The sequence below is a fragment of the Flavobacterium sp. Leaf359 genome, assembly GCF_001423985.1.
Lineage (GTDB): Bacteria > Bacteroidota > Bacteroidia > Flavobacteriales > Flavobacteriaceae > Flavobacterium > Flavobacterium lindanitolerans.
The window spans coordinates 97,996-155,666 of the sequence record NZ_LMPW01000001.1; the positions used below are offsets into that span (position 1 = coordinate 97,996).

Genomic DNA, 57,671 nt, shown 5'->3' on the forward strand with positions numbered 1-57,671 from the left:
CGCAACTGGCGCACCAACATGGGTGAACAAAAATACTCTGGATAACATTTATACAACTGATGGCAGTTTGGCAACCGATAGAATAGTAAATACAAATGGTAAGACTCTTAGATTCAGGGCAACAACACCTGAAACAAGAGAAACGATATTTGACTTCTCTACTGGGGCTTATTTAACAAATGCTACAACAACAGGCAGGTCTAACATAAGAGTGTCATCAGGAACAAGTATTGTGGATTTATATCAGGACTCGAATTCCCGTTCTCAACTTGTTTCAAGCGGTACTTCTACAGGACTTGTAGTAGGAACTGCAAATAATTCGGCCAGACCCCTTGAACTTATCACCAATGGTACCACCAGAGTGCATGTTTCGAGTGCAGGAAAGGTAGGTATAGGTACTGCGAATATGCTTGGTACTACCAATACAAATGTCCTCCTTGCCGTGAACGGTTCAATAGAAACAGCCAACTCTACTTATGCCGATTATGTATTTGAAGATTATTTTAACGGTACCTCCGAACTGAAAAAAGACTATACTTTCAAATCCATAAAAGAAGTAGAAAAGTTTATCAACGAAAACAAACACCTGCCGGGTATTACCAGCATCAAGGATTTACGTCAAAATGATAAAGGCGAATACATCTTTAACATGTCAGAGCTTTCTATACAGATGTTGGAAAAAGTAGAAGAATTATATCTGCATACTATTGAGCAACAGAAACAACTGGAAGCCAAAGATAAAGAAATAGACCAGTTAAAAGAAAATGCAAAGAATATGGACGAACGTCTAAAACGACTAGAGAAAATACTGCTTGATCAAAAGAAGTAAAAAAGACAGGTTTCAGGGGCCGGGATTTCAAACCGGCCCTTGTGCCTGCTTATCTATAGGGTGAGAATAAAAAATAATCAATAAAAAAAGAATACTATAATGTTTAAAAACAATTAGAGAAAATAGTACTTAAACAGAATAAGTAAAAAAAGTTTTTTGGAATCCGAGATTTTAAACCGGTCTTCAAACATTTCTCATTATTATTGGATAGATTTTTGTCCATAGTAATGATAGCATAACAATCCAGATACAAAGCAGTCATAAATTGACTGCAAATTTTAGTTATAAGCCATAAAGATTTTTTATGAAGCAGATTTTTCTACTCCTGTTGCTATACAGCACAGGCATGATGTCCCAAAACACCGGGATATACACCAAAAACCCGGGTAGCATTTTGGCCGTGGACGGTTCTTTTGCAGGCAATTATAAAATAGCGACCGGCAATGTTATCCTTGACGATTCCGATTTTTATATTGCCTATAATGGAAATGCTAATGGCATAATTCGACTGCCGGTAGCCATTAGCGGGCCGGGCAACTTCAAAGGACGTATTTACAGGATTAAAAATACAACCGGCAATTGGAATCTTACGGTTACTGCACAGAATCTGGAAAAAATAGATGCGGCAACAGATGTAACCGGTATAGTGGTGCCTCCCGGCTATTATGCTGAGCTGATTAGCAAGGGCACTGCCACCGGCACTACCTGGGAACTCTCTATGCTGGTGCCCATAGTGCGGTCTTCAAGAGTAATCAAACTGGTAGATGTTGCATATTCTGTAGCAAGGAATTTGAGTACCACTGATAGGTTTATAATAAGAAACGAATATTCACAGCCTATTACCAATGTTATAATTCCCCAGAGCAGTACTTCGTTTACCTTGTCTGAACCCCAAAAGGTATTTCTAAACTTTGCAGCAGGAATTGATAATTTAGCAACTCTTCAACCGGGGCAGATGTCAACAATTTTTTACCGTTGCGAACTGTATATAGATAATGTGGCTACGGGGCTTTTCCAGATTGTACCACTAGATGGAGAGGGCTCCCAGTTGCAGTTTAGCCTGTCTGGCGTTCGCGATTTGCCTGCAGGACCGCATACTATCCATGCCAAATTTTCTTTATGGTTAGTCGGTGGAACTTATTCTTTTACCAGTCAGTTTGGAGTCATGTCACTTTTGTTAAGTGCCACACATATAAATTAGGGAACTATAAGCCATAAAAAATTTTATTATGAAACAGCTTTTTTTAATCCTGTTGCTGTACAGCACGGGCATGATGTCTCAAAATACCGCAATAAACACCGGTATAAACACCAAAAATCCGGGAAGCCGCTTGACTGTTGACGGTTCTTTTGCAGGCGACTATAAGATAGTTAGCGGCGATTTTACACTAGATGATTCCGACTTTTATATTGTCTATAACCGGGATAACAAAGCTACAATTAAACTCCCCAAGGCCATAAGCGGGCCTGGCAATTTTAAGGGGCGAATTTACGGAATTAAGAATATAAGCAGGAACCAGCAAAGCGGTTACCTTACAGTCACTCCTGAAGCATTGGGTTTGGAGAAAATAGACGCCGCAGGCGATGTAGACTATATAACGATACCGCCTGGTCATTATGCTGAACTGATTAGCAAGGGCACTACCACCGGAACTACCTGGGAACTTTCTATGTTGGTGCCTGTGGCACAGTCTTCAAAAATGACTCATCTGTTAAATGTTGCAATAGGAATGCCAAAGAATAGCAGTCCGCAATCAACATTTACTTTAAGTCCTCCAACCACTTTAGATGTTGTAATTCCGGGTACTCAGAAAACGTTTAGCCTGGATAAGCCCAAAACTGTATTTTTTAACTTTACAGTAGGGCTTGGTCTTATAAATTTTTTCTCACCGGGTGATTATTATCATTTTTACCGTTGCGAACTGTTCATAAATAATTCACCCACACAAATTTTTCAGGTTGTGCAGGAGCATAGTAAAAGTATTCAGTTTAGCATGTCTGGTGTATATGATTTGCCGGCAGGCACACATACTATTGAGGCCAGACTCTCTTCCTGGCATGACTTTGGACAGGCGCGGAATCTGAAATATGGAATTTTGTCGCTTTTGCTAAGTGCCTTCAGCGTGGATTAATCTCTTTTTTGTACCTGATTTAAAAAAAATCTATGATGTTACAATTTACAAAATATTTCATATTGCTTTTTTTGTTTACAGCAATCGGAAGCTTTGCCCAGAACACCGCAATAAATACCGGAATAAATACCAAAAATCCGGGCAGCCGTTTGACAGTTAACGGCTCTGTTGCGGCCGATTATAAAATTATAACCGGAAATGCTGTCCTGGGCTATTCAGATTATTATACGGCCTATAACGGCAATGCTGACGCTATGCTTCATCTTCCTCCGGCCGGATGGGGCTCTTTAAAAGGACGTGTTTATGCTATAAAGAATACTTCATCAAATAGTATGCTAACCGTTATTGCTCCGGCACAGGAGATGATATATGGAACAGCCAATATGTCTTCAGTAACGGTGCCACCGGGTTATTATGTAAAATTAATCAGTAGAGGTACAGTCACGGATACTACCTGGGAATTATTAGCAATTATGGATGGTAAAGTGACATCTGAGGCTGTTAAAAAAGCATTGGACTATTCTTTTGGAATGGATATAGGTGGCTATCCGATATCTCCAACAGAGTTTATAGTGTCAAACAACAATTCTGTGCTCCTTCCGGAAAGCCAGACAATGTTTACAATGCCTGTTGCCAAGCCTGTATTCTTAAATGTTGCTATAGGGCTGGCTGATTTTACTTATCCGAGAGTGTTTTCAAAAAGTCCTTATTACCGTTGTGAATTAATTATTGACGGAGTGGCCACAAATCTTTTCCAGATTGCACAGCAACAACATGTAGGCTCCTCGTTACGGTTTAATATTTCCGGGGTCTTTAATTTATCTGCCGGCTCTCATGGCATCTGGGTCAATATTACCCGTTGGAATGATGACGGTCATACAGGTACTCAACGTCTTTTGGTTTTGTCTGTTGTTTATGATGGGGTATATTTGGATTGATTATAAGAGATTTTATATTAATAGCCTATGTTTTGCTAGATGCTTTACGGTTAGTAAAGATAAAGAAATTAAGATGCCGGAATAATGAATAAAAGTTTAACACAATTAGCGGGAATCTTGTCCAGGCAGAATAAGTAAAAAAAGTTTTTTGGAATCCGGGATTTTAAACCGTTTTTCAAAAAATTCTCATTAATTATTAAGTAGATTTGTGTCCGTAGTAATGACAGCATAACAATCCAAATACAAAGCAGTCATAAATTGACTGCAAATTTTAGTTATAAGCCATAAAAATTTTATTATGAAACAGCTTTTTTTAATCCTGTTGCTGTACAACACAGGCGTAATGTCACAAAACACCGGGATATACACCAAAAACCCGGGCAGCAGTTTGGCTGTTAACGGTTCTTTTGCAGCCGATTATAAAATAGCGACCAGCAATGTTATCCTTGACGATTCCGATTTTTATATTGCCTATAATGGAAATACCGACGGCATAATTCAACTGCCCGTGGCCATTAGTGGGCAGGGCAACTTTAAAGGACGTATTTACAGGATTAAGAATACAACCGGCAATTGGAATCTTACGGTTGCTGCACATAATTTAGAAAAAATAGATGCCGTAACAGATGTAAGCAGTATACTGCTGCCTCCCGGCTATTATGCTGAATTCATTAGCAAGGGTACTACCACAGGCACTACCTGGGAACTCTCTATGCGGGTGCCCGCAGTGTCATCTTTTGAAGTGACCAAACTGGTAGATGTTACAAGTTCTGTAGCAAGGAATTCAGTTAGCTCTCCTCAGGATAGATTTACTATAGTAAGAGGCAATCCAGGTATTTTAGACATTGTAATTCCCGGTAGCAGTAATTCGTTTACCTTGTCTGAACCCAAAACAGTATTTTTAGACTGTGTGTTAGGAATTGATGATTTAGAATCTCCTGTATCTGGACAGATCTATATAATGCCTTATTACCGTTGCGAACTGTATATAGATAATGTGGCTACGGGTATTTTCCAGATTGTACAGCAAAATAGAATAGGGTCACAATTACAGTTCAGCATGTCTGGCGTACGCGATTTGTCTGCAGGACAGCATACTATCCATGCCAAACTTTCTTTATGGAGGTCTGGAGGAGGAGTTCCGTCGGGAACTACCAATACATTCGGAGTTTTGTCACTTTTGCTAAGTGCCGTATATATAAATTAAAGAACTATGAGCCAAAAAGATTTTATTATGAAACAGCTTTTTTTAATCCTGTTGCTGTACAGCACGGGCGTGATGTCTCAAAACACTGCGATAAACACCGGAATAAACACCAAAAATCCGGGCAGCCGCTTGACTGTTAACGGTTCTTTTGCAGGCGATTATAAGATAGTTAGTGACGATGTTACATTAGACGATTCCGATTTTTATATTGCCTATAATTCAACTAGTAGTATACCTGGTGATAGAGGTATAATACGACTCCCTGAGGCCATTAGCGGGCCTGGCAATTTTAAAGGACGCATTTACGGAATTAAGAATATAAGCGCCCTTGAGCTTATGGTTTATTCTGAAAGACCGGGTGAGAAGATTGACGCCACAGGCGATGTAGATTATATAGTGTTGCCTCCCGGGTATTATGCTGAATTGATTAGCAAGGGCACTACCACCGGAACTACCTGGGAGCTTTCTATGTTGGTGCCTACTAAATTGTCTTCAAAAATGACTCGACTGTCAAATATTGCAATAGGAGTGCCAAAGAATAGCAGTTATCAATCGCTATTTACTATAGGGCCTTCAAGTAGTTTAGATGTTGTAATTCCGGATAGCATGGGTTCGTTTTTCGTGGATAAACAACCCAGAGCTTTATTTCTAAACTTTACAGTAGGGCTTGCTCTTGTAGATTCCGGTACACCGGTTTATCCACCGGGTTCTGTTATTTCTTATTATCGTTGCGAACTTTTTATAAACGATATGCCAACAGGCATTTTTCAGGTTGTGCAGGAGAATAGTAAGGGCATGCAGTTTAACTTGTCCGGTAAATACAATTTCGTGCCTCCGCCTGCAGGAGGATATTGGCATACTTTTTATGCCAAAATCTCTACCTGGAATAGTTTTGGGTCTGCGAATAATCATGTGTTAGGAGTTTTATCGGTCTTGCTAAGTGTTGACAGCATAACCCGGACATAAATTAATCTCTTTTTTAGCCCCTGATTAAAAAAAAATTATGATGTTACACTATACGAAATATTTCATACTACTGTTTTTCTTTGCTTCGGCAACCGGAAGTTTTGCCCAAAACATGGCAATAAATACCGGAATAAACACCAAAAACCCCGGCAGCCGCTTGACAGTTAACGGCTCTGTCGCGGCCGATTATAGAATTATAACCGGAAATGCTGTCCTGGGCTATACGGATTATTATACGGCCTATAACGGCAATGCTGACGCTATGCTCCATCTTCCTCCGGCCGGATGGGGCTCTTTAAAAGGACGCGTTTACAGTATAAAGAATACCAGCAATTACATGCTAACCGTTATTGCTCCGGCACAGGAAACTATATATGGAACAGCCAATATGTCTTCAGTAACGGTGCCGCCGGGTAATTATGTAAAATTAATCAGTAGGGGTACAGTCACGGGCAGTACCTGGGAATTATTAGCAATTATGGATGGAAAAACAGAATCTGTGACTGTTAAAAAGGTATTGGACTATGCATACGGAATGGAGAGAGAAAGCTCTAATATATCAGAATTTACACTGTCTGGCAGCAATCCTACACTTATTCCCGAAAGCCAGACAATGTTTACCATGCCTGTTGCCAGCCCCGTAATTTTAAATATTGCTGTAGGATTGGCTGGCGATGTTTCATATCCTAGCAATTTTAGAAGTCCTTATTTCCGTTGTGAAATAATTATTGACGGAGTAGCCACAAATTTCTTCCAGATTGTACAGCAACATTATATAAACTCCTCGTTACAGTTTAAAATTTCCGGAGTCTTTAATTTATCTGCCGGTCCTCATGGTATCTGGCTTAATATTACCCATTGGAATGATTTCGGCGGTTATTTTCCTGTCCCGAGATTTAAGGTTTTGTCTGTGGTTTATGATGGGGTATATCTGGAGTGATTTTTTTCCAAAGCAAAAAAATTAGAACACAGTGAGAAAGTTATGATTTTGCTGCCTGCACAGTTTTATGAAATTTATCGTGAGTAAAGGGCAGCTTTTCACGCTTCATTTAAACCTTGCGACTCTGTGAGCCACTATTTCACGCAAAGATGCAGAGCCGCAAAGCAGGTAAGAAATTTATTTTTGAATAAAGTTTCCAAAAGTCATTCAAGTTTTTGCCCATACGTGAAATAGTGGCTTACAAAGGTGCAGAGTCGCAAAGTATTAAGCCTTACTTATCAAAGAAAAAGTTGTGAAAGTGACCCTTTTTCGAGTTTTCTTTTATATGAATTCTTTAAATCTGTCAAATCATTTTGATCTGTGACTAAATCCATTGTTCTTTGATTTGGTATAAACGACCCGATAGTCATTAAAGAATTTTTTGCCTTTGGTGAAAAAATAAAAAGGAGGCCATCTGTTTCATGTTTGTATAACGATGTATTTTTTCTACATAAACTATGATGTTTTTTATGAAGATGGTAGGATGACCTCCGTTTTAATACAAAGTGCCTCTTTAACTAGATATTATGAATAATTAGAAGCCCAAATCTACAATTCATAGTAACATATCTGAGGATTGAGAATGTTATGAGAGGCACTTGTTTATTTTATAAGTTGTGTATTTATTGTCAATTGATAAAAGAAAGCGGCTTTTATTTATTCCTAATTGTTGCGTCTTTATCAAAAATAATCCATTACGAAAAATTTAGAGCCCGCTTTCTTATTGCATGTTTTTATATCAAACAAATAACTGTTTTTTAGACAGCATAGTTATAGTGTCTCTCTAGTTTTTCGATTTTTATCTAAACTAAACTTTTATAAGAACGTTGTTGGTGAGAGACACTATAGCTACGAACATATAATATGTTACTGCCTTTGGCAAAATCTCATTTCTTGAAATTTGCTTATACAAAGATTGCAGATTATAATAATAAAGCCAATCGCAAAGTAATAACTGGTTGCTATTGCGAATAACTGGAAGAATATGGGAATAAGTGGTTTTCCGGAGTATTTAAAAAACAGGTGGCTATAGCGCGGGGCATACCAACAGAATAGTGAATTTAGTCACAGATCAAAATGATTAGACAAATTTAAAGAATCTATATAAAATCAAAGAAAACCTGAAAAGGGTTACTTTCGTAATTTTTTCTTTTATAAGGCTTAATTACTTTGCGGCTCTGCGCCTTTGCGAGCCATTATTTCATACAAGGGTGAAGAGCCGTAAAACAGGACAAGTTATAAAACCTACTTTACCTAAATAAGAATCTTCTTGGTGTAGAGTTTCCGATAATCAATTGAAAACAACTGCTGTAAAAGGAAAACAGGAAAAGAAAGTCTAGTTTTTGATTTTGAGAAATCGATGAAAATCTTCGAGTTTACGTCTGGCAATAGGTAATAACGTGCCGTCCGACATTTCGCAATAGCTCCCATCTTTTTTGATAATCGTAACAAGGTGCTCAATATTGAGTATGAAAGAATGGTGTATTCTGAAAAAGCGGGTTTTGTCCAATGTTTCCTCAAAACTTAAAAGATTTTTACTTGAGGTGTATTTTTTACCTTCAATGGTATGGAAAACAGTATATTTATTGTCTGCCTCAATATAGGTAATCTGGCTGCTTTTAACCATATCAACCTTATCCAGGGAAGGAATTGCTATATATTCTTTATTTTCAGAAAAAGAAACGGGTTCGCCGGAAAATGATGTCAGCTTTCCAAAATCAAAAAAGTCTTGTTGCTCAATATTTTTTATAGCCTTGTTTACGGCCAGAATTACATCTTCTATAATGATTGGTTTTAGAATATAATCCACAGCATTATACTTAAAAGCTTTGAGGGCATACTCATCATATGAGGTAACGAAAATTACCTGCGCTTTAAGGTCGTCCAATTGGTCAAGGATTTCGAAGGAATTGCCTTCGTTTAATTTTATATCCAAAAAAAGAATATCCGGTTCCTTCTCCCTGATTTCTGAAATGCCTTCTGATATGGTCAGGGCTTCGCCCACGACTTCTATACTCGGGCAGTATTTGGTGACGAAATGTTTTAATAAGGCTATATTGTTGACTTCATCGTCAATTATGAGGGCTTTATGGGCTTGCATATGTTTAAAATTGGAGGAGGACTAAAGTTAAGAAAATTTTGTAAACCTGCCAATAAAGTTAAATAATTAAGTGAAAATTAAGAATCGCTTTAAGGCTGTTGTAATTTTAAGGTTACCCGTGTGCCGCAAGGCATTCCGTTTTTTTCTAAATCGTCAATTTTAAGGATAACAGCTTTAGCGTTATTGTTGGGATAGTTCATGATGTTAATGCGCTCATTGACTATTGTGGTAGCCCATGATTTGTGCGATTCTTTTTTATTTACAGCATTTTTTGCGGCCATAATTCTGCCAATTCCATTGTCTTCGACAACAACCACCAAATAGCCTTCTTCCATAGAAAAACTGATCGTTAGTTTTTTGTCCTGTTTTTTGGAAAGCCCATGCAGTATGGCATTTTCTACAAAAGGTTGGATTAGCATTCCTGGTAGAAAAATAGTACTGGTATCCCTAACGCTGTTTTGAACCTTTACAGAATATTTTAATTCATCGTTGAGCTGCAGGTTGTTGAGTAGTAAGTAATTGTTGAGGTATTCAATTTCGCTTTTGAGCGTGATGAGTTCCTGCCTTGAAATGTCGAGCGTTTGTCTGAAAAGTTTGGAAAAAGCACCAAAATATTTGTTGGCTTCGGCTTCTCCTTTTAAAATCAGAACGCTTTGCATATTATTTAAAATATTAAATACAAAATGAGGGTTCATCTGTGCTCTTAGGGCGCTGGATTTTAGTTCCTTGATTTCTTTTTCCCTTTCAAAAAATCTTTTTTGTCTTCGGTTACGCCTGATAAAGAAATAGATTATCGAACCAAGCGCTAACAATGCCATTAAGATGATAAAAAGTGGCGTTTTATAAAAAATCTGTTCAACATGGAGGTTGATTTTTACTTCGTTGAGGGTTTCAATACCTTTCGCGTCTTTTCCCTTTACCCGTAATACATAATTTCCGGGCGGTAGACTGGGAAGCTCAACAAGCCCGGATGTTCCGGCATCTATCCACTCATTTCTGAGTCCTTCTATTTTATAGAGATAGGTGTTTTTTTCAATGTAAAACAGTTCATTAATGGAGAATACTGCCGAAAAATAATTTTTATTATAAGGAAGGTTGATTGTTTTTTTATTAAGACTTAAATAATCGGTTACATTTTTATTCCTGTCACTGGAAAAATAGGTTGAACTATACAAAAAAATAGTGTGGGGATGTTTTCCCCTGAGTTCTATTTTTCCGGGATTGAATTCGACGATACCGTTTAGGCTTCCGAAATAAAATGCATTCTCATTTTTTTTGTAGGCAGATCTGAGATTAAATTCATTGTCAGCCAGTCCGTCTTCTTTATAATATAAGGCGAAAAAACCTTTCTGTTTGTCAAATCGGGTAAGCCCGTAATAGGTTGAAAACCATAACGCTTCCTTGCTTTCCAATATGCCGCATATGATATTATTTGAGAGTCCGTCAGATTGTGTCAGGTTTTTGAACCAATTTGTTTTTGGGTCCAGGAAAACGATTCCCCTTCCGTCAGTACCAATCCATAGATTGCCTTTTTCGTCTTCATGTAATGTCAACAGGCTTTTATAATCAAAGGCTGGATTAATACTCTTGTAATTTATAAAATCTTTTCCTTTTTCCTTTAAGAAAAGCCCATCCCGGGTTGCAATCCATTTTTTACCATCTTTACCCTCTGTAAGGCTGAGAACGGAAATATTTCCCAAATAATAACCATCTTCTACGTAAGGATTTATTTCTTCCGTTTTTTTATTGAGAATATACAAGCCTTTGTTGGAGCCAATCCATAATTCATCAGGTAATTTTTCTTTCATGTATTCAACCTTGAAACCTTTTGGTAACTCAATGTCTTTTTTCGTATGGGTAAGCAGGTTTACCTTTTTAATCCAATGGTATTCTTGTGAACCCCATAAGATAGAATCGTTTTTGTCTAAAACGAGAATATCATATAAACCATTTTTTTCACCCTTAACTAAAAATTGTTCCGGTTTTTTATCCTTTTCCTGTTTGAAAAGACCTTCGTAGGTAGCTATGAACAGATTGTTTTTTGAATCTGAAACAATGCCTCTCGTACTATACTGCTTGTCATCGAATTGCAGTTTCCTTTTAAAATTATTTGGTATGATTAATAATTTGAAGAGTTCATCATAGCCGGATATCCATATAAAATTAGGATAATGCTTGTTGTTGGCTATTGAAATTTGCTTTTTGAAGTGTAGGGTGTCAATGGTAGTAATCTCATTAGTTTTCTTATTAATCTGATTAATAAAGAGATTCGAATCATCTGCCAAATAAAGCTTTGAATCTACAACCAAAGCTCTGCTACTCCAGTTACAGCTCCCTAAATAGCAGGTTTCGTCATACGGATAATTGAATATTTGTATGTCCAGTCCTTTCAAATAGATGTATTTGTAGGACCTATTGTTGTACTTATAATAGCCACTGCTGTTTTCGGTTACAATTTTACCGTTTTCAAAAAGAGTAAATTCAGGGTTGATTTCCTTATCCAGGGTATGAATATTTACAGAAAAATGTATTCCTCCTGAATCAATATAAAAGAGATTGTATCCGGATTTTGCAATGATTCTGCCATTATTTAAAACCCTGATTATTTCAATTTCTTGTTTATCTTTCAAAAGAGGGTGAGTAACCTGAGTCACCTTTCTGTCGGGTGTAATTTTAATAAGGTAGCGCGAGCCATTACTAATCCAAAGATTATCCATCTCGTCTTTGGCAATAAAGGTTTTGGAACTTAATTTTTCCGTAGGGTATTGAATGCGATCCACCTGAAGTTTATCTGCCGTAATGATATAAGCCTTATCCAGTTCGGCAGCCCAAATGGTATTATTATGGTCTTGAATCCATGCATTTTTGGAAAGATAAAAGTTGTCGTCATGGCTGTTTCCATCCTTATAAAACTGATACCTGAGCTTGTTTTTTCCGTCAAATCTATAAAAATCCCCATCACGATTGGTGGCATACCACACAAACCGGCTATTATCAACAAAAGCCGAGCTCGAGAAAAGATAAGTGTTAAATCCGTCGCGAATCTGGGCTTCTTTTAAAGCATAATCCTGTCCGGATACACAAACAGTAAATAACAAAAAAAATAGAGTTATGCGTAAATGCATGAAAAAATAAATTACACAACTAAAATAGTTATTCTATAGAAATAAATAACAATATGTTTTTTGAAAGCAATTTACCACTTACTCCTCAATTCAACCACTTACTCCCAAATATGACCTTTTGTTACTTCTTGCTTTAAGTTTCACAAAAGAATTCAAACCTTTGAACTATTAAAGATGGGGGAATACGCACCCTATACCAGTTTACTGCGACAGGTAAATTAATAAATTGTGGGAGTAATTTTATTTTTTGCCTGTCCCAAACTGGTATAATTAAGCTACAATTTTTGACTGTATACTTTCCTTGGCAACAGGGTTGGATGGAACAGCATAACTAAAGATACTACCAGCCGAGTTACGGTTTTCCGCCCAAATCCTTCCACCTAGTTTTACTATAAAATCCTTACTGAACGAAAGTGCTATGCCGGCACCTTCATGCATTGAGCCACCCTTACTGCTAATAGAAAACAGTTTTTCTATCTGAGTATCTGACAAGCCCGGCCCTTCATCTTTTACGGAGATAACAATCTCAGAATCGGTTTTAAATGCGTCTACAGCAATAGTCTTACCTTTAGGTGAGAATTTTAAAGCATTGGAAAGCAGGTTTCTATTTACAAATTGAAGCATTTCCTTGTCTGATGTGGCCAAAATACCTTCCGGCACATTATTGATAACCGTAATTCCTTTTTCATTGAGCTGTGCATTGTAGCCGCTAATAGCTTCGTCAAGTAACGAACGGATATCCACCGTTTCAAAATTAATTCTGAACTCTCCAAGTTGGCGTTTGATCCATTGCAGGGTAGCATCAAAATTTTCCAGCGTTCCGGAAATATCATTACTGATTGTCAGATAAAAAGATTCCTTTTCAGATTCGGTAAGTTCCGTATTACGCTCTAAGAGTCTTACCATATAGAGAGTTGAAATAAGAGGCGAACGGAAGTCATGTGCAAGAATAGAAACCAGGTTAGATTTCATGGCATCGGCTTCAGATAAGGAAGCATTCTTTTTATCGATGATTTCATATAATGCGGCTTTCTTTTTAGAATCATTTCGGATTTTTTTATACGCCCGGAATAATAGCGATAGCAAAATACCGCACACTATTGAAAAGACGGTCAATATTATGATAGTCTGTCGTGATGCTTTTTGTGACCGCTCCAAATCCTTGTTATTTTCCTGGATTTGGTAGTAATGCACATAATCTCCAATGAATTTTTCCAGGCTGGCTTGCCGCTTTAATTGTGCGGCAATCATCTTTTCGCTTAATTCCCGCTCTTTTTCAATATTCCCGCTCATTTTTGCGAACCGCAGCATCGAAAATAAGACCGGGGCTTTTAATTCGTCATAACCGTTAGATTCTATTATGGCCATCTGCTCCTCCATATATTTCAGGGCTAATTCCGGGTTGTTAGCGTTAAATTCAGCCATAGCGTTAAGCCCCTGAAGCTGTAATCGCTCAAGTTTGGCTGCTTTTGCCTCCTGAAGCGAACTTTCCAATAACGGTAAGGCTTTATCTCTGACGCCCCGAATCATATAAAAAATACCAAGAATTTGCTTGTTGCTTATAAGAAGTGACTGGTCGTTTAGTTTTTCACCAATTTTATTGGAGCGTTCCAGATAATACTGAACACTGTCTTCAGAAAGCTGTGGATTTGCCATACAATAATTGGCATATACCCTGCTCATGATGCTGTCTGTCGGGATGCTTTTTCCTATTTTCAAAGCTTGCCTGTTATATTCTACGGCCCGAAGCTGGTTTCCGATTTGCATCTGTAGGCTCGCAAAATTCATGTAGAGTTGCACCGTATTTTGTTTGTCGCCCATTTTTTCATAATCGGCAAGAACCTGGCCGAATATTTTTGAGGCCTCATTGCTAAGTCCCTTTAAGGCTAATGAGATTCCAATTACATTTTCTGCATCAACGGCTCCCTTTTTATACCGGATTCTTCCGGCAACAGTCCTGGCATTCATCGCATAAATCAAACTGCTGTCCGGATTTTTCATATGCATCAGCATACCAATACGGTTGATTTTGTTGACATATGAAATACTGTCCTTTACATGTGGCAGACTCTTTTGAAGTTTCTGTATTTCCTGGGTTTGGGAATGGGAATAGGAAATGCAGAGTAAAAACAGAGCCAAAAACAAAATATTTTTTAAGGGGAATAATTTGGGCATCTTCTTATTTTTTTGTAAAAATAAGGATTAAAATCATGCGAAGCGGTTTTTGATAAAGTAAGAATAATAATATGATATTTTTCCTTGCTTATTGAAAGTTACAGAGGAAGTTTTTTATAAATAATGTTCCGGATAAAAGCCGGAAATTTCTCGAATTGATTTCAATAGCTTTTTATTTTTAAAATAAAAAAATATATTTAGTTGATTATCAATTATCATTGACTACATTTGTTGCGATATTATATAACAGGTTTCTGTTGCCTTCTCTGGAATAGTTTAAAACACTCTTTTTCTCTCTCTCAGTTTTTGCTTTCTCAGGTGCCATTTTTTAATCTTAAAATTATTTACTTATGAATATTTTTGTTGGCAATCTGAGTTTTAAAACTTCAGAAGAACAATTGTTCGACTTATTTGCTTCCTATGGAGAAGTAACTTCAGTTAAAATCATTACAGACAAATTTTCCGGAAATTCCAGAGGCTTTGCCTTTGTTGAAATGCCTGAACAGGAGGAAGCGCAGAATGCTGTAGACAACCTGAACGATTCTGAGTTTGACTCACGTACAATGGCAGTAAAAGAAGCAATGCCAAAAGAAAACGATACGCGTTCCAGAAAAAAACACTATTAGAAATCAGTATTTCATTTTGGTCATTATTCGTTTGTAAACGATTCAAGGATGGTTAGGCTTTTAACCAACGGATATGATTAGCCTATGTTCATGCAACAGGATGAACTATATGGGAATGATAATTCCATCCTAAAAGTAAATCCTCATTTCCATTTAAATAAAAAGTACCCAATATGGCAGATTCGTTTTTTAAAAAAGAAAACAATAAAAAAAAACAAAAGAAGCAGCAGGATAAAATTTCCAGAAGAGAAGAACGAAAAACAAATAACAATAAAGGGAAAGAGCTTGATGATATGATTGTTTATGTCGATATCAATGGAAATTTCACTTCATTGCCACCCCACGCTCAGAACAGGGAAGAGGATGCTGCTAAAGCCAGGCAATCTAAAAAGGCGGAAATGATTACGGAAGACACAATTTTTTCGGGCATAGTTTCCTATATGAGCGAGAAAGGCTACGGTTTTATTACAGAAGAAAACAGCAATGAAAATATTTTTTTCCATTACGGACAATTAAATGAAGCTGTTAAAAAACATGATGTAGTACATTATAAAAAAGAAAAAACACCAAAAGGATATCAGGCAACAGATATAAAAAGCAATAAATAACAAATAAAAAAAGAGATGCAAGAAGGCACAGTAAAATTTTTTAATGAATCTAAGGGATTTGGATTCATTTCACAAGACGGAAGCAACGAGGATATTTTTGTCCACAGTACCGGATTATTGGATAAAATTAATGAGAACGACAAGGTTGTTTTTGATATTGAAAAAGGTCAAAAAGGTTTGATGGCCGTAAATGTCAAAAGAAGATAATTACCTGTATTTGTTTGTAAGAAGGTGTATAAAATTTAATTTATACACCTTTTTATTTTTAAAAACGGTACACAAAAGCATTAATGTTCATTCCGGCTCCTACAGAAGCAAAAAGAACAATATCGTTTTCTTTGATTGAATGCTGTGGCAGCTCGTTTTTTAAAATCATGGTTAACAGTGACGGAATTGTAGCCACACTACTATTTCCAAGCTTGTGTATTACCATGGGCATTATATTTTCGGGCACCGGAGTTTTGTAAATTTTATAAAAACGGTTTACGATTGCTTCGTCCATTTTTTCATTGGCCTGATGGATGATTATTTTAGAGAGGTCATTAATAGAATAACCGCTGTCATCCAGGCATTTTTGCATGGCACCGGGAACATTCAAAAGGGCAAATTCATAAATTTTCCTACCATCCATCTTCAGGTACCGTATATTGGGACAGTTTTCATTATTATACGATTTTCCAAAATACAGGTAATCTTTCTCGTTAAGGGTAAAAGAACCGGAGAGATGTGATTTTATTCCCGATTCGTCATTACTGGTTTCAAGAATAGCGGCACCGGCACCATCAGCATAAATCATACTATCCCTATCATGCGCATCGACTACACGCGTAAGGGTTTCCGCTCCAATAACAAGGCATCTTTTGGCTATTCCCGATTTGATAAAGGCATGCGCCTGTATCATGCCTTCAATCCAGCCCGGACAGCCAAACAAGACATCATAGGCTACACAAAAATTATTTTTGATTTTTAAAAGATGCTTGACACGCGATGCAAGGCTTGGAACCATATCAGATTGGATTGTTCCTGTACGGACATCGCCAAAATTATGCGCGAAAATAATGTAATCAAGTGTTTCCGGGTCGATTCCTGAATCTTCTATGGCAGATTGGGCAGCCAAAAAGCCTAAATCAGAAGCGACCTGATTAGGATGCGCATAACGTCTTTCCTCAATACCGGTAATTTCTTTCAGTTTACTGGCAATGGTTGCATTGTCTTGTTTTAAGGCATCTCCCGCCTGGTCTAAAAAGTGATGCTTGTCAAAAAATAGATTGGTAATGGCCTGGGAAGGTATATAGTTTCCCACGCCTATAATTTTACTCGTCATTAATAAAGGTCACTTTTTACAGTAACTTCATTTTATGAAGAGAATTAAAGTGATGCGGTAAATATAATGATTTTAGATTATATGCTATTTTATTATCTGATTCTTTTGTATTTCAATGCGCTGTTTTTAATGGTTGTCAATAGTTTTCATAGTGTGTCTTTTGTAAATGTATATTTACCATTAGAAGAGGTTTACTTCATTTTGCACTACTATCAGGTAACAAATACAAATGTATCGCGGTCCAGACCCGAAGAAAGAAATTGCCAGTTGACATGAATTACCTTGGCAATTGTATCTCTTAGAGTTTCAAAATTATTGGGTTTTGTAATATAGACATTGGCACCGGCAATCAATGTATCTTCAATATCTTTTTCTGTGGAAGAAGTCGAATAGATTACAACAGACAATTGTCTGTAGCGGTCATTCTTCCTGATTTCCCGAAGTGTTTCGAGACCACCCATAATGGGCATGTTCAGGTCCAGAAAAATAATGTCCGGGACAGTTTCGTTTTCATTCAGGTAATTTAATACCTCAAGGCCATTCTGGAACATCAGGAGTTGATTCCCGGAATTCAACTGAGAGAATGCCTCTTCGAAAATCATACGGTCTTCCGCATCATCATCCACAAGAATAATGTGCATTTTTTCGTTTAGGTTTTTCATTCTTGGTGCAAATTAAGGGACAAATAAAATTATAAATCCACTACTTAAACAAATGTTAATGATTTCTAAAAAAAATAGTAAAAAATACAGCCATTTCTTTGTCCGGAGATTCAGCTGCACTTGAGGAAGGCAGGCGAAGGCCAGATTAACCAGATCTGTTTTTTCAGAATAGTATAAAGCCCGCAACGCGGGCTTTATAATTTTTATGCTTACTTAAACAGGAAAATAGCATTTAAAAACCGCCCCATTTCCATCAGATATGGCAACAATATGTCCGTTGTGCAAATCCATAATCTTTTTGCAGACAGCCAACCCGATTCCGGAACCTTTGTATATGCTTTTGTCATGCAATCTGAAAAAAATGGCAAATAAATTTTCTGCCTGATTTTGGTCAAACCCGATACCATTATCTTCAATGCATATTTCATACATTCCTTTGCATGCTCCTTCAGAACATACAGAACTGCTTATCTTAATTTCCGGATTTTTCCCTTTCGGCAGGAATTTTAGCGCGTTATCAATCAAATGATAAAACAGAAGCGACAGTAATAAAGGATATCCTGTAATGGCCGGCAATATCCCGCAACGTGTGATAATTGCCTCTTTTTCACTAATTTTTTGTGCCATATCTGAAAGCAGTGCATTGAGAAGTTCTTCCAAATCAACAGATGTCAGATTGCTGTCCATGGCCGGAATTCTGGAAAATGAAACAATGTCTTCTGTCAGCAATTTTAGTTTCTGTATCGCGCCCTGGGCTTTTCTAATATTAGCCTTTCCGGCATTACTAATATTGGGAGCATCTGTCTTGATAATAAATTCCAGATACATATATAATGATTGCAAGGTTTCCCTATAATCATTTGCGGCGATATTATTAAATGTAGTTAGCTCCGAGTTTAAGGATTCAAGTTCACGGTTCTTCTGGCCGAGTTCCTTATTGAGCGCATTTATTCTGTCATCGGCCAATTTTCGTGCCGTTATATCAGAAGTTGAAGTTGCCACTCCATCATTCAGTTTTACAACTGATTGGTAAAACCAGCCGTCAAACTGCTCATTTACATAATGCTTCTCATATTGTTGAGGTATGCCCGTTTCAGTTACCTCAACAAAGCTGTTAAATATTCCGGTATGCACAACACCCGGATTGTTTTTCAAGAGGCTTTGGCCTATAACATCACCATAATAGGTTTCTGAAGTATAATTATTCAGGACCCATATAAAATCTATTATTTTACCTTTTTCATCACGGACAGCTTCAAAAACCTGAACCATATCCAATGAACTGTCCAGAGTAGCCTGCAAGAGCTCTCTGTTTTTTTCCAATTCCGCATTTCGTTGCCTCAACTCGTTTTCGAGATGAGACATATAGCCTTCATCTGTTTTTTTCTTCATTCTTGGTTATGACTTGTGCGCCTTTTTTACCGAAACACATTTTACAGCAAAGCCAAATTGTTATTGCATGGAAAAAACGAATCGTAATTCGATATTTCCACCTTGAGATTTAGGTTGAATTGTATAAAATTTTTGTTGTTATTTTCTTTATTCGTAACGTAGTTATTGTACGAACAGGTTTTTATAAATAAACATCAATATTCTCGCTGGACCTAAGAAGATATAGCAGTAAGCAATATGCTTGTGAAGTAAAATGTATGAATCAAAGTGACGCGCACTGTGGAGCAAATATATATAAAAAGAGAGTTCTTTTTTTAATTTGCCGGGATATAAATTTTAATAATTTTCCAATATTTTGTGTTCTAAAGAGATACGTTTCTCAGGTAACCTGAAAAATAAAATGTTAAATTCTTTTAATTCTATTTAACAATACTTATCTTAGTTAATCTTTTATTCTACCCTCATAATTGAGGAGATTTTTTACATCAAAATCCTTTCGGACTATTTTATTCCTAAACATCAATTTAGCAAATGCTTTCTATCAGAGAGCTGGCAACGCTATTCCGTTAACTGAATTTTAATCTTCGGATAACTATATAGTAGCAATTTTTATGCCATAGTATTTTTTGGAACAGAAGCAAACACTATCAACTAAACACTAAAAACTAAACACTATCAACTAAACACAATGAAAACCTCAGACAAATTAATGCAAATTATACTTGTAGATGACGATACAGATGACCGATTACTTTTTGAAGAGGCATTCAATGAACTGGATTCCGGCGAAAATCTTACGATATTTAAAGATGGACGTGAAATACTGGATTATCTGTATACAACAACAGAAATTCCGGACATTGTTTTTCTTGACCTCAATATGCCTATCCTTGGAGGTATAGACATATTACGTGAAATAAGAAAAGATGAAAAATATCAAAAACTGTCTGTAGTAATTTATTCCACATCCTCGGCTGAAAAAGATATTGAAGATTCACTGATTGCCGGAGCCAATATTTATGTCAAAAAACCCAATGATTTTGAAACACTCAAAGAAACCCTAAGGAAAGTAATAAAAATGAACTGGCAGTTTCAATCGGCAGAATTAAACAGGGAAACATTTGTATTTGTTGTCTGATGCCTATATCCCTATATCCGGATTTATTTTTTGCCGCCAGTATTTGAAAGCGCCTTATTTACTTTCTTTATTTTCCTGTCAGGTATCTGGTGGAGAATCAGTATAACGATACTCAGTAAAGAAGAAATAGAATTCGTAATAATAAGCGGCCAGTCCGCCTTGAGGATACCATAAGCTGTCCAAAGTGATGTTCCGATTAGCAAAACCAGATAAGTTCCGGCAGAAACACCTTTGCTGGTCTTATCTTTTATTATTTTATAAGCCTGCGGAATATTGGCAATAGTAGTGAAAATGGCTGCAAGAGTACCTATTATAGTTATTGTTTCCATCGGGTGTGCTTAAATCAAATCTTACTGGAATGGTATTGTCTAATTTCCAAAATAAAAATTATTGAGGCTTATATTTTTCCTTCAAAATGTTGTAGGATTGAATGCTCCAATACACTTGTAATCATGCAGTAACATACAAACAAAACTTGGAATAGTATAAGGCACTATTTTGATGAGGTGCTTAATTTTAAGTATCGGCATGAAGCTTTAGAAGCTTTTGGACCGGCGAGAAGCAGACAAACGTAATCCGGAGTTGAAAACGGCAATCCTGATTCATTATTTAAATATAAGAAAATGCCAGAAGGTCCAAGCATAGTCATTCTAAAAGAAGAAGCCAGGCAGTTTGAAGGTCAAAAAATTATTTCCGTTTCCGGAAACAGCAAAATTGATCAGGATAGGCTGTTAGGTAAAAAGGTAATTTCTTTCCGAAGCTGGGGCAAGCACTTTCTGATTTGTTTTAAAGATTTTACAGTCCGTATCCATTTCCTGCTGTTTGGAACTTATAGAATTAACGAAACCAAAGATGCTCCGGTTCGCCTGAACCTGACTTTTCCATCGGGTGAAATAAATTTTTATTCTTCCTCTGTAAAAATACTGGAAGGGAATGTTAACCTGCATTATGACTGGAGTGCAGACGTAATGAATGAAAGCTGGAATCCGAAACAGGCCAAAGAAAAATTAAAAAACATCCTGAACAAACAAATTTGCGATGCTCTGTTGGAACAGGACATTTTTTCCGGTGTTGGCAACATTATAAAAAATGAAGTACTGTACAGGGTTCGTGTTCATCCGGAATCCTTAGTCGGAAAAATCCCTTCGAAAAAAAGGGACGAGATTATAAAAGAAGCCAGAAATTACAGCTTTCAGTTTTTGGAATGGAAAAAAAAGTTTGAACTTAAAAAACATTGGCTTGCCCATACCAAAAAAACATGTCTCCGATGTGACCTCCCAATTTTGAAGAAATATACAGGAGTGAAAAAACGCAGGAGCTTTTTTTGTGAGAATTGCCAGATACTATACCAATGAAAAAGAAAAATATATACATAGGCTGTTCCAGCTATAATACTGCTGACTGGAAAGGTGTTTTCTATCCGGAAAACTTACCTAAAACCAAATGGTTTGAATATTACTGCGAACATTTTTCTACCTACGAGCTCAATTCGACATTTTACAGGTTTCCCACACTTAAAAGTTTGCAGTCATGGCACGATAAAACACCCGAAAACTTCCTGTTTTCAATAAAAGCACCCAAACAGATTACCCATATTCACAGGTTTAAAGAATGCAGACAGCTAATAGAAGACTTTTATATGGTGAGCAGTGAAGGACTTGCCGGGAAATTAGGTTGTGTTTTATTCCAATTGCCGCCAGGTTTTGATTATAGTGCCTCAGGTCTGGAACTGATAGTAAACAGCCTGAACCCTGAATTTAAAAACGTAGTCGAATTTCGTAATCAAAGTTGGTGGATATCCGAAGTATTTGATGTTTTAAAGCAAAGAAACATAACCTTTTGCAGTGTAAATTATCCTAAATTGCCTTCGGATATTATGGTGACTTCTGACATTGGCTATGTAAGATTTCATGGGAATCCTAAATTATTTTATTCAGCCTATGACCGGGAAATATTAGAAAAAGCTCAAAGAGAGATTCTCGGCACAAATAAATTTAAAGAAGTGTTCATCTATTTCAATAATACTGCCAGCACCGCAGGCATCTTAAATGCACTTGAAATGAAGGAATTATTAAAATCAAATCGGGTTTAAGCCCTGTCTGCCAAATCCTGCCGTGAAACCAAACAACAAGTCATTAAAATCAATTACTATGAAAGTGTCTGTTACTGAAACTAAAGACGACAATTTTTGCAGATAATATGAAACAAACAGATTAAGCTTAGGATTCCTTTCCATCAGGTGGAAGGTGTGGCAACTTCAGATGGCAAACGTTATTATGCTATTAATGAAAAATGGCATTTGTATTTTTTTCACACCAGGCAGAAATTGCATGTCATTGAACTGGAATAGATGGCAATAGGCACTCTTATTGCAGCGGTATCGACACCCGGTCCTTAAATCCAAGTTCTTTTTTCGACATCAGCTTTTTAAGTACTGTAACTTCCTTGCAAGTCCATTCTGCAGAATACTCCAATTTTTCAAGATAAGGTCTTAGTACCTCAAATGTTTTATAAGGGATTTTTTTCGCCAGGCTAATATGGGGAGTCCTGGCTTTGGATTTCACAGAAATCATTAGCTCTATAATAGGTTCCGGATTATTGATTTTTAAATAAACGGTAACGCTGTTTTTGTGGTCAAAATAATCCCAACCCTGCACTCTTATCGGGAAAGGCTTGCTTCCGGATGTCAGTTCCTTTATAATTTCAGGTAAGGCTTCGTCGTCTGTACGTCGGTCTGTTAGGGTAATATGGGCAATAGAATGGACATTCTTTTCCGTAATATCCGCAATAGCATTCAGTTCTTTCTTGATCAGGGCTATATCAGCCTTAATGTCGTCCGGAGGAGAAAGCACGACAAGATAGGCATAGTCAGGCCCGAACAAAGAAGTCTGGTTATGGATGCGTTTCTTCATAATTAAAATAAAGACATTTCTGTATCCAAATTTAATCTGTCCCTGTCTTTTTTACCTACTAAAAAGCTGAGAAATTATTATATAATTTAAGGCCTGATGCGTTCAAAAAACGTCATGTAAGTTTATTTTAAAATTATATAATGCCCGCAGTAGTTTTTATTTGGAAATTTAATAGGACAATCTTTTTCCGGACAGAACGGAATAAGAATGGATAACTTAAAAAATACAGTCATGAAAAAGGATAATCAAAAAGAGCAATCAAAAAAAGAAAAGCCGGCAGCTAACAAAACAGCTGCAAAAGCTACAGACGATAAAGATACGGCCCGTAATCAATATAGTGGTTCCGGTGATTTTAGTTCGGACGACAATGAAGTAACAAACACAAAAGATGGGCAGCTCAATAAAGGGAAGACGATAGTTGACAGTCAGGTTCCTGAAAACGGAGACAGCCGCTATAATAACCAGAAGGCAAACAGGGCACATGGTCCGCGAAGCAAAACCTCACCCGGAGGTGACACTAATGACGGACAATAAAATTTTTTTAGATGCATGTACTCTTAATTGAATAAAACACTATGGATAATTTCAGCGATGCACTCATTTCTTCAGGCGATAATGTGTCTTTTTGGATAGACACTACGCCCATAATTTCTTTTAAAAAACCGGAAGGTCCTGCAAAAACCGAAGTGTTGATTATTGGCGGTGGTATTGCAGGACTTACGACTGCCTATCTTCTTTCAAAAGCAGGAAAAAAAGTCATAGTTGTGGAAGACGGATTTATAGGAAGCGGTGAAACCGGAAGAACTACGGCCCATTTAAGTAATGCACTTGATGACCGTTATTATTATCTGGAACGGGTTTTTGGAAAAGAAGCGGCCGCATTAGCGGCAGAAAGCCACACGGCGGCAATTGATGAAATTGAGAAAATTATCAGGACAGAACATATTGATTGTGCATTCAGGAGAGTAAATGGTTATTTATTCCTGCATCCGTCAGACAAGGAAGAGAATCTCGATAAAGAACTGGAAGCTTCACAAAGAGCAGGACTTTCCACAACCCTGTTGCCAAAAATTCCAACTATGGCGGGAGGTAGTGACCAAAGATGTATTGTTTTTCCTAATCAGGCTCAATTCCATATACTTCAGTATTTGAGTGGACTTGCAAAAGCGATAATACATTATGGAGGTATCATATACACAGAAGCACATGCTGAAAGCATCACTAAAGAAGGAGCTACGGTAAATGGATTTGCTTTTAGGGCAGACCACATCGTTGTAGCAACAAATTCTCCTGTGAATGATGTTCTGACGATGCATACCAAACAGCATGCCTACAGAAGTTATGTCATTGCCGGCAAAATCAGGAAAGGTCTGCTTCCTTATGCTTTATGGTGGGATACGGGCGACATGGATTCCAAATGGGTATCACAACCGTATCATTATGCCCGGGTAGCGGAATATGATTCAGAAAATGACCTGCTCATAGTGGGTGGAGAAGACCATAAAACAGGGCAGGGAGATGAGGAGTCCCTTCTGGAGTCTGCACGTTATGACAAACTGGAAGCCTGGACGCGTGAGCGTTTTCCTATGCTTGGAGATTTATCCTATCGCTGGTCCGGCCAGATTATTGAACCTGTAGATTCCTTAGGATTTATGGGTAAAAATCCGGGTGATGAAAATATTTATATCATAACAGGCGATTCCGGAAATGGAATGACACACGCCACATTGGGCGGTATGATTATCACAGATAGTATTAGAGGCATTCCTAATAGATGGCAGGAATTGTACAGTCCTTCACGCATTACTTTAAGCACTGCCATCGATTTTTTAAAAGAAGCTGGCAATATGGCTGTACAATATATGGATTGGATAGGCAGCCCCGACCTCCAAAATATTGCCGACCTTGAACCGGGGCAGGGTGGTGTCCTTTCCCATGGCATACGTAAAATAGCGGTATATCGCGATTATGACAATAAGCTAAGTGCTTTTAATGCAGTATGTCCGCATCTGGGCTGTATCGTACAATGGAATAATGATGAAAAATCATTTGATTGTCCGTGTCATGGTTCCCGATTTACGCATGAAGGCAAAGTGGTGAATGGACCATCAATAGAAAATTTACGAAAAATTCGTATTACATAGGCTATTTGGTCTTCCGGAATTACTTCTAATCTTTTAATAATTCCACAAGCAAAAGTCCTACCTTGTTTATAGTCTGGGATATGATTTCTTTTGGGCTGCCCGTAAATACTTCTCTATGGGCAATATATTTTTTGTCCTGCATTTTGATATGGATAAACATAGTTCCCACAGGTTTTTCCGGAGTTTCACTACCGCCAGGTGACGTTAATCCGGTAATGGCTACCGAAATATCATTTCTGAAAAATTTCACCAGTTTTTCTGCAAGCAGTTCTGTTACTTCAGAAGATTCTGCCGTATATTTTTCGATGGTTTCTTTAGGAATGCCAAAGAGCTCTTCTTTTACACAAACATCATAACAGACAATACCACCCAAAAATATCTCACCGGATTCCGGAACGAATGAAAATTCCGATGCGAGCCATCCCGCGGTTGCACTTTCAGCAAAAGCAATCTTTAATTTTTTCCCGGCTATAAGTTTGCTGCATTCTAAAATACTTTCTATGGCCATGATATAAGGATTAAGTTTTTTTAGGATTTTGTGGTTTTTTTGTTACAGAACGTTTGCTGTTTTTGGGCTTGTTGAGGCGTATTTTGTATTGATGTCCTTCTTTGGCTTCATCAAGTGAATGCGATTCGTGAAGTGCCCTTTCTTTTTTTGCCAATTCATTCAGCTTGCTGTAATACCTGTTAATGATTAGCATTTCTTCTTCGGTAAGGTCTTCAATATCTACCAGGCGATTGCTGGCCAGTTTGCTGGAAGCCAAAAGCTCATTAAGTTTTAACTGCATGGCAAGCGAATCCTTGTTTTGAGATTTCTGGATAAGAAAAACCATCAGAAAAGTGATAATTGTAGTTCCGGTATTGATTACCAGCTGCCAGGTTTCGGAATAGTTAAAAACAGGACCGCATATTCCCCAGGTTACTACTATAGCAAAAGCAATCAGAAAAGCGGCTGTAGAGCCTGTCGCATGGGCAACTTTTGAAGCGAAAGTTTCAAAAAAATCTTTCTTTTTTTTGTTTTTTGATTCCATAGGTCTTTATGTTAGCTTTTAGTATAAAGTTCATAAATACCTTGTTGATGGGTGTTATATTTTTTTTGAGAAGCCTTACAGAATTTTTTACAAATTAAATCTGGTATCTTTTATAAATAAGGGATTAGCTTTATGTCGTTTCTGTACAATTTTATATAAAAAGAAACATGTAATTTTGAATTGGTTTGGCTTTAGCGGCTCATTTAATACTTCTTCATACTATGAAAAATTTAGTCCTGTTAATACTATTATTTCTAACGGTAAAAGCATCGGGTCAGAATCAGACAAGAAAGGTCTTATTTTTAGGGAACAGTTATACTTATGTAAATGACCTGCCCTATATAATTTCTGAATTGGCTGCCAGTGTGGGTGATGTTTTAGTTTATGACAGCCATTTAATAGGAGGATATACTTTGGAAGACCATTTTGCAAGCACTGTTTCATTAAACAAAATCAGGTCACAAAATTGGGATTATATCATATTACAGGAGCAAAGCCAACGGCCGGCATTTATAATTCCAAGCGGATTCATGAACGGGTTTAATAACCTGACAACGTTTATAAAAGCAAATAAGCCTTGTGCACAGGTTATGTCTTTTATGACCTGGGGATATAAAAACGGGGATACTCAAAATTGTTCTGCAAATCCGGCCGTGTGTACTTATGACGGAATGCAGACCCAATTGACGAACCGATATATAAGTATGTCGGATTTGTTCGAATCAGAAATTACACCTGTGGGAGTAGTCTGGAAACATATAAGGGAAAATTACCCTTCCATAGAGTTGTATCAGGCTGATGGCAGCCATCCGTCTGTTGCCGGTTCTTATCTTGCCGCCTGTTGCTTTTATGCTACTATTTTCAGAAAAAATCCCGGACAGATTTCTAATAATTATGATTTGGATGCAAATACGGCATCCATTATAAGAAATGTGGCTAAAACTTTAGTGTTTGACCAGATGGAACAATGGTATATAGGAAGATATGTCCCGGTTTCAGATTTTGATTATGTAATAGGAACCGGCCATAATGAGATAAAAATAAACAGGAATGAAACCACTTATAGAAATTCCTTTATATGGGATTTTGGTGACGGAACAACTGCAACAGACCGCACGCCAACACATAGTTATTCTGCGGATGGGACTTATACAATCAGACTGACTTCCTACAAATGTTTTTTAGGTCAGAATATAGAGTCGGTTTTTGAACGTACCGTAAATTTTTGTACCCACACGAATACCATTTACCCAAACCTTTTACTTTGCCCGGATGAAACTGGAACACTTTGGACACAGCCCGCAGATAGCTATCAATGGTATGATGAAACAAGCCCTATAAACGGGGCAACAAATCAATCCTTGCAGGTTGAACCTGGAAGAGCCTACAGGGTGTTGACTACAGTTAATGGCTGTTCCGAAATGTCTTCGCCAATGTTGGTAGATTCGTATATGAATATTGAAGACTGTAGATTGCGACTTCCGGAAAATAAAGCTGTAGAAGCCACCATTTTCCCCAATCCGGTTAAAGACATTCTTACTATCCGGATGAATAAAACCCTACAGGAAATTTCGGTTTATGACATGACGGGAAAAAGAATAACTGTAAATCAGGTTTCACCTTATGCTTATGATGTTTCCGGAATTTTAAACGGGATGTATTTTTTAAGGATTAGCCTTGAAAATGGGAGCTATGTTTCAACAAAATTTATAAAAGAATAAAACAGTAATAGTTAGTCTGTTTCTTTAGGACGGTACATTTAAATATTTGGCAATTCATCCTGAGAGAGCAGGATTGAGGAAACCGGATTTTGAAAGAGCCGTCCTGTTTTTATTGATTTCATTGGAGTATAAAAAAAGCCTGCAGATTCTCACAGGAATATAAAAATTAACCTTTTGGATTAGAATAAAGTTTAAAGAAAGCTTGACAAAAATGGTCAACACTTGAATTTAAAGGACTTTATTTCGCGGCATATGGAAACAAATCGGCTATACTATGATTATGAATTTATCAGTTTTCTTATCAGTGAATGCCAAAAGTCAGTCTTGGGTATTGTAATAAACAAGACTATTTCAAATATCCAGCAGCAAAGAAACAGGAAGTAAGGACTTTGGAGAACACGTTTCTTCCATCTGATTTTTTCTATGAGTACAATACTTATTGAAATTATAAAAGGAAGTAAAACTGAGGCCGGCAGACCCAGTCCCGGTTTTATATGGTTAAGCAATCTTGACATTCCGGGATTAAGTATAATAAGGGAAGCCGCAATTATAAAAGCTATGTGCCATCGGAGATTCTTTCTGTTGAACATTGCAATCAGGTAATATGCCGAAAACGAAATAGCATCCAATAGTCCGATAAAGGCCGTAATCGCAGCTTTGTCTTCTGAGATGTTCATTTCCCTTTTTGTTTGGCGGATTACCAGTATAAGAATGGTAACTACTAGAACGGGGGCCAAAAAATATGAGATTCTGCCAATCTTTTGGTGTAACGCATACTTCTTTCGCCAGATAAGAATCGGCTGCACAAGCAGCAGGGCAAACCAGCATATGAAGGCCGCAAAGTGGATATGAATAACCGGTGGGAATTTAGTTGTATCCGGTAAAAAACGGATATAGGAATTGAAAAATCCTGCCAAGGATATTACTACCACGCTAAAAAAGAATGCTATCAATAATTGGTTGTTCTTCATAGTTATTCTGCTTGCTGATAAACGGATCCAATATCTTAATTTATAAGAACCAAACTGAAATCTTTAGATTAAAATGCTACATGGAAACTCATTTCCTGACACTGAACGATGTTTCTATTGGTAAAAGTCTGATCTTCTATAGCCTGATTGGAGTTGTTAATACTTGCTACATTAATATGATAACTCCCCGGTACTAATCTGATGGTATCACTCCCTTTTCCTGCTTCAATTATTTTTTCTCGGGTAATACTTTCACTGCCAATTTGAGTTACCAATATACCGTGCTTTATATTGATGTCACCAAAAGATACTTTTACAACCCCGTAATTTTTTGCTTCGCAGTTTGCAATAGAAGCATTATCATCATCTTTTGAACATCCTGCAATAAAGAATGGCGAAAGAAATAGCAAAGAGACAAACAATTTTTTCATGACATTCGTTTTTCTATTAATACTTTAAAACAAAATTAGGATTACACGACGCATCATTGTTTGTAAAAAACGGAAATTTTCAGGGTTTCAGATAATCCAGTTCACACCAATTATTGATGTCGGAATGGGTATTTGAAAAATAATCCGACGGCGAAGTCCCCATGTATCGCATAAAATCTTTGTTGAGGTGAGAAAGATCGTGGTAGCCGCATCGCAGTGCAATATCGAACAGTATTTCCGGATTTTGGGCGTAAAGATTTACAAATGAATTAAAACGAATCATATCGCCATATTTTTTTGGAGAAAAACCGATATACTCCATGAAAAGATAATTCAGGTTCCTGTTACTGGTAAACACTTGTTCGCTTAGGTTTTCCACAGGAAAATGACCCGATTTTTGACACAGAATATTGATGGCTTTTGCAACCGCGCCATATTTTAAGGGAAGATTCACCCTAAATTTTCGGATAAGATACTCCTGTACCAACTGCCATTTTAAATCTACAGAATCGGCATAAGCCAGTTTTTCATTCACGTCTCGGGTATTTTGATCGATATCTGTTATATCAAACCGCTTGTTGGCAAAAATATGCGCATCATCATTGTGGAATAGACAGGAAATACCAGGTTGCATCTGGACCAGTATAACTTCGATTTCAGACAAAACATGGAATGAAGCAGGAAGATTTCCCACACCAAAGGCGTAAACAGAATTGGGACGGAATATATAATTTTCAGTACCATACAACATTTCAAGAGACTGCTTCTTTTCTATCACAAAAAACAATGTTGAAAAAATCCGGGGAACCATCTTAAATTCGCAAAAGTCCTCCGGATTCTGTTGAAAATATGAGGCGTTCGCAATATATCTGCCCAACGCAGGCTGTATGGGAAGTAACTGGTGATACATAAATCTGTTTATTTATGAGAAAATACCCGTGACATTCTTGAACTTTAATTAAAGCTACTCATGTTTAGCATATTGTAAAATTACAAAATTTTTATTAGCGGGATTTTTGCCCATATTTTGGTAAAAGATTGAATAATCCATAACAAGTATCAACATACTGAGTAGGAGACTATATCTTTTGGCTTTTCAGGGTGAGTTGTCTATATAGGAAGAATTTTGTTGGTTTTTTGAAAAATAGCTTGCAAATCTACTCCTAAACACACTTTTAGCCCCCTTTTTTATAAATTTGCTTTTAAAGCGTTAACAGGATGTTTAGACATACGGGAAAGGGGAGAACCTATTTGCACAACCTCAGGCTGGCTTCACTTTTGTCAGGGGTTGCAGGCATTGTAAATATTGTCGGAGTGCTGGGTCTTAACACATTGACGACCAACGTTACCGGTCATTTTGCTTTCTTATCGGAAGAATTTGTTACAAAAAATTACAGTCTTGTCTGGGTATATTTTTTCTATGTTGTGTTCTTTTTAGCCGGGGCATTCGTTTCAAATATCTTAATTGAAATCGCTGCCAGACGGAATGTAATCCATTCCTATGCATTGCCTATAAGTTTGGAAATTATTGTGCTTCTGGTGGTTAGCTTTGCTGATACGCCTATGGACAACGACCAGTTCCCTTCAAAAGTTTTCCTTTCGTGTCTACTGCTATTTGCCATGGGGCTACAAAATTCGCTTGTGACCAAAGTTTCCCAATCTGTAGTACGGACCACCCACCTGACCGGATTATTTACCGATTTGGGCATAGAGCTCTCACAGTTACTATTTTACAGAGGATTGTCTGAGCGTGCTATCTTAAGAAAGAGTATCCTTTTGAAAGCCGCAATCATCGGCTGCTTTTTTATAGGGGGACTTTTGGGCGGTTTTATTTTTCTCCAACTTGGAATCAGGACGCTATACATTCCGGTTGCCTTACTGGCCGCGGCACTTTGGTATGACAGTATACTTTTGAGAATCTACCACATCAGGCGTAAATTAAGAGCTCACAATTGAATTTCTGTTTTACCACCTAACTGTTTTGGAAAAGAAATACATTGCAAAACCTTAAATTGCTAATGTCTCAATTTTACAATTTTTTCGTTATTGTTTCGCTTAGTTTTGAAATATAAAAAAAATGCCATGCAATACGTTACACTTTTGGGAGACTTTATAGAAAATGCTAAAAAAACATTCAAAACAGGTTGGGTAACGACTGTTTCAAAAGGGAATATTTTTCTGTTCATTCAACTTTTTGCTTGTAATTTTTGCTTTTCCCAAAGCTATTCACACTTGAGTATTTCAGATACAATAACGATCCATTCAAAAGTATTTGATGCCAAAAGAAAAGTAATTATAACAAAACCCTCACCTACAAAGACAGAGGAGAAACAAAGCAACTATATTGTATATATGGATGCAGATGACCAAAATATCAATGGGTCATTTCTACAATCTGCCAACAATTTAATCGCTAATAAAGAAATACCACAGAGCTATTTGATTGGAATAATTCACGAAAACAGGAATACGGAACTTTTGGAGAAAGACAAGCTGCTAAATTTTCTTAAAGAAGAATTGATTCCTTTGCTTGAAGATAATTATGGGAAAGCAAATAAAACAACCATAGCAGGTCATTCTTTTGGTGGATATTTTGCAACGTACGCATTTCTGAAGGATAATGATGTTTTTAATTCTTGTATAGCAATTAGTCCGGCTTACTGGCCAAACAAAAATGATGTTATCGAACTATTACTTGAAAAGGCAAGCCTTGTTCATGGCAGCTTCTACTTAGCCGTTGGTGATAAGAGATGGGATGAAATTTCCTTAAGAAAAAACGTATTTAAGGTACAAAAAACACTAAGAAATCAAAAGAATCTTTCTTTTGGCTTTAATGATTTGACAGGCTTTGCCCACAATGCTACTCCGGTAGTAGGCTTTGGATTAGGACTTAGCTTTGTTTATGACGAATGGGAATGGATGAATATTCTGGAAGAACAGGACAATAAATTAAAGCAGTTCCCGGATTTTTGGGGTCATCTTGAAATAAAAGCAGATGCATTGTTCCATTTAAACCGTGTTTCAGAGGCAAAATCCTTTTATCAGGAAGCATTAAAAAATACAGCGGAGGATAAACACTTGTCCAAATCGGAAATGAGAGAGGTAACGAAAAGACTGCGTACTAAAATTAAAAAATGCAGTAAAATTTTACGATAATTGTCTTCAGTTTTTATGGCAAATAAGGGAGCAATTCCATGGCAAAAACGCCTGCGTTATTGCCAGATTTCCAAAGACATTCGTTTCCCAAACGGTCTTCATCTCATTTATCGACGTGATACTGGCAAGTTGTGCTGACAAAATTTCCTGCATAGTCCGTCCAGGTTTTCCTGCATTTGAAATAGCAGTATTATTCACAAGTACGGTGAGGTATCCGAATTCATTTTCAATGACGTTCACTGCCGCTTGTATAGAGTCGTTATCCGTAATGTCCAATTGAAGGGCTTTAGTAAGGCCACCGATGGCTGCAACAGCCGCTTCTCCTTTTTTAAGGTTTCTGGAACCGAAATATACCGTGTATCCATTATCAGCCAAAGCTTTGGCTATCTGGAACCCGACACCAGTGTTAGCACCTGAAACCAGTGCTGTTTTTCTCTCATTTGTATGCATAATTATATCTTTTAAATTTTACATAGCAAAGTTCCTGATTTTGTTAGCTATGAATGTAGCCAAATCAGGAACATTTGTAGTCATATCGAGAAAGCTTCTAAGTTGCCAGTCACATTACCCGCATTTATATTCAAGCTGCATACTGATGAGATTTCTGTTGAATTGTATTAAAAAAGGCTTGTAAAAAATTGAATAGCAATAACTCTCCGAGCTGCCTTTTGAGGGATTATTCCTTACATCTGAATTTATCAAATGTTTTGTTTTTGTTAATATTAATACTAGAATTTCCCTGAAAAGAGCTGTAACACCAACAAATGACTGTGTGCCGTGTGGATGTCAAAAACTTCGATATAGAACCTTACGAAGAACATACCGTTTTGTACTATTTTTGTCATCTGCTAATTTTAGATTTTGGAATATGTTGCAACGGAATTTTTTGATGAGCTGTTTATTGAATAGAATTAGCTTGAGGTCAAACATCCATTTCACTATTGGAATAACCTTATTTTTGATGTTTTTTGCCACATGCTGTAGGGGACAGTCGGCCAATGATTTCAGTTATCAAAATATAGGTGACGAACTTTACTACCTGGAAGATAAAAGTTCAGCGATGTCATTAGCCGATGTCAAAAAACTAGCCGATACCGAATTTACAAAAGGGAAGGACAAAATCCTGAATTTTGGCAACACTTCTTCGGCATGGTGGATAAAAATCAGTTACACTGCAAAGCAGGACTTGCCCCTGTATCTCATCATTGATGCGCCCAATATCGAATATATCGATGCCTACACAACCGATAGTAAAGGCCAAACAGTCCTTTTTAAGACGGGATCCCTTAGGACTACCCAGCCCAATGTAATCGTCCGAAACAACTTTATGCTGAATCTGCCAGTTGCTTCAAAGATTGAAAATAAAACGATCTATCTACGATTGAAGACAAATAATATCTTGCTGGCACCAATAAAGTTGGCTACGGCAGAAAGCGTGATACAGGGGCAGGAGTTCAAACAGGGAATCGAATATATCTATATCGGGTTGTTGATTGGGCTGTTGCTGTTTAACCTGTTCCTGTTTGTCAGCGTCAGAGACATCACCTATCTTTATTACGTATTATATGTCCTTACGTTATCAAGCTACCTGCTGATCTATATCAGGGGATATGGTTTTATTTTTGGCGATGAAATAAGGATCTTTTTTAATCAGTATCCACATGTTCTCTTGAGCTTTTCGGTAATAGCCTCGCTACTGTTCTGCAATAAGTTCCTTCACCTGCGGCAAAGAGCACCTAAGATGCTGGGTATTTTCTATGGGATTGGCGGCCTTGGCCTGATTCTTTTTTTTGTCAGTGCTTTGGGATTCAAACACACGGCAACAACTATTGCTCAATTCCTGACCGTCACAGTAGCCGTAGTGGCATGGATTGCGGGTGTAATTGCCTATCGGAACGGACACCGACCTGCAAAGTATTATATCGTGGCCTGGTTCTTTATCTGGGTGACTGTAGCGATGGTTACGCTAAGCCTGGGCGGACTTATCCCGTCCAGCGAATTCACAATTCAACTGGTGCCTATTGGCTCAACCCTCGAACTGCTATTGCTTTCCTTCGCACTGGGCGATCGGTATAAAGTGATTATTAAAACAGAACAAGAGGTCAGGGACGAAAATCTGTTTTTGGTAAGAACACAGAATCAACGCCTCGAGGAAAAGGTACACGAACGTACGTTACAGCTCAATAGTACTATCAAGGAGCTGGAGAGTTCCAATGCCATCAAGAACAAACTGTTTTCAATCATTGCACACGATCTTAGAAGCCCGTTGAACAGCCTTTTAGGTATCCTGTCGTTGAGCGACATGCAGCTGTTGACTCCAGAGGAATTGCAGGAACTACTCGAAGAAAATAAAAAAACAATCAAATCAGTCAGTTATACGATGGATAACCTTTTGCATTGGGCGCAAAGCCAGATGGACGGTCTGATAACCAAAAAGGACCGTTTTGAATTAAAGGCTGTATTTGATGAATTATTGGTGCTCTATCTTCCTCTGATTAAACAGAAAGGTATCCAATTGGAACGGTTGGTTGAGGACAACAGCATCATTAGCGCTGATCGCAATCAGGTCAGTCTTGTGTTACGGAATCTGATCGATAATGCAATTAAATTCACCCCCTTAGGCGGAAGGATCTGGTTTACGCTGCAATCTATACCCGAAGGCGTACAATTTTCGGCGGAAAATGAGGTTGCGGATAATCTTGGAATAGATATCGACAATAGGATTGGGAATAAGATGGCAAGCGCTACACGTGGTACCGGAAATGAACAGGGCGTTGGACTTGGCCTGATATTATGCCAGGAATACGTCAAAAATAATGGAGGCACGTTTCAGGTCGATCAAAAGGAAAACAGGATCAGATTTTCTGTGGTACTGCCAGATGAGCGGTAATACTTCCAATTTCCATTATTTTTTCCAGGACTATGGAAGTACCCAATGCTATCAAAGAACAGATAACAATGCACGATCATTGGCATCGCGGAATCATTTTGTATAAAATCAATCAGTGCTAAAATGACAAAGGCTGCAATAAATTGAAAGAAACCAAAAATAGTGCAGTAAGCAAAATACCAATAAGAAACTGCCCTTATTGGTATTTTTTTATTGAATTAAAATTACCTGCTGGTTTTACCACGGAATTTCCCCTGTTTCAGGATTCATATCTTCGGAAAAAAACTTGCCTGTCGGGCCATCGCTGCCTATTGTGGCATATTTTATAATTCTTCTGGCTGCGTCTTCAACAGAACCCTGCCCGAGCTGATGGTTGAAATCTGTCTTTGTCGAGCCCGGGCTTACCGCATTGACCTTGAACGGCAGGTCTCTAAGTTCATAGGCAAGGACAAGTGTATACATGTTCAATGCCGCTTTGGAGGACTGATATACGACACCTTTGTGCCTGTAATGGATAAAATCAGGATCGCTGTGAAGGGTAAGCGAACCTTGGCTGGAGCTTACGTTGACAATTCTGGGTTCATCTGATTTCTTGAGCAGATCCATAAATGCCTGGGTTACATTGACAACCCCGAATACGTTGACTTCAAATACTTCCCTGAATTTGGCTACATCGGTTTCTGTTGCCATATGCATCAGGGGTTTGTCACCATCGAATTCGATACCGTTGATTCCCGAATTATTGATCAGCACATCCAGTGTGTCTGTTTTTTCACCCAAAGACGCCCGGGCTCTTTCAACAGATTCGGTATCTGTGACATCTATCTGGATAAATTCTGCATTTGAAAATCCTTCGGAGATAAGCTTTCCTACGGCCTCAATTCCTCTTTTCCTGTCGCGGCTGCCTATGAATACACGATAGCCTTGCTGCAATAATTGCCTTGCAGTCTCAAAGCCAATTCCCTTATTCGCTCCAGTAATGAACGCTGTTTTCATATGGTTTAAAATTTTAATTATTACTCCTGCAAAGGTATCTGGTTTTTAGTATACATTTGTAACCGATATACTAAAGGATACCGACATGACGGAAGAAGTAGCATTGCAGATAAAAGAGCTGATCCTGCACGTGCAGGACACATTATATGTAATCGGCGGAAAATGGAGACTGCCAATAATCATCGCAATCAAGCATGGAAACCACCGTTTCAAGGACATAAAGGATTTTGTACCAAAAATCACCAACAGGGTACTTTCCGCAGAGCTTAAGGCGCTCGAGGCCAATAAGCTGATCACCAGGAAAGTGCATGACACGTCGCCAATATTAGTAGAGTACAGGATTACCGAATATGCGCTTAGCGTGAAAGAAGTAGCCAATGCTATGGGAGACTGGGGACGGAACCACCGAAAAAAGTTGAAAGATAAGGGTGACTAGCTATCAGGAATGTGATGAGCAGAATAAGCAGCCCGCATTACCTTGGTTTTACTTAATTGGGAAGAATATTAAGTAAGTGAATAGGAGATGTTTTTCTGTATATTTTCATTTTTAGTGGGTATTCCGAATAATCAGAAAGTAGTGTGCCTGCCTTAATAGCTGTCAGAAACGGAGGTAGCAAGTATTCAATTGAACGACCGCCTAAACTCCAAAGGAGAGAGTTTTGTTTTACCTTTAAAAAACTTGCTGAACGATTGTGAATGCTCAAACCCAAGGCTAAATGCTATCTCACTGACGGTAAGTCCAGAGGTTGAAAGCTTTTCTTTGGCTTGTTCAAGTATCTTCATCTGTATGTGCTGTTGGGCCGTAAGCCCGGTGAGCTGCTTGAGCATACTGCTGAGATATTTTGGAGAGATTGCAAGATTTCGGGCAAGGAAATCGACAGAAGGGATGCCGTGTAATGCCTGTTCATTCGTGCTAAAATAATCTTCCAGCAGTTCTTCAACGCCTTCCAGCAATTTATGGTTGGTGACTTTACGTGTGATGAACTGCCTTTCGTAAAAACGTTCCGAATAATTCAGCAACGTTTCAAGATTGGAAATGATGATGTCCTGGCTGAATTTGTCAATGTTGGAATGGTATTCGTCCCTGATATTTTTTGTAATTTCATTGATAACAGTCTCTTCCTTATCGGAAAGGAACAGGGCTTCACTGGTCGAATATCCAAAGTATTCATACTTCTTTATCTTTTTGGCCAGTGAGGTATTCCATAAAAAATCAGGATGCACAAAAAGCATCCAGCCTTCAAGATGGGGAGGCACACCGCCGTCTTCGCCCCGCAACACTTGTCCTGGTGATAAAAAGGCCATAATCCCTTCGTCAAAATCATACTTCTGCTGGCCGTAGTGCAGACCATCGCAGCCCCTTTTCATAGAAATTACATAAAGGTCAAAGATAACCGCATCAATACCAGTATCATTCCGAAGGCCTTTAAGGTCAACAATACTGATAAGTGGGTGGCAGGGGCTGGGAAGCCCCATTAAGCGGTGTATTTCCGATACTGATTTTATCCTGTAAGGTGTCGAATTTGCCATAATGCAAGTTAAGTTATTTTTTGAAAGGGTATCCCAACCCAATCATAATTAATGGCATTGCAAGAAACGGAATCTCAAACAGTGCCATCTTGTAATTGCCAGCACGCAACGCCAATGACATAATCAGGACAATTACAAAAGCATTGAGCAGGTTTCCCAGAAAAAATGTCCTTGGAATCAGTAAAAGTATCGCAATCAGCAGAGCAAGGGCCCCAAGGAAAGGAACGGCGGATTCGCCTATGCCAAGATCCGCCATTGCTTTGACAGACTCCGGATTGCCCTTGTAATTGAACGTATCCCAAGAATGTCGGACATTAAGTGCTACCGATATAATCAGCAGAACTAATGAGATTATATTTTTAACCATATTATATTATTTAAGGAGGTAAGCATTCATTATATAGCCCATGGCTATTGCGATTGGCACGCCAATTACGGCACTTGCCAATGCCTTGCGTGCTTTGTTCGGGTGGCGGTTCCTGTGCTTGAAAAACAGAAAAAAACCTATCGGAGGAACAGTGTTGGAAGCCATGAACCAGAACTTTGATAGCGTGTCGTTATTTTTTGTTTCCATCTTACTTATTTTATACGATTCCATTTAAAAGTTTTCCCAAGCATCGGCACTCCCTTATAACCTCTGGTCTCAAGTTCATCAGCGGTCTTAAGCTTGCCTTTGAGGCTCTAGGTATTGCCATCTTGTATGCTGTAGAGTTTTCCGTCTACATATACACCATCTTCATATACCAATCCCGTAATATGGGTGATGCCCTGTACCGGTCGGTTTTTCATTTTTGAGTCCGGGTTCTTACTATCTCTCTTGGGTGTTTTGCCATCTGTCTCGAACATGTCCTTGGACCACAATAGCTTTGCCGAGTAGGTATTACCTGATTTGAATACTTCTATTTTATAATCTTCGCACTGCCAAACGCCTACGATTTTGTCGGCAGGTAATTTCTGAGCAAAGGATGTAATCGATACGAGTAGCAGTATTACTGCAAAAGCATTTTTTTTCATTTTTATGTTTTTAGTTGATTATTAAGTTGTCTGAATCTTTGAAATTCCCTGTGGCCGAAGTTCATTAGTGCTTTAGGGATGATATGCCCCAGAAACCTGATGATCTTTACCAGAACAGGCATGATTTCGGGCGTATCTTTTTCTAGTCCCTTAATAGCCACTTGCACTACTTTGTCTGGGTCCATCATCTGGCGTGGGTTCGGCTGTAGTATCCATTCATTTTGCAGGTTAGTATTGACTCCCGGCGGGATAAATTCAAGCACTTTTACATTCGTTCCCTTCAATTGCAGGCGTAAAGCCATGGTGAAGGCGTGAACTCCCGCCTTTGATGCGCTGTAGACAGGTGCCGAAGAATAGGCCAAAAATGCGATGGCAGAAGAGACATTGACAATAGCTGCAGATTGTTTTTCCATTAGATGGGGCAGGAACTGATGTACCATCCGGATGGTTCCCGAAAGATTGATGTCAATTTCACGCATCAGGTTTTCTAGGCTTTTGGAAGAGTCCAACATGTCAATCAGCCGCATTTCGCCAGCATTATTGATAATGATGTTAAGGTCTGGAAATTGTCGGGTAACTTCTTCAAAAAGCCGCCTTGTATCTTCCGGACTGCCCGCATCGCTCTGAAAAGTGTGGATGTTCCTGAATTGCTTCTTTGTTTCATTCAAAGCCTCAAGTCTGCGCCCCGTAATAATTATCTGGGCTCCCTTTTCAGTAAGCTGCTTTACAAGTTCGAGGCCTATACCGCTGGTTCCTCCTGTAATGAGGACAGTACTGTTCTTTAAATCCATAGTAATAACATTTGATGATACAAAGTTCTGTCATTACCTATAGAGCACTGTAGCCGAAAGGCGCAATGTTGTAGCCATAGTACGTCAGTCGGTTAAATTATATATTGGATTTTTGTAGATATAAAAAGCAGCCAACACTGCTTGACAGTTTTTAAAGAAGTTTTCTCTCAAAAGATACACGACGCATTTCCTTTATCGTGTTGTCCGGCATGCCGATGCTCATCTCGAAGGCATCCGCATTTTCCGATGTCATTATTAAATTTCCTTTCATAGGTGTTGCGACAAACCTTACTGATGGCAGTAAAGATGCAGAAGCTAAGGCGGTATTTGTTTCGCAAAGTGAAAGAAATCACTTTAATAACTAAAAAATGGCCGTAAATAGGAAAACGGGATTACTAAGTTAGCTTTTGTGGCAAGAGGGATATCAGCTTCAAAAACAGTTGTTAGCGGATATCCAACGTTTGTATCACGAAAATTAACGTTAGTTTATTATCTGCTTCCTTTTTGTTTTTGTTTCTTACTTTTGGAATTGCTAACTCTGGCAAGCCTTATATTAATTGGCGAAATCCAAGGTTATCCGGTGGGCGATGCACTATATTCCGCTAAGGGAAACACGAAAATGGAAATTTACTACGCGAAAACACAATTTGGACATCCCTGGATTATTCTGGGTGATGCAATTTCGGAAGAAGCTTTTCTATGTGAGGTTGAAGCAGATGAAGATTTCCAAAGTATGGAACTACAAGGGCAACCAGTAAAAATAACAGTGACATATTTAACGGAGAATGATTTTCCTGATCCGGTTAAAATTACGTAGTAGAGAATATAGATTAATCAAATAAAACAGTATAATGAAAAATCTGAATCTAATTGAAACCGCTGCGCATAACAGGCAAGCGATTAATAAATCCTTTCGAAATATTACGGTGCTCATACTCGTGTGCGCCATTCCTGCTGCAATTTGCAAGCTGTTTTTTTGGGAGTATACCCGCCGCGCCTTGGTAACCTCGTGGAGGTATAAAGATTTACGGTACGTAACCGACGTTGGGTGGCCTGCAACCATATATACGTGGGGTAGTCGTTTTGCCATTGCTTTTATGGTTATCTATCTTTATTTGCGGTTCAAGCAAGATCTTAAAAAGCCTTCATTTGGGGTGGCCGGTAATGGAATATTTATTAACCAGCAAATGCTTTATAATGCGTTTGTACCATGGGAAAACATAAAAAAAGCTGAACTGTTGGGGCCTGTCGAAAGTCCCTTCATGAGGTTGACATTTAAAGATACCACTAACCTGCTTAAGGGGCAGCCGTTTTTGCTTAAAATGATAGCCAAACCCTTTATTAAGAATAATCCTGTACTGAGTATTACAAAAAGTGAAACTATTGGCAATATCAGGAAAATGCATGAAATGATCAATGATAAGATATCGCAGAATATCTAAAGTATTGGCTGTTGAAAACTGTCTAAGCAATCATTCCGAGGAACATGCTGCCGCTATTAAATACTCTGAGGAAGGTATTTGAGTGTTTTAATTGAAAAAGCGACGATTTAGCTTAATAGAGCTAAATCGTCGCTTTTCGTGGAGTCGGGGAGAGTCGAACTATTGCCCTAGCGCCCCTATAAACGTTGATTTCCTGATTTTTGGAAAGGTGCTGCGCCACGAATGTGCCATAAAAAACTCCGGTTAGCAAAAATGCTGTCGATTGTGACAGCATTTCCCTTGCAAGATAAATTTTGGTTACCTGGTGGAGCTGAAGGGTCCGACACCTATGCCGTTTTTGATATCCAAAGCCCTGTTTTTTGATTTTTTTTTCCGAGTGCCACGAATGTGCCACGGCGGCAAAACTGGTATGTTTTATATGCAAAGGCCCCTACACGAAGCCATCTGATTTGAAAGAACTATATTACCCTATTAGTTGATTCAAAGATAGTTATAATTCACATGATTAATGTAATGTATTCCAAATAATTTTAAAATATAAATAACCTTTACAATTGTTAGTTTAAATTTTTACTTGTTAGTTTAAAGTGCTGTAAGGATGAATTTTGCCTTACCTTTTTTTTATGGTAAAAATGTTGCAACTCAAATGTGAAAAAAGAGAGAAATTTTTATTTCTTACTTTTATCATTGCTATTTCTCTAAAAGTCGTTGAAGCATGGCAAATTTTTCTATAGAAGTAAACAAATCGGATAAAGGTGTGCCTATTATTCTGCGTAGGCTGCAAGGCATCGAAGGTTTTATAGTTAAGGCATGGGATGAATTATCAGATGACTTCACAGATGCGCTTCATCCTCACAGGCATGACCATTATACCTGTATGCTGATCGAAGATGGTGCTCTTGAAGTGCTTTTAGATTTTGAGCATTTTATAATGCCAGCCAAAACACTTTTCATTTCGCCTCCTTGGCAGGTCCATCAAGTACTTAGTGTTTCAAAAGGCAGCGGGTGGTATATTTCCTTTGAAAATAATCTGATCGAAGTATCTGTACGAGCTACGCTTGACAAATGTTTGGAGGAGATGATATCTGTAGGGCTTACAGATTTAGAATTTGATTGGTTCAAGTCTGTCATACAATCCATTATGGCACTCGAAGAGATCAATAGTACAACATATAAGGATGTTTCCCATCCTTTGCTATCCGCATTTGTTGCCCAGGCGGGGCTAAGCTACCAAAGCAAACCGATGGGGAGTACGGCGAACTTTGCGTCCCGTTCGGTAATGATTACGAAGAAATTTATGAATCTTGTCAGGCATAATTACCATCACCTTAAAAGGCCTGCAGATTATGCCGAAAAACTTCATATCAGCGTTAGCTACTTAAATGATACCGTAAAAAAAACAACCAACTCATCAGCATCTTTGCTTATTCAAAAGGAGATTTTAAGGGAAGCGCAGCGAATGCTCTATTACACCGATCACAGCGTCAAGGAAATATCTGATCTGCTGGGCTACGAAGATGAAAAGTATTTCATGCGGCTTTTTAGAAAGAAAACTGGGTTTTCTCCTACGGAATATAGAAAACACAATGCTCCGCCCAGCGATTTCCTTTTATAAGTGTTGCGGATTATTTTCTAAGTTAATGCCATTTGTCCACCTTCTGCTGTGGTTTGTGTGTTTTCTCGTGTATGCAAATGATTCAACTTTGCATTAACGAATTCCATATTAAAATTTTAACTCACATCACACATAAAAAAATGAAAATACTAGTAGTAGGCGGGACAGGATTAATAGGGGCCAATGTTGCTGGCAAATTAAAAAACCAAGGGCACGAAGTCGTAATAGGCTCACCTTCACATGGAATTAACATCATCACTGGAGAAGGACTTTCTGAAGCGTTAAGAGGTACCGATATTGTGATTGATCTTTCAAATTCTTCATCCCCTGAAGAAGAAAACGCCCTTAATTTTTTTGAGACGGCTGGCAAGAACCTAGTAGCATCTGAAAAATTGGCAGGAATTAGGCATCATGTGGTTTTATCGATTGTGGGTATAGACCGCGTACAGTATATTGGATACATGCGTGCGAAAAAAAATCAGGAGGATATTGTCAAGAACGCTGGTATTCCTTATACCATCATTCGCTCGACGCAATTTCATGAGCATGTCTCTACAATTATAGCAGTTCAGGGAAAAGAGGATGTTGTTAATGTTTCTACACTTGATTTCCAGCCTATAGCAGCTGAAGATGTCGCCAATTTTGTCTTGAAGTTTGCTTTAGAAACAGCTAAAAACGGAACCATTGAAATTGCTGGTCCTGAGCTTGCCCCTATGGATCAATTTGTTTCAAGGTATATAAAAGTTACTGGGCAGCATAAAACCGTAATTTCGGACAACGAGCATAAATATATGTTTTATGATTTTCCTAAATCAGGTTTGGTACCCGAAGGAGATCACCAAAAGGGTAAGATTCATTTTGATGAATGGACTCAAAATCTAAAATGAATTACAGAATCATTGTTACGTTTGAAATATTTTAGCTTCTAAAGGCCAGAGCTGCTATAGAAAGATGGCTACGAATTATCGGTTAGAAATATTTAATAATTAGTTTCATAAAAAAAAATCCTCATCAATTTGATGAGGATTTTTTTGTGGGCTTCGAGGTAATGAAGTGCAACCCTTATTGCCTTTTTTAAGCCTTCTGAATGATTTTGAATATCAGAATAGTCAAGTTGTGTATTTCGGAAATACTATCCTTCCCTGTACGTTCCAAACTGTTCAGTAGACACTATGGATTTGTAGTCTGACGCTTACCTCTCATAGAACACCAGATTCTTGTTGCCCCTTTATTACCCCTTCATCAGTAACCCTGAAGAAAGGCTCCTTTTGCTTCGCAAAAGCACTTAGGAGTTACCAAAAGCACTCTAAGAATAGTACTTGGAAAATAGATAAGCTGTCCAATTTTGATTTTCTTTTAAAGCGGTTTTCCCTCCACCAAGAATCGATTTCGTTCATCAAACAACATACCTATCCAGAACACATCTAGATGAACTAGAGGGGAGGAATATTGCCTTAGCTTTTTGTAGCAAATTAGGTAGCAACTCCAACCGTAAAGTGCCACAGAAAGTGCCACAAACTTTCTGTGCATTTTTATAAATTCTGTTTGTTGCCGATTAAAAACGACGAAGCCCGCAACTGTAATAATTGCAGGCTTCATGCGGTATTTAAGGAAGTTTTTTACTAAAACCAAACGACTTCGTCATTTGATTTAAAGTACAATGTGGAGTCGGGGAGAGTCGAACTCCCGTCCAAACAAGCAACCAAAAGGCTTTCTACACGTTTAGTTCCTGATTGGATTTTCGTCATTGTGCAAGGCCAGGAACAGCCACACAATGCTTATCTTCTTAGTTGTCAAAACAGCCCCGAAGCTTGACTGTTTCTAGGTTTATTTTTACGGTTCCCCTTTTAAGAACGCCACAAACCAAGGCTTTCAAGGAGAATCTAGCTTTCCTGCCTTGCAGGAACTAGGCAAATCGTACTATAATTCAGATTAAGCAGCTAAAGCGTAATTATTTTCGCCGTGTAAAAGTGTAGGACCATTTAGTAACGAGAATTGTCCCAGTTCTCGACGTGCTTACTTTTCAATTCGACTCGCTGTCAAAACCAGTCGACCCCAATATGTTTAAGAACTCTTGCTATAATGCAAAAACCATACCGCAAAAGTAGTTTAAAAAAATACATTTTCCAATTCAGGCTAATTGATTACGTCGTCTTTGTCAAGTTTAATAGGATAGGTACCAAAAAGAGGAGCCAATTTCCAGATTTTATACGTCTTTTGGGTGTATTTGTTTGAAATGGCAAACAAGGCTACCGTATCTTTTTTCAGCTTTACATAAGAAGAAGTGTTTCCATGCCACCATCCGTTATGATAAAACAGCTGTTCTCCGGTTTCCCATTCCAGCATACGAATACCAAGACCGTAATTTTTAGTACCGCGGTGTTCATAGCTGTAACCCTTGAAAGCTTCGCTAACCAATACCGGATTCAGGAACTTGTCAGAATAGGTGGCCATATCAAACTTGAGCAGGTCGCGAGGTGTAGAATAGATATTCTTGTCGCCATACACATCATCCAGATGATTCAGTTCATAAAGTACTTTGTTGCCTTTATAGGAAAGACTTGCCGTTTCTTTGTCTTTTGAATAATCGTAAACATAAGTGTTTTTCATACCGAGCGGTTCGAAAATCATCTCTTTCATGGCCTCACGGTAATTTTTTCCCGTAATCTTCTCAATAACCAATGCAAGAATGGCATAATTGGTATTGCAGTAGCCAAATTTTCTGTCAGGCTTGAAATACAGGCCGAATTTGTGCTGTGCCAGCAAATCAAGAATATCCTGATTGTGCAGCACTTTGGAACGGTTCCATACTTTAGTATCATCAGCAAAATAGGCATAGTTAGGCAGGCCGCTCCTGTGATTCAGCAACATTTTAATAGTAATCTCTTCATAAGGAAAGGAAGGCAGTATAGCATTCACCTTGTCTTCCAGGTGTAATTTTTCCCGGTCTATAAGCCGCAATATGGCTGTAGCCGTTAATACTTTGGAAACCGAAGCGATGTGTAGCGGAGTAGTGGCGCTAATGTCTTCACCTTTAGAAAAATTAGACTTTCCCTCATATTTTTCAAAAATAATCTGCCCGTTTTTGGCTACCAGAAAACCGCCGTTCATAGAGTTGTTGGGCCAGTTTTTTTCATAAAATTTTTCCAGACTTTCCTGTTTGGGAGTAACATAGCTGGCCGGAAGTTTTTTTGATTTTATACTGTAAGGTGAAAGCGCATCGGTGTTATTTTCAACAGGTTCGTTAGAGGCAATCTGTTTGTTTTTTTCCTGGCATGATGTAAGCAACAATGCCGAAGCAAGCAAAGGGTATATATATTTTGAAAATGTCATTGTAATTATAATGGTTGGGAAGCAAATATAGAAAAACAGGCACATTATGGTTTCTACTTTAACAAAATAAAAAGCAACTTATTGTATTGTTATATTCCTTTAACATTTTAGGGTATAAATGACAAAATATCCTCAATATTTTATGAATAAAAGTTTTGGAGGGCTAGCGGTTAATGTTATATTTGGAACAAATTATAACGTTGTAGTTACAAAGTTGTAATCAAAGAAATGTTTTTGTTAAAATATTGAGAAGCTTTCAATCATTTCTGAAATTAACCTAAACACCACCCTTTATTTTTTAAAAACTATTATGAAATTCGGAATTATTAAGGAAAGAAAAAACCCACCCGACAGGAGAGTAGTATTTACCCCGGAAGAAGCCTCAAGATTATTAAAAGAACACCCGGAAGTGGAGCTGAAAGTGGAAAGCTCTGATATCAGAATATTTAATGATGATGAATACAGGTCGCAAGGCTTGAATGTAACTGATGATATTTCAGATTGTGATGTGTTTTTTGGCGTAAAAGAGGTTCCTGTTGAGGCATTGATTCCTGGAAAAAAGTATTTTTTCTTTTCCCATACCATAAAAAAACAACCCCATAACCGCAAACTTTTACAGGCTATTCTGGAAAAAAATATCGATTTGTATGACCATGAAACGATAGTTGATACCGATAACAGACGGCTTATAGGTTTTGGAAGATATGCGGGAATAGTTGGAGCCTATAATGGAATAAGGGCATTTGGAATTAAGTTTGAATTGTTTAACCTGCCAAAAGCAGAAACACTTTCAGGAAAAAGTGATTTGGTGGCACGATTAAAGCGACAAATATTGCCTCCAATCAAGATAGTTCTGACCGGACACGGAAAAGTGGGCATGGGAGCTAAGGAAATCCTTGACGGGATGAAGGTAAAGGAAGTAACACCGGAAGATTTTCTGTCCAAAAAATACACCCAGCCTGTGTATACCCAAATTGATGTATTGGATTATAACAAACGTATTGACGGAAAGGTTATCGATAAAGAAGATTTTTATAATAACCCGCAAGACTATACCTCAGATTTTGAGCGTTTTTCAAAAGTTGCAGATATTTTTATGGCCGGACATTTCTACGGTAACGGCGCTCCGGTTATTCTGACCAGAGAAATGCTTAATTCAAAAGACAATAAAATTAAGATTGTAGCCGATATTTCTTGTGATGTTGACGGTCCGATTGCGTCAACCATCAAAGCTTCAACCATTGCTGAGCCATTGTATGGCTATTTGCCAAGTGAGCACAAGGAAGTTGAGATTTATCATCCGGCTGCAATTGTAGTTATGGCGGTTGATAACCTGCCATGCGAACTGCCAAAAGATGCCAGCGAAGGTTTTGGTGAAATGTTTATGGAACATGTCATTCCTGCCTTTTTTAATGGCGACAAGGACGGCATATTGCAACGTGCCAAAATAACCGAAAATGGAAAACTAACCAAAAGATTTGAATACCTCCAACCTTTTGTTGAGGGTAAATAAAAATAAGGCCCTGGTTTATCAGGGCTTTTTTTATGCCTTGTTTTGTCTTTTTTAACGATGCTATCTTTATCTTTATGGAAATTATATCACTATGAAAAGACTATTTTTAAAATCATTTGTGCTAGTGGCGGCAATTGCTGTTTCCGGCTGTAATTCCAACAAACAGGCAACCGTTAAGGAAGACGGAACGGAAGTCGTGAAAATCAGGACACCGGAAGAAGGAAAAGAAGAAAAAAACGACACGATTGCCGTACAGGGCAAAGTCAATGAAATCAACAAGGGGAAAGACGGCTATACGGCTATCCTGACCGCCGAAGACGGAAAGATTTATTATGCCACAATCAGTATTCCTAATCTGAAAGACCCGAAACAATACCGTACAGTAGCCATAGGCGAAACGATTAAGATAAAAGGAGATTCCTGGAAAATGGAAGATGATAATTATATTACCGTTCGGGAATTAGAGAAGTAATATTTAATAAGTATAACATTCAATACATTGCGTCTTAGCGACTTTGCGTGAAATAGTCTCGCAAAGTTGCTAAGACGCTAAGTTTTAACTCCTAATTAAACTTCTTCTTTTATCGCATTCCAATCAATTTTTCTTGAAAAGTACATTACCAATCCCAGAATAACAAAAAGCCCGATACTGCCAGCTAAAAGCGCATAATTTTCAAGTTGGATGATAACAAAAATAAAAGTGTACAACGCTGTCAGTGAAAGACCTATAAAAGCAGCAAATTTTTTACTTTTTAAGATAGAAACGGAGTAGAGCGAAATCATCAGTACTACAGAAATTCCGGCAATTAAATAGGCCTTCAGGAAACTGCTATGTTCTGTGATAGATATCAGAAGCGTATAAAACATAACCAGAGCCAATCCAATCATAGTGTAATTGAAAATATGAATACTGATTTTACTGATGGATTGGATGACAAAAAAGATTAGAAATGTAAGGCCTATTACGAGAAAGCCATATTTTGAAGCACGTTCATTCTTTTGGTATTCGTCAACCGGAATAATAAAATCAACCCCAAAAGCATAATTTTTCAATTCCGGGAAGTCGCCAAAATAGTTTTGAGCGAAAGGCCTGTTAAAATCAAGAATTTTCCAGCTGGCTTCAAAACCGGTATCGTCCGATTTTTTTAAATTGCCGCCCGGTAAAAAATAGCCTGTAAATTTTGGAGATTTCCAGTTGGATTTCATACTTACTGAAGTTGTTTTCCCAATAGGAACAATTTTTAATTCCCGGCTTCCATCATAGGCAACATTAAAATTGAAATTCAGTTTTACGTCTGTAAAATATTCAGAAATAGCAAAGTTGGGTGTTTCTAAAGTAGAAACTGACGTTGCAGGGTCACTGGTAGCCGTTTCAAAAGACATGGTTTTATCTCCCAGTTTTATTTTCATACCGTCTTTTATACTTTTAAGATTGTTGGCTCTTATCAGTAAAGTAGCCTTATCCCATTGTATATTTTCTGTAGCAATACCTTTTGAGCTAAAATCGGGTTTGGTAAAAGTTCCATCAAACTTCATGGACGAACTAAAAACCACTGCTTCATAATTATTCCTTTTTTTCGCAGTCGTATTTACATCGATTTGGCCATTAAGCTGCTCCGGAAAAAAATAAGCATATTCGGTTTCGGAAACTGTTTCTGTCGTATTCTTTACGGGATAATGCACCGTGTAAGGAATTTTGATTATTGGTCCGTAAAGCAGGACGCTGTCGCCCCATTTTGCTGTAATTTCAGAAATGACTTCCTGTTTTCGGAAAGAACGCTCGGTAATCAAATCCTGTACAAATGTCAATGGAATTAACAGAACAATTGTAAGTACACCTATCAGGATTAATCGGGCTGTTGTTGATTGAAGAAAAGAAATTTCGGTTTTCATAAAAAATGATTTTTAAAGTTAACGGATTTAGAAAATTGGAATATTTAGCATTTGATGACGGTTATTTCCTGTCCGGTTTTTGTACCCTAAGTTTAATAAGTTCATAAGTCCATTCTGAACCGTTTTTTTGGGCAGAAATATCCATTTTGCCCTGTGCTTTTTTTCCGATTACCCTTACTGTGGCCTCAATTGCCTTGTTGTCGTTTGTATATTTTGTGTTGCCTTCAAGTATAGCCAGATTGTCTATAGGCTCAAGCGCTCCAAAAACCTGTATTACTTTCGTGTTTTCATTGGCTTTGGTTATGGCATTCTGAAACAGGGTAGGGTCTGCATAGGCCTGGGCCATGTCTTTGAAACTGCCCCGGCTTATGTTGTAGGCCAGTATCAAGCAGGCAATAATAAAGGCGGCCAAAGAAAGCGACCATTTGTAATTTATCTTCCACCAGTTTTTTAAGGTTGTTTGTTTTTTCATAATTATTTGATTTTAAAAGTGGTTTGTATTGTTTTTAAAGGAATCGAAAGCATCTTGAAATAATCCAGATTATGGAATTGGAACGCATTTTTACCCCGTAAGTACTGATTTTCGAAATAGCCAATCTTATCAGGATAGAAAAGCGTTCCTGTGGCTATTACCATGTACAGATACAGGCTCCGTTTACCATTTCCGAACAAAAAGTATTGCATGCCTATTTCTTCAGTAACTGTAATTCCTGTATTGGTAAGCACATGAAACACGTCATGGTCTTCGAGTTTGGATTGTATTTCAAAGCCGTGTTTGGATAGGAAATGGCCTAGATGGAATCCCAAAGTTTGTTCCGGCATAAGGAGCAGTTCTGCATGGGTAATTTTCCAAGGTTCATTCTTTTTCAAAAGCTTTTGATAAGGCTTTTTACTGATGTCGTATAGTTTTTCGATAAATAAATCTCTCATGGTGTTTTTAAAAGTACTTTGTATTTCAAAGTAAATCGATAAAAAAAATCTTAACTTTTCTGGATTAGTTTTTCAAGGGCGTCAATGTGTTCCTTAAAGGCTTTTTTTCCTTCTTTTGTGGCAATATAACGTGTGTTTGGTTTTTTCCCAATAAACTGTTTTTCAATAGAAATGTAATTTTCAGCTTCCAGCGCCTTAGTATGGCTGGCCAGATTACCGTCGGTGACACCCAAAAGCTCTTTCAGCATATTAAAATCGGCAGCTTCGTTGACCATCAGTACAGACATAATCCCGAGTCGGATTCTGTGGTCAAACGCCTTATTTATATTTTGGATGATATTTTTCAAACTATAATTGTGAACAGGTTATAAATAGATTCTTTGTTTGCTTATCAATAAAAATCCTGAAGTCATTATAAAGATTGCTTTTTTTTATGATATAATGTTCTTCTGTTTTAGGGGTGAACCATTTTGGTTTTTCGGTTATTTCTATAACTTCAAACTCCTGACTGTCTTCCAACTCATACTGTTTCTCAAAGGCATCCAACAGTTTTTTATTCGATTTTACTTCCATAAAGGATTGAAACTCATAGCTCCAGTGAGACGAAACCCAAATTTTTGAATTTACTATAGTCACCTCTTTTGGCTTTTCCGAATTAAAAGTCTTTTTCCAAACCGTTTCATCATTTTCCCAGGTTCCTCCGCATGAAAACAACACTGCCAAAGATAGTATTTGTAGCGCTTTAAATATAATTTTAATTCTTGTCATGCTTTAAATACAACTTAAACCCGTAAAAAATATGGCAGACACCAAAACCAAGTGCCCAAAACAACAATCCATATCCAATAAAATAGGAAGAAATCAGGCCAATGATAATCAATGTAATACCCAGATAACGAACGTCGCCCAAAGTATATTTACTGGCATTGACACAGGCAAGACCATAAAAAATGAGGGTTAGGGGAGCTACAAATCCGTAGATTTCTTTTTCAATGAGAAACAGTATGAAAAAACCTCCGGTTGCCAAAGGAATGGCAAAATTAATCAACAGCCTTTTGGAAGAGGCATCCCAAATATTTTCATTCTCTTTTTTTGCCTTTTTGATACTTAATGAAATTCCTGTTGTTATGGATAGGAGTATAACAATAATGGCAATAGCGAAAAGTCTCTTTATGGAACTTTCTGGAACGACCAGATTTTTATAACTACCTAAATCAGAGCTGTCACTATAAATGGTCTTATAAGCCATCCAGGCACCAATCAGGGAATACACACCGGCCAGAACACCAGACAGACCGCTCAAGGAAATAAACCTTGAAGAACGGTTCATCATGTTCTTGATTTCTGAAATGTCATTGAGATATTTGTTTGTCTCCATATAAAGTACTTTGAATAACAAAGTAAGATAATAAAAATGAATTGGCAAAAAAAATCCCCCGAAATTTTCGGGGGACTCTAAATTATTTTTCTAAAGTGCTTATAGCCTGAAGATTCCGCCTACGGTAATTATTCTCTGGAAGAATCCAAAGTGTTGTGAAGCGCTATCGGCATTGCTGGAAGTTGTTTTAATGTCCTGCATGTCAATATAACCGCCTTTCAATTCACCCTGAATAAAAAAGTGCTTGAAAAAAGTCAGGTTCAAACCCACCTGGGCAGATACTCCGTATCCGGAAATATGGAAATCGTCATGTCTTTTCTTGCTTAACAAAGTAGCATTTGTTTTTGGATAGAGAAGTCCGCCGCCAATACCTTCTGTCAGGTTAATCTGGATTTTGTCTGTATTCCAGATTCTGAAAAGCTTGGAAATATCATCCACACGGTTGATTTGTGCATGCACATAGTTAAGACCGTCCGTGTGTTCAAATTTCAAAAAGTCCTCAGACATAACAGTTGGTGTATTGTTATACGTACCGTTGTGTATGGCTCCTGCTTCTGATGCCGGAAGATTAATTTCTCCTGTTACATTGGCAGTTTGGCCTTGAGTCATTACATATTTCATGTGGTCAACACCAATGGAAACATTATAATGGTCACTGATGAAGTAGCCAATCCTAAGGTTGGTTTGCGGAATAGTCATTCTGGCCGGATTCAGGTAATCTAAGTGATACCCTTTAGGCTTGTCATGCGCTTTCACATCGTTTACTGTGAAATTGTAACCATCGCCTTTAAAGGTAATGTCTGATTTTGTGTAAGATTCTCTGTTGCCACCCCAATAGATAAAGAATTTTCCTTTGTTGTGGGCAGTGTATTTTTCAGGACTCGTTGCCAGCTCTTGGGCGAAGGTGTACTGTGAAAAAGCACAAAAAAAAGTAAGTACACCCACTATTAATGGATGTTTCAAAATTGGGAATTATTTATTATTAAAAAATTTAGGTTATTCGGTTTAAAAATTATTTACGGTTTTTCTAATGGCTACCAGCTTGGTCATGAGTCCTTCGAAATATTTCAGGTCCAGCATATTGGCTCCGTCACTTTTTGCATTGGCAGGGTCAAAGTGGGTTTCAATAAAAATTCCGTCAACGCCAACTGCAATTCCTGCTTTAGCGATGGTTTCAATCATGTCAGGTCTTCCACCGGTTACACCTGCCGTTTGGTTTGGCTGTTGCAAAGAGTGGGTTACGTCAAGGACTGTTGTAGCGTATTGCTGCATGGTAGGAATACCTCTGTAATCTACAATCATATCCTGATATCCAAACATGGTTCCTCTGTCAGTAACCATTACTTTCTGGTTGTTGCAGTCCAATACTTTCTGTACGGCATGTTTCATGCTTTCCGGACTCATAAACTGACCTTTTTTCAGGTTTACGGTCTTTCCGGTGTTGGCAGCCGCAACGACAAGGTCTGTCTGTCGAACCAAAAAAGCAGGTATCTGAAGCACATCCACATATTCTGCCGCCATAGCTGCATCTTCGTTGGTGTGGATATCGGTAACGGTTGGAACATCAAAGGTTTCAGAAACTTTTCGTAAGATTTTCAGGGCTTTTTCATCACCAATTCCTGAGAAACTGTCGATTCTGGAACGGTTGGCTTTTTTGAAAGAACCTTTAAAAACGTAAGGTATTTGTAATTTGTTGGTAACTTCAACAAGTCGTTCAGCAATTCTAAGTGCCATTTCTTCTCCTTCTATGGCACAAGGACCAGCCAGAAGAAAAAAGTTATTACTGTCGAGATGCTTTATTTTTGGGATATCTTGTAAATTCATATGTTGTTTTTTGAAAGCGCAAATTTACAAATTATATCAATCGAAAGATAATTTCTGTTAAAACTTTAAGAAGCAAAAACACAGGGATTTATCGGCTGTCTTTTTTCTTTTTAATGATTTGTTTATAGCCAACCAAAAAGGGTGGAATTTATATATATGCCTTAATTCTACCCTTTTGTGTAGAGGTAATCAAACGTTTAATTTGTAATTTTCAAAATTAATATTGGATAAGCAATTTGTTGATTTATATGATAAACTATCTGTTTGTAAGAAAATATTAGGATTATTAATTATTTCGAAGTAAATAACCTTACAGCAGAAACTTCAATACTTGGTATAATTATAATTTTTAAATTTTAATGTATATGAAAAAGATTAAAGAATTCAAAAATTCCCTATCCCTATTTTTTGCATTACTAACACTATTTTTATCTTTTACTTCTTGTTCAAATAATGATGACCAACAAGAAGTCAGAATTGATAAAAACTTAAAAAAGAGGGTAAAAGATTATACTTCTGAGGAAATTTTCAGGGCTATTTTTTTTCTTCAGGGAGATTTAGTCAACCATGTTCCATCTCTTTATAATCTAAAAGTAAATTCAGAAATTTTTAAGGAAAATGTTATTTATGTTGCCAGTTTGGAAACTAATATACCTAAAGAAAGAATTGAAAAACTTGACAAATTCGATGTCTTGTCAGATTCTTTAATGTCAGAAATAAAAATATTAAACCCTAAGATTTTTGATGAGCTCAAGGCAAGTATAGAAAGCAAAAAGCCGGATAATGTAGTTGAAAAGCTAAAAGAATGCTCACTCTTAATACAATCTGCATCATACAAAGTTTATGAGTTTAAAGAAGGTTTGTCTGTTCTCGAACTTGCTGAGGCAAAAGGTAATATAAGCCCTAAAAACTACGAGTTTGAAAAAGTTTCGGAAGTACAAAGATTTAATAAAGATTTACAAAACTTTATTGATGGAGAACCTGATTTATATAACTATCATACAGAAAATGTAGCTCTAGGACTTGTGGTTTTATTACTGGTAACGGTAGTAATTTTTTTGGCATATGTAATATTAGCAACTGTAGCTATTTTTGGAGAAATAGTTATTTTCTATTTTAACTTTATTTTTATTCATAATTGGGTTATTCCATTAGAGCCTGATTCAAAAGATGGATTACAAGGAGGGCAAATTGTAAGAGATTTAATTCTAATAAAGGGATAATGAAAACAATTTTTAATTTTTTCTCTTATGTGGTTATATTTTTCTCTTTTCTATCCATTTTAATAATAGTCTTTATTAGTTCTATTCAAATCAATGTATTAAGTAATATACTACACCCTCAATTCAAATATACAGTAATAACAATTTTTCCCGAATCATTTGCTTTTTTTACGAAAGACCCTAAAGATGAGCAAATGATGTTATATTTTGTCAAAGAAGAAAATGATAAGATCAAAAAAGTCAATCTAAAAAATAATTCTGCATATAATTATTTTGGATTTTCTCGGAAGTCTAGAAGATTAACATATGAGTTAGGAAGTTTAATAAAAAGAGTGCCAGATAGTTTATGGAATGAAATAACAGAAAGTGAAATAAAGGAACTAGATTTCAAAGGAAAAGCATTTTTATTAAAAAAAGATAATAATGTAAAGCTTTTTGAAAAAGGAAAATATATTCTTTATTACTTCAAACCTATACAATGGGAATGGAATGATTTAAAAGAAGTAACAAATGGGAAGTATGTTTATATCTCAATTGAATAAAATTAATAAATGGATTGAAAGTAAAATCTTTATTAATCCATATACAAGAGTTTATGGAATTGGAAGAACATTTATTGCTTTTAGTCTTCTAACAGTTTTTCTTTTCAATGATATGGATTACCTTTTTAATAAAAGGGCAATAGAAGTAATTTCAAATTCGGACTTCATTCATAATAGACTCAACTTTTTTGGGATTTTAGGCTATGATAATCTATTATTAGGTAAAATAATATCCCTAATAATCCTATTAGTTGTGATTAGTGGTTATATGCCGCAAATAACAGGTGTTTTGCATTTTTGGATAACATATAGTTTTAACAATTCAAGTATATTGTTAGATGGTGGAGAGCAAATAGCTACTATTTATACCTTTTTAATTATTCCATTGACTTTATTTGATAATCGAAAAAATCATTGGCAAAAACCAAAAAAAGAACCTAACTCAATAATTAAATTTATAGGGCATCTTGTTTTTTTGTTTATTAGTTTGCAAAGCTGTTTTATATATTTAAATACAGGAATTGAAAAAATATACCAATTGAATGATTGGAAGAATGGTACTGCATTATATTATATTTTCAATAATTCTTATTTCGGATTAAGTGATAGTATTTTGTCATTAGTTAGCCCTCTGATTAATTCTGAATTTATTTTTTTTCTGACATGGTGGGTTATTTTATCTCATTTATTATTATCATATATTTTATTACTTGACAGGAGAAAAAAAATATCGTTTCTTCCAATAGGTGTTTTCTTTCATACCAGTATTGGTGTTTTTTTAGGCCTATATAGTTTTAGCCTAGTAATGATAGGAGTTTTGTTATTGTATATTTTACCTTTTCAACACAACTTAAAATTTACATTATGGAAAAAAGAAAGATAGTTTACAAAGAAGTTCAATTTTTTTGGTTATCAATAATACCAGCATTGTTGTTTTTATCTTTTACAATATTTGCTTATCTATATAAGCTTGGAACAAAACCTATCCCGTTATATATGACCATAATAATTGTTTTTATTTTTCTTGTCATTATGTTAGTTACCTATAAGATGACAATAATTATCGATGATGATACTATTTCTATTTCATTTGGAATAGGTTTGATAAAAAAAACAATAAATATTTCCAATATAGATTATAAAGGGATAAAGAAGACTATAATTCCATGGTATTATGGAGTTGGAATAAGATTTGGAAACGGAATTGTTTTATACAATACAAAAAGTGGGAAAGGTATAGAATTGCCAGTAGACTATAAAAAGTATATAATAAGTACAAAAAATTATGAACAAATTAAAAATATAATTATACGACAATAGGCTTTTTGTCAACAAGAATAATCCAATATTTTGATATAGAAAGCTACCTATCTTAGATAGGGGGCTTTTAAGATTAAAAGAAAAAGATTGTTTAAATTAAAAACTCATTTATTGTCATAAAAATAAGAATCCTTATGGTGTAAAGTTTCCGATAATCAATTAATATAAACTAAAGGGTAGCTATACTTAATGTTCGAAAAGATGAAAAAAAATCTTTGCCTAATTACAACTTTGATACTGTTTTCTTGTAATAGTGATGATTTAATTCCTGTAAATCAGTATTTAGGGAATTATAAGCTAACCGCATTGACATCTAATATTCCATTAGACTTGAACTATGATAATATTGCTACACTTAATTTTAAAAATGAATTGAATATTTATTTTTTAGGCAATAGAAAACCTTTACATGATTTACAATTTGTTAAATCAAGTGTATCAAATGAGTGGTTTCTTCGTTTGGGATTACCTAAAGATAATTACAATCCTGAACAAACAATTATAGAATTAAGATACGGAACTGGCGATTATTCTAAAAGTATAATATTCGATAATAACACACCAACAATAATTCACAATTATTCCGATTTATTTGTAGCTGACTCATTATGGTTGGTTAACAATAAATATCCTTATCCTTATCAATTAAACTTCTACGATAACAATAAAGTTACTATTAAAATAAAACAGAAATTTTACAACAATATTAATTCAGAATGGGTTGTATCAGAGCTGATTGCGAAATATGAAAAATTGTAAATCTTCTGCTAACATCCATTTTGCGTAATTGTGGGGTCAGTATCAAACAAATATTCTATTTCAAATTTTTAGATTAAAAGAAAAAGATTAAATTAAAACTCATTTATTGC

General features: G+C 37.1%; 59 protein-coding genes, 1 other RNA gene and 1 pseudogene. 31 read left to right on the top strand and 30 right to left on the bottom strand.

The features are described from left to right. The 7 genes and pseudogenes from ASG38_RS00405 to ASG38_RS00435 all read left to right on the top strand — a co-directional run. A pseudogene (locus ASG38_RS00405) lies at window positions 1-829 on the top strand (hypothetical protein); the annotation flags it as partial. 304 nt (window positions 830-1,133) lie between these two features. Beyond that, window positions 1,134-2,030, top strand: a complete 897-nt coding sequence (locus ASG38_RS00410) for a hypothetical protein (protein ID WP_157485944.1) — start codon at window positions 1,134-1,136, stop codon at window positions 2,028-2,030. Window positions 2,031-2,058: 28 nt separating this feature from the next. Continuing rightward, on the top strand, window positions 2,059-2,961 hold the full coding sequence (locus ASG38_RS00415) for a hypothetical protein (protein WP_056065518.1): 903 nt from the start codon (window positions 2,059-2,061) through the stop codon (window positions 2,959-2,961). 32 nt (window positions 2,962-2,993) lie between these two features. Continuing rightward, a complete protein-coding gene (locus ASG38_RS00420; protein WP_157485946.1) occupies window positions 2,994-3,899 on the top strand; it encodes a hypothetical protein in 906 nt (301 codons plus the stop codon). A 298-nt stretch (window positions 3,900-4,197) separates the two neighbouring features. Beyond that, the gene (locus ASG38_RS00425) at window positions 4,198-5,106 is read left to right on the top strand and encodes a hypothetical protein (RefSeq protein ID WP_056065524.1); all 909 of its coding nucleotides are present in this window, start codon (window positions 4,198-4,200) and stop codon (window positions 5,104-5,106) included. 27 nt (window positions 5,107-5,133) lie between these two features. Then, window positions 5,134-6,072: a hypothetical protein gene (locus ASG38_RS00430; protein WP_157485948.1), complete on the top strand. Its 939-nt coding sequence runs from the start codon at window positions 5,134-5,136 to the stop codon at window positions 6,070-6,072. Window positions 6,073-6,109: 37 nt separating this feature from the next. Continuing rightward, window positions 6,110-7,012 carry a hypothetical protein gene (locus tag ASG38_RS00435; protein WP_157485950.1) on the top strand — a complete coding sequence of 301 codons (903 nt, stop codon included), beginning with the start codon at window positions 6,110-6,112 and terminating at the stop codon, window positions 7,010-7,012. A gap of 1,375 nt (window positions 7,013-8,387) precedes the next feature. Here ASG38_RS00435 and ASG38_RS00440 read toward each other — a convergent pair. The 3 genes from ASG38_RS00440 to ASG38_RS00450 form a co-directional block, all read right to left on the bottom strand. Beyond that, window positions 8,388-9,152, bottom strand: coding sequence for a LytTR family DNA-binding domain-containing protein (locus ASG38_RS00440; protein ID WP_056065533.1), 765 nt, complete (start codon window positions 9,150-9,152; stop codon window positions 8,388-8,390). An 89-nt stretch (window positions 9,153-9,241) separates the two neighbouring features. Beyond that, complete coding sequence (locus ASG38_RS00445) at window positions 9,242-12,250, bottom strand: sensor histidine kinase (RefSeq protein WP_056065536.1); 3,009 nt, start codon at window positions 12,248-12,250, stop codon at window positions 9,242-9,244. Between the two features lie 297 nt (window positions 12,251-12,547). Continuing rightward, window positions 12,548-14,452, bottom strand: a complete 1,905-nt coding sequence (locus ASG38_RS00450; RefSeq protein ID WP_056065539.1) for a sensor histidine kinase KdpD — start codon at window positions 14,450-14,452, stop codon at window positions 12,548-12,550. Window positions 14,453-14,802: 350 nt separating this feature from the next. On the opposite strand from ASG38_RS00450, the gene ASG38_RS00455 reads away from it, so the two are divergent. The 3 genes from ASG38_RS00455 to ASG38_RS00465 all read left to right on the top strand — a co-directional run bounded on the left by ASG38_RS00455 (window position 14,803) and on the right by ASG38_RS00465 (window position 15,893). Further along, entirely contained in the window at window positions 14,803-15,078 is a 276-nt protein-coding gene (locus ASG38_RS00455) for an RNA-binding protein (protein WP_056065543.1), read from the top strand. A 173-nt stretch (window positions 15,079-15,251) separates the two neighbouring features. Next, window positions 15,252-15,686: a cold shock domain-containing protein gene (locus tag ASG38_RS00460; RefSeq protein WP_056065548.1), complete on the top strand. Its 435-nt coding sequence runs from the start codon at window positions 15,252-15,254 to the stop codon at window positions 15,684-15,686. A 15-nt stretch (window positions 15,687-15,701) separates the two neighbouring features. Continuing rightward, window positions 15,702-15,893: a cold-shock protein gene (locus tag ASG38_RS00465; protein WP_056065551.1), complete on the top strand. Its 192-nt coding sequence runs from the start codon at window positions 15,702-15,704 to the stop codon at window positions 15,891-15,893. A 58-nt stretch (window positions 15,894-15,951) separates the two neighbouring features. Here ASG38_RS00465 and ASG38_RS00470 read toward each other — a convergent pair whose 3' ends face one another. From ASG38_RS00470 to ASG38_RS00480, 3 genes are all read right to left on the bottom strand, one after another. Next, window positions 15,952-17,010, bottom strand: a complete 1,059-nt coding sequence (locus tag ASG38_RS00470) for a 3-oxoacyl-ACP synthase III family protein (protein WP_056065554.1) — start codon at window positions 17,008-17,010, stop codon at window positions 15,952-15,954. 212 nt (window positions 17,011-17,222) lie between these two features. Further along, window positions 17,223-17,672, bottom strand: coding sequence for a response regulator (locus ASG38_RS00475; protein WP_056065557.1), 450 nt, complete (start codon window positions 17,670-17,672; stop codon window positions 17,223-17,225). A gap of 213 nt (window positions 17,673-17,885) precedes the next feature. Beyond that, window positions 17,886-19,064 carry an ATP-binding protein gene (locus ASG38_RS00480; RefSeq protein ID WP_056065561.1) on the bottom strand — a complete coding sequence of 393 codons (1,179 nt, stop codon included), beginning with the start codon at window positions 19,062-19,064 and terminating at the stop codon, window positions 17,886-17,888. Between the two features lie 688 nt (window positions 19,065-19,752). On the opposite strand from ASG38_RS00480, the gene ASG38_RS00485 reads away from it, so the two are divergent. Further along, the gene (locus tag ASG38_RS00485; protein WP_235498541.1) at window positions 19,753-20,202 is read left to right on the top strand and encodes a response regulator; all 450 of its coding nucleotides are present in this window, start codon (window positions 19,753-19,755) and stop codon (window positions 20,200-20,202) included. Between the two features lie 23 nt (window positions 20,203-20,225). Here the strand turns inward: ASG38_RS00485 and ASG38_RS00490 are convergent, their stop codons facing one another. Continuing rightward, the gene (locus tag ASG38_RS00490; protein ID WP_056065564.1) at window positions 20,226-20,531 is read right to left on the bottom strand and encodes a SemiSWEET family sugar transporter; all 306 of its coding nucleotides are present in this window, start codon (window positions 20,529-20,531) and stop codon (window positions 20,226-20,228) included. Window positions 20,532-20,825: 294 nt separating this feature from the next. Between ASG38_RS00490 and ASG38_RS00495 the strand changes: the two genes are divergently transcribed. Then, on the top strand, window positions 20,826-21,557 hold the full coding sequence (locus ASG38_RS00495) for a DNA-formamidopyrimidine glycosylase family protein (RefSeq protein WP_056065568.1): 732 nt from the start codon (window positions 20,826-20,828) through the stop codon (window positions 21,555-21,557). Next, window positions 21,554-22,294 (top strand): DUF72 domain-containing protein, encoded by a 741-nt coding sequence (locus ASG38_RS00500; RefSeq protein WP_056065571.1) that lies wholly within the window; start codon window positions 21,554-21,556, stop codon window positions 22,292-22,294. The genes ASG38_RS00495 and ASG38_RS00500 overlap by 4 nt, the downstream gene beginning before the upstream one ends. A 274-nt stretch (window positions 22,295-22,568) precedes the next feature. Here ASG38_RS00500 and ASG38_RS00505 read toward each other — a convergent pair whose 3' ends face one another. Beyond that, entirely contained in the window at window positions 22,569-23,114 is a 546-nt protein-coding gene (locus ASG38_RS00505; RefSeq protein WP_056065574.1) for a 2'-5' RNA ligase family protein, read from the bottom strand. A 231-nt stretch (window positions 23,115-23,345) separates the two neighbouring features. Between ASG38_RS00505 and ASG38_RS00510 the strand changes: the two genes are divergently transcribed. After that, entirely contained in the window at window positions 23,346-23,648 is a 303-nt protein-coding gene (locus ASG38_RS00510) for a hypothetical protein (RefSeq protein WP_157485952.1), read from the top strand. A gap of 41 nt (window positions 23,649-23,689) precedes the next feature. Next, a complete protein-coding gene (locus ASG38_RS00515; protein ID WP_056065579.1) occupies window positions 23,690-25,258 on the top strand; it encodes an FAD-dependent oxidoreductase in 1,569 nt (522 codons plus the stop codon). 25 nt (window positions 25,259-25,283) lie between these two features. Here ASG38_RS00515 and ASG38_RS00520 read toward each other — a convergent pair whose 3' ends face one another. Both ASG38_RS00520 and ASG38_RS00525 read right to left on the bottom strand, forming a co-directional pair. Beyond that, the gene (locus ASG38_RS00520; RefSeq protein ID WP_056065582.1) at window positions 25,284-25,766 is read right to left on the bottom strand and encodes a CinA family protein; all 483 of its coding nucleotides are present in this window, start codon (window positions 25,764-25,766) and stop codon (window positions 25,284-25,286) included. A gap of 10 nt (window positions 25,767-25,776) precedes the next feature. Then, window positions 25,777-26,289 carry a low affinity iron permease family protein gene (locus ASG38_RS00525; RefSeq protein WP_056065584.1) on the bottom strand — a complete coding sequence of 171 codons (513 nt, stop codon included), beginning with the start codon at window positions 26,287-26,289 and terminating at the stop codon, window positions 25,777-25,779. A gap of 221 nt (window positions 26,290-26,510) precedes the next feature. Between ASG38_RS00525 and ASG38_RS00530 the strand changes: the two genes are divergently transcribed. Next, entirely contained in the window at window positions 26,511-28,010 is a 1,500-nt protein-coding gene (locus ASG38_RS00530) for a DUF4886 domain-containing protein (protein WP_056065587.1), read from the top strand. A 278-nt stretch (window positions 28,011-28,288) separates the two neighbouring features. On the opposite strand, the gene ASG38_RS17560 is transcribed toward ASG38_RS00530, so the two are convergent. The 3 genes from ASG38_RS17560 to ASG38_RS00545 form a co-directional block, all read right to left on the bottom strand. Further along, window positions 28,289-28,687 (bottom strand): hypothetical protein, encoded by a 399-nt coding sequence (locus tag ASG38_RS17560; protein ID WP_143395030.1) that lies wholly within the window; start codon window positions 28,685-28,687, stop codon window positions 28,289-28,291. 362 nt (window positions 28,688-29,049) lie between these two features. Then, complete coding sequence (locus ASG38_RS00540; protein ID WP_056065593.1) at window positions 29,050-29,412, bottom strand: hypothetical protein; 363 nt, start codon at window positions 29,410-29,412, stop codon at window positions 29,050-29,052. Window positions 29,413-29,491: 79 nt separating this feature from the next. Next, window positions 29,492-30,322 (bottom strand): helix-turn-helix domain-containing protein, encoded by an 831-nt coding sequence (locus ASG38_RS00545; RefSeq protein ID WP_056065596.1) that lies wholly within the window; start codon window positions 30,320-30,322, stop codon window positions 29,492-29,494. A 308-nt stretch (window positions 30,323-30,630) separates the two neighbouring features. Between ASG38_RS00545 and ASG38_RS00550 the strand changes: the two genes are divergently transcribed. Together ASG38_RS00550 and ASG38_RS00555 are read left to right on the top strand one after the other, a co-directional pair. Continuing rightward, window positions 30,631-31,368 (top strand): YoaK family protein, encoded by a 738-nt coding sequence (locus ASG38_RS00550; protein ID WP_056065598.1) that lies wholly within the window; start codon window positions 30,631-30,633, stop codon window positions 31,366-31,368. Window positions 31,369-31,494: 126 nt separating this feature from the next. Next, window positions 31,495-32,568: an alpha/beta hydrolase gene (locus ASG38_RS00555; protein WP_082482132.1), complete on the top strand. Its 1,074-nt coding sequence runs from the start codon at window positions 31,495-31,497 to the stop codon at window positions 32,566-32,568. Window positions 32,569-32,574: 6 nt separating this feature from the next. On the opposite strand, the gene ASG38_RS00560 is transcribed toward ASG38_RS00555, so the two are convergent. Further along, the gene (locus ASG38_RS00560) at window positions 32,575-33,018 is read right to left on the bottom strand and encodes an SDR family NAD(P)-dependent oxidoreductase (protein WP_056065601.1); all 444 of its coding nucleotides are present in this window, start codon (window positions 33,016-33,018) and stop codon (window positions 32,575-32,577) included. Between the two features lie 511 nt (window positions 33,019-33,529). Between ASG38_RS00560 and ASG38_RS00565 the strand changes: the two genes are divergently transcribed. Continuing rightward, window positions 33,530-35,458, top strand: a complete 1,929-nt coding sequence (locus tag ASG38_RS00565; RefSeq protein ID WP_056065603.1) for a sensor histidine kinase — start codon at window positions 33,530-33,532, stop codon at window positions 35,456-35,458. Window positions 35,459-35,695: 237 nt separating this feature from the next. Here the strand turns inward: ASG38_RS00565 and ASG38_RS00570 are convergent, their stop codons facing one another. Then, window positions 35,696-36,454: an SDR family oxidoreductase gene (locus ASG38_RS00570; RefSeq protein WP_056065607.1), complete on the bottom strand. Its 759-nt coding sequence runs from the start codon at window positions 36,452-36,454 to the stop codon at window positions 35,696-35,698. 130 nt (window positions 36,455-36,584) lie between these two features. Here ASG38_RS00570 and ASG38_RS00575 point away from each other — a divergent pair, with 130 nt between their 5' ends. Continuing rightward, entirely contained in the window at window positions 36,585-36,890 is a 306-nt protein-coding gene (locus ASG38_RS00575) for a helix-turn-helix domain-containing protein (RefSeq protein ID WP_235498542.1), read from the top strand. A 185-nt stretch (window positions 36,891-37,075) separates the two neighbouring features. On the opposite strand, the gene ASG38_RS00580 is transcribed toward ASG38_RS00575, so the two are convergent. The 5 genes from ASG38_RS00580 to ASG38_RS00600 all read right to left on the bottom strand — a co-directional run bounded on the left by ASG38_RS00580 (window position 37,076) and on the right by ASG38_RS00600 (window position 39,789). Further along, window positions 37,076-37,984, bottom strand: a complete 909-nt coding sequence (locus ASG38_RS00580; RefSeq protein WP_056065612.1) for an AraC family transcriptional regulator — start codon at window positions 37,982-37,984, stop codon at window positions 37,076-37,078. 13 nt (window positions 37,985-37,997) lie between these two features. Further along, on the bottom strand, window positions 37,998-38,351 hold the full coding sequence (locus ASG38_RS00585) for a DoxX family protein (RefSeq protein ID WP_056065621.1): 354 nt from the start codon (window positions 38,349-38,351) through the stop codon (window positions 37,998-38,000). A 6-nt stretch (window positions 38,352-38,357) separates the two neighbouring features. Then, window positions 38,358-38,558: a hypothetical protein gene (locus tag ASG38_RS00590; RefSeq protein WP_056065624.1), complete on the bottom strand. Its 201-nt coding sequence runs from the start codon at window positions 38,556-38,558 to the stop codon at window positions 38,358-38,360. A 107-nt stretch (window positions 38,559-38,665) separates the two neighbouring features. After that, window positions 38,666-38,998 carry a DUF2147 domain-containing protein gene (locus ASG38_RS00595; protein WP_056065627.1) on the bottom strand — a complete coding sequence of 111 codons (333 nt, stop codon included), beginning with the start codon at window positions 38,996-38,998 and terminating at the stop codon, window positions 38,666-38,668. Window positions 38,999-39,000: 2 nt separating this feature from the next. Next, a complete protein-coding gene (locus ASG38_RS00600) occupies window positions 39,001-39,789 on the bottom strand; it encodes an SDR family oxidoreductase (RefSeq protein ID WP_056065631.1) in 789 nt (262 codons plus the stop codon). A gap of 409 nt (window positions 39,790-40,198) precedes the next feature. Between ASG38_RS00600 and ASG38_RS00605 the strand changes: the two genes are divergently transcribed. The 4 genes from ASG38_RS00605 (at window position 40,199) to ASG38_RS00620 (ending at window position 43,733) form a co-directional block, all read left to right on the top strand. After that, entirely contained in the window at window positions 40,199-40,606 is a 408-nt protein-coding gene (locus ASG38_RS00605; protein WP_157485954.1) for a hypothetical protein, read from the top strand. Between the two features lie 34 nt (window positions 40,607-40,640). Then, window positions 40,641-41,231 (top strand): hypothetical protein, encoded by a 591-nt coding sequence (locus ASG38_RS00610; protein ID WP_056065638.1) that lies wholly within the window; start codon window positions 40,641-40,643, stop codon window positions 41,229-41,231. Window positions 41,232-41,946: 715 nt separating this feature from the next. Then, the gene (locus ASG38_RS00615) at window positions 41,947-42,846 is read left to right on the top strand and encodes an AraC family transcriptional regulator (RefSeq protein ID WP_056065640.1); all 900 of its coding nucleotides are present in this window, start codon (window positions 41,947-41,949) and stop codon (window positions 42,844-42,846) included. Window positions 42,847-42,986: 140 nt separating this feature from the next. After that, the gene (locus ASG38_RS00620) at window positions 42,987-43,733 is read left to right on the top strand and encodes an SDR family oxidoreductase (protein WP_056066704.1); all 747 of its coding nucleotides are present in this window, start codon (window positions 42,987-42,989) and stop codon (window positions 43,731-43,733) included. 773 nt (window positions 43,734-44,506) lie between these two features. On the opposite strand, the gene ssrA is transcribed toward ASG38_RS00620, so the two are convergent. Together ssrA and ASG38_RS00630 are read right to left on the bottom strand one after the other, a co-directional pair. Then, window positions 44,507-44,903: a transfer-messenger RNA gene (gene ssrA / locus ASG38_RS17295) on the bottom strand. Window positions 44,904-44,982: 79 nt separating this feature from the next. Then, entirely contained in the window at window positions 44,983-46,179 is a 1,197-nt protein-coding gene (locus tag ASG38_RS00630; RefSeq protein ID WP_056065646.1) for a serine hydrolase, read from the bottom strand. Between the two features lie 310 nt (window positions 46,180-46,489). On the opposite strand from ASG38_RS00630, the gene ASG38_RS00635 reads away from it, so the two are divergent. After that, entirely contained in the window at window positions 46,490-47,692 is a 1,203-nt protein-coding gene (locus ASG38_RS00635) for an NAD(P)-dependent oxidoreductase (RefSeq protein WP_056065650.1), read from the top strand. Between the two features lie 91 nt (window positions 47,693-47,783). Continuing rightward, window positions 47,784-48,164: a hypothetical protein gene (locus ASG38_RS00640; protein WP_056065655.1), complete on the top strand. Its 381-nt coding sequence runs from the start codon at window positions 47,784-47,786 to the stop codon at window positions 48,162-48,164. A gap of 95 nt (window positions 48,165-48,259) precedes the next feature. On the opposite strand, the gene creD is transcribed toward ASG38_RS00640, so the two are convergent. The 8 genes from creD to kdsA form a co-directional block, all read right to left on the bottom strand. After that, a complete protein-coding gene (creD, locus tag ASG38_RS00645) occupies window positions 48,260-49,585 on the bottom strand; it encodes a cell envelope integrity protein CreD (RefSeq protein WP_056065658.1) in 1,326 nt (441 codons plus the stop codon). A gap of 61 nt (window positions 49,586-49,646) precedes the next feature. Beyond that, entirely contained in the window at window positions 49,647-50,057 is a 411-nt protein-coding gene (locus tag ASG38_RS00650; protein ID WP_056065661.1) for a cytochrome c oxidase assembly factor Coa1 family protein, read from the bottom strand. A gap of 2 nt (window positions 50,058-50,059) precedes the next feature. Beyond that, a complete protein-coding gene (locus ASG38_RS00655; protein WP_056065664.1) occupies window positions 50,060-50,515 on the bottom strand; it encodes a hypothetical protein in 456 nt (151 codons plus the stop codon). 50 nt (window positions 50,516-50,565) lie between these two features. Further along, on the bottom strand, window positions 50,566-50,862 hold the full coding sequence (locus ASG38_RS00660) for a transcriptional regulator (RefSeq protein ID WP_056065667.1): 297 nt from the start codon (window positions 50,860-50,862) through the stop codon (window positions 50,566-50,568). A 1-nt stretch (window position 50,863) separates the two neighbouring features. Then, the gene (locus tag ASG38_RS00665; protein WP_056065670.1) at window positions 50,864-51,283 is read right to left on the bottom strand and encodes a hypothetical protein; all 420 of its coding nucleotides are present in this window, start codon (window positions 51,281-51,283) and stop codon (window positions 50,864-50,866) included. Then, a complete protein-coding gene (locus ASG38_RS00670; RefSeq protein WP_056065673.1) occupies window positions 51,270-51,893 on the bottom strand; it encodes a hypothetical protein in 624 nt (207 codons plus the stop codon). Before ASG38_RS00670 ends, ASG38_RS00665 begins: the two co-directional genes overlap by 14 nt. 99 nt (window positions 51,894-51,992) lie before the next feature. Continuing rightward, complete coding sequence (locus ASG38_RS00675; protein WP_101472303.1) at window positions 51,993-52,856, bottom strand: hypothetical protein; 864 nt, start codon at window positions 52,854-52,856, stop codon at window positions 51,993-51,995. A gap of 42 nt (window positions 52,857-52,898) precedes the next feature. Further along, window positions 52,899-53,717, bottom strand: coding sequence for a 3-deoxy-8-phosphooctulonate synthase (gene kdsA, locus ASG38_RS00680; protein ID WP_056065676.1), 819 nt, complete (start codon window positions 53,715-53,717; stop codon window positions 52,899-52,901). A 365-nt stretch (window positions 53,718-54,082) separates the two neighbouring features. On the opposite strand from kdsA, the gene ASG38_RS00685 reads away from it, so the two are divergent. The 5 genes from ASG38_RS00685 (at window position 54,083) to ASG38_RS00705 (ending at window position 57,561) form a co-directional block, all read left to right on the top strand. Next, window positions 54,083-54,940, top strand: a complete 858-nt coding sequence (locus ASG38_RS00685; RefSeq protein WP_056065679.1) for a hypothetical protein — start codon at window positions 54,083-54,085, stop codon at window positions 54,938-54,940. Continuing rightward, complete coding sequence (locus ASG38_RS00690) at window positions 54,940-55,482, top strand: SdpA family antimicrobial peptide system protein (protein ID WP_056065682.1); 543 nt, start codon at window positions 54,940-54,942, stop codon at window positions 55,480-55,482. The genes ASG38_RS00685 and ASG38_RS00690 overlap by 1 nt, the downstream gene beginning before the upstream one ends. Continuing rightward, on the top strand, window positions 55,451-56,365 hold the full coding sequence (locus ASG38_RS00695) for a sporulation-delaying protein SdpB family protein (protein WP_082482119.1): 915 nt from the start codon (window positions 55,451-55,453) through the stop codon (window positions 56,363-56,365). The genes ASG38_RS00690 and ASG38_RS00695 overlap by 32 nt, the downstream gene beginning before the upstream one ends. Continuing rightward, window positions 56,347-56,802 (top strand): hypothetical protein, encoded by a 456-nt coding sequence (locus ASG38_RS00700; protein WP_056065688.1) that lies wholly within the window; start codon window positions 56,347-56,349, stop codon window positions 56,800-56,802. Before ASG38_RS00695 ends, ASG38_RS00700 begins: the two co-directional genes overlap by 19 nt. 201 nt (window positions 56,803-57,003) lie before the next feature. Next, window positions 57,004-57,561: a hypothetical protein gene (locus ASG38_RS00705; RefSeq protein ID WP_157485956.1), complete on the top strand. Its 558-nt coding sequence runs from the start codon at window positions 57,004-57,006 to the stop codon at window positions 57,559-57,561. The last annotated feature ends 110 nt before the right edge of the window (window positions 57,562-57,671 follow it).

Bases quoted from the DNA above. Each gene is read 5' to 3' on its own strand.
- ASG38_RS00410 (WP_157485944.1), top strand. From the start codon at position 1,134: ATGAAGCAGATTTTTCTACTCCTGTTGCTATACAGCACAGGCATGATG.
- ASG38_RS00415 (WP_056065518.1), top strand. From the start codon at position 2,059: ATGAAACAGCTTTTTTTAATCCTGTTGCTGTACAGCACGGGCATGATG.
- ASG38_RS00420 (WP_157485946.1), top strand. From the start codon at position 2,994: ATGATGTTACAATTTACAAAATATTTCATATTGCTTTTTTTGTTTACA.
- ASG38_RS00425 (WP_056065524.1), top strand. From the start codon at position 4,198: ATGAAACAGCTTTTTTTAATCCTGTTGCTGTACAACACAGGCGTAATG.
- ASG38_RS00430 (WP_157485948.1), top strand. From the start codon at position 5,134: ATGAAACAGCTTTTTTTAATCCTGTTGCTGTACAGCACGGGCGTGATG.
- ASG38_RS00435 (WP_157485950.1), top strand. From the start codon at position 6,110: ATGATGTTACACTATACGAAATATTTCATACTACTGTTTTTCTTTGCT.
- ASG38_RS00440 (WP_056065533.1), bottom strand. From the start codon at position 9,152: ATGCAAGCCCATAAAGCCCTCATAATTGACGATGAAGTCAACAATATA.
- ASG38_RS00450 (WP_056065539.1), bottom strand. From the start codon at position 14,452: ATGCCCAAATTATTCCCCTTAAAAAATATTTTGTTTTTGGCTCTGTTT.
- ASG38_RS00455 (WP_056065543.1), top strand. From the start codon at position 14,803: ATGAATATTTTTGTTGGCAATCTGAGTTTTAAAACTTCAGAAGAACAA.
- ASG38_RS00460 (WP_056065548.1), top strand. From the start codon at position 15,252: ATGGCAGATTCGTTTTTTAAAAAAGAAAACAATAAAAAAAAACAAAAG.
- ASG38_RS00465 (WP_056065551.1), top strand. From the start codon at position 15,702: ATGCAAGAAGGCACAGTAAAATTTTTTAATGAATCTAAGGGATTTGGA.
- ASG38_RS00470 (WP_056065554.1), bottom strand. From the start codon at position 17,010: ATGACGAGTAAAATTATAGGCGTGGGAAACTATATACCTTCCCAGGCC.
- ASG38_RS00475 (WP_056065557.1), bottom strand. From the start codon at position 17,672: ATGAAAAACCTAAACGAAAAAATGCACATTATTCTTGTGGATGATGAT.
- ASG38_RS00480 (WP_056065561.1), bottom strand. From the start codon at position 19,064: ATGAAGAAAAAAACAGATGAAGGCTATATGTCTCATCTCGAAAACGAG.
- ASG38_RS00485 (WP_235498541.1), top strand. From the start codon at position 19,753: ATGAAAACCTCAGACAAATTAATGCAAATTATACTTGTAGATGACGAT.
- ASG38_RS00490 (WP_056065564.1), bottom strand. From the start codon at position 20,531: ATGGAAACAATAACTATAATAGGTACTCTTGCAGCCATTTTCACTACT.
- ASG38_RS00495 (WP_056065568.1), top strand. From the start codon at position 20,826: ATGCCAGAAGGTCCAAGCATAGTCATTCTAAAAGAAGAAGCCAGGCAG.
- ASG38_RS00500 (WP_056065571.1), top strand. From the start codon at position 21,554: ATGAAAAAGAAAAATATATACATAGGCTGTTCCAGCTATAATACTGCT.
- ASG38_RS00505 (WP_056065574.1), bottom strand. From the start codon at position 23,114: ATGAAGAAACGCATCCATAACCAGACTTCTTTGTTCGGGCCTGACTAT.
- ASG38_RS00510 (WP_157485952.1), top strand. From the start codon at position 23,346: ATGAAAAAGGATAATCAAAAAGAGCAATCAAAAAAAGAAAAGCCGGCA.
- ASG38_RS00515 (WP_056065579.1), top strand. From the start codon at position 23,690: ATGGATAATTTCAGCGATGCACTCATTTCTTCAGGCGATAATGTGTCT.
- ASG38_RS00520 (WP_056065582.1), bottom strand. From the start codon at position 25,766: ATGGCCATAGAAAGTATTTTAGAATGCAGCAAACTTATAGCCGGGAAA.
- ASG38_RS00525 (WP_056065584.1), bottom strand. From the start codon at position 26,289: ATGGAATCAAAAAACAAAAAAAAGAAAGATTTTTTTGAAACTTTCGCT.
- ASG38_RS00530 (WP_056065587.1), top strand. From the start codon at position 26,511: ATGAAAAATTTAGTCCTGTTAATACTATTATTTCTAACGGTAAAAGCA.
- ASG38_RS17560 (WP_143395030.1), bottom strand. From the start codon at position 28,687: ATGAACATCTCAGAAGACAAAGCTGCGATTACGGCCTTTATCGGACTA.
- ASG38_RS00540 (WP_056065593.1), bottom strand. From the start codon at position 29,412: ATGAAAAAATTGTTTGTCTCTTTGCTATTTCTTTCGCCATTCTTTATT.
- ASG38_RS00545 (WP_056065596.1), bottom strand. From the start codon at position 30,322: ATGTATCACCAGTTACTTCCCATACAGCCTGCGTTGGGCAGATATATT.
- ASG38_RS00550 (WP_056065598.1), top strand. From the start codon at position 30,631: ATGTTTAGACATACGGGAAAGGGGAGAACCTATTTGCACAACCTCAGG.
- ASG38_RS00555 (WP_082482132.1), top strand. From the start codon at position 31,495: ATGCAATACGTTACACTTTTGGGAGACTTTATAGAAAATGCTAAAAAA.
- ASG38_RS00560 (WP_056065601.1), bottom strand. From the start codon at position 33,018: ATGCATACAAATGAGAGAAAAACAGCACTGGTTTCAGGTGCTAACACT.
- ASG38_RS00565 (WP_056065603.1), top strand. From the start codon at position 33,530: ATGTTTTTTGCCACATGCTGTAGGGGACAGTCGGCCAATGATTTCAGT.
- ASG38_RS00570 (WP_056065607.1), bottom strand. From the start codon at position 36,454: ATGAAAACAGCGTTCATTACTGGAGCGAATAAGGGAATTGGCTTTGAG.
- ASG38_RS00580 (WP_056065612.1), bottom strand. From the start codon at position 37,984: ATGGCAAATTCGACACCTTACAGGATAAAATCAGTATCGGAAATACAC.
- ASG38_RS00585 (WP_056065621.1), bottom strand. From the start codon at position 38,351: ATGGTTAAAAATATAATCTCATTAGTTCTGCTGATTATATCGGTAGCA.
- ASG38_RS00590 (WP_056065624.1), bottom strand. From the start codon at position 38,558: ATGGAAACAAAAAATAACGACACGCTATCAAAGTTCTGGTTCATGGCT.
- ASG38_RS00595 (WP_056065627.1), bottom strand. From the start codon at position 38,998: ATGAAAAAAAATGCTTTTGCAGTAATACTGCTACTCGTATCGATTACA.
- ASG38_RS00600 (WP_056065631.1), bottom strand. From the start codon at position 39,789: ATGGATTTAAAGAACAGTACTGTCCTCATTACAGGAGGAACCAGCGGT.
- ASG38_RS00610 (WP_056065638.1), top strand. From the start codon at position 40,641: ATGAAAAATCTGAATCTAATTGAAACCGCTGCGCATAACAGGCAAGCG.
- ASG38_RS00615 (WP_056065640.1), top strand. From the start codon at position 41,947: ATGGCAAATTTTTCTATAGAAGTAAACAAATCGGATAAAGGTGTGCCT.
- ASG38_RS00620 (WP_056066704.1), top strand. From the start codon at position 42,987: ATGAAAATACTAGTAGTAGGCGGGACAGGATTAATAGGGGCCAATGTT.
- ASG38_RS00630 (WP_056065646.1), bottom strand. From the start codon at position 46,179: ATGACATTTTCAAAATATATATACCCTTTGCTTGCTTCGGCATTGTTG.
- ASG38_RS00635 (WP_056065650.1), top strand. From the start codon at position 46,490: ATGAAATTCGGAATTATTAAGGAAAGAAAAAACCCACCCGACAGGAGA.
- ASG38_RS00640 (WP_056065655.1), top strand. From the start codon at position 47,784: ATGAAAAGACTATTTTTAAAATCATTTGTGCTAGTGGCGGCAATTGCT.
- creD (WP_056065658.1), bottom strand. From the start codon at position 49,585: ATGAAAACCGAAATTTCTTTTCTTCAATCAACAACAGCCCGATTAATC.
- ASG38_RS00650 (WP_056065661.1), bottom strand. From the start codon at position 50,057: ATGAAAAAACAAACAACCTTAAAAAACTGGTGGAAGATAAATTACAAA.
- ASG38_RS00655 (WP_056065664.1), bottom strand. From the start codon at position 50,515: ATGAGAGATTTATTTATCGAAAAACTATACGACATCAGTAAAAAGCCT.
- ASG38_RS00665 (WP_056065670.1), bottom strand. From the start codon at position 51,283: ATGACAAGAATTAAAATTATATTTAAAGCGCTACAAATACTATCTTTG.
- ASG38_RS00670 (WP_056065673.1), bottom strand. From the start codon at position 51,893: ATGGAGACAAACAAATATCTCAATGACATTTCAGAAATCAAGAACATG.
- kdsA (WP_056065676.1), bottom strand. From the start codon at position 53,717: ATGAATTTACAAGATATCCCAAAAATAAAGCATCTCGACAGTAATAAC.
- ASG38_RS00685 (WP_056065679.1), top strand. From the start codon at position 54,083: ATGAAAAAGATTAAAGAATTCAAAAATTCCCTATCCCTATTTTTTGCA.
- ASG38_RS00690 (WP_056065682.1), top strand. From the start codon at position 54,940: ATGAAAACAATTTTTAATTTTTTCTCTTATGTGGTTATATTTTTCTCT.
- ASG38_RS00695 (WP_082482119.1), top strand. From the start codon at position 55,451: ATGGGAAGTATGTTTATATCTCAATTGAATAAAATTAATAAATGGATT.
- ASG38_RS00700 (WP_056065688.1), top strand. From the start codon at position 56,347: ATGGAAAAAAGAAAGATAGTTTACAAAGAAGTTCAATTTTTTTGGTTA.
- ASG38_RS00705 (WP_157485956.1), top strand. From the start codon at position 57,004: ATGAAAAAAAATCTTTGCCTAATTACAACTTTGATACTGTTTTCTTGT.